Annotated in this window: 49 protein-coding genes (1 of these 49 running past the window's edge); 34 read left to right on the top strand and 15 right to left on the bottom strand. The window is 62.5% G+C overall.

Features of this window, described 5'->3' with window-relative positions:
* Both ACQKP2_RS03470 and ACQKP2_RS03465 read left to right on the top strand, forming a co-directional pair.
* A protein-coding gene (locus ACQKP2_RS03470) for a response regulator (protein WP_427574379.1) crosses the window boundary here: on the top strand, positions 1-575 show its 3' portion. It extends 136 nt beyond the left edge of the window; the window shows 575 of its 711 coding nt (coding positions 137-711); its start codon lies off the left edge, out of view; its stop codon occupies positions 573-575.
* The gene (locus ACQKP2_RS03465; RefSeq protein ID WP_427574377.1) at positions 572-1,906 is read left to right on the top strand and encodes an ATP-binding protein; all 1,335 of its coding nucleotides are present in this window, start codon (positions 572-574) and stop codon (positions 1,904-1,906) included. Before ACQKP2_RS03470 ends, ACQKP2_RS03465 begins: the two co-directional genes overlap by 4 nt.
* A 26-nt stretch (positions 1,907-1,932) precedes the next feature.
* Here the strand turns inward: ACQKP2_RS03465 and ACQKP2_RS03460 are convergent, their stop codons facing one another.
* The 3 genes from ACQKP2_RS03460 to ACQKP2_RS03450 are packed head-to-tail and all read right to left on the bottom strand — an operon-like array spanning position 1,933 to position 5,123.
* Complete coding sequence (locus tag ACQKP2_RS03460; RefSeq protein WP_427574376.1) at positions 1,933-3,471, bottom strand: DHA2 family efflux MFS transporter permease subunit; 1,539 nt, start codon at positions 3,469-3,471, stop codon at positions 1,933-1,935.
* Entirely contained in the window at positions 3,464-4,669 is a 1,206-nt protein-coding gene (locus tag ACQKP2_RS03455) for an HlyD family secretion protein (protein WP_427574375.1), read from the bottom strand. The genes ACQKP2_RS03460 and ACQKP2_RS03455 overlap by 8 nt, the downstream gene beginning before the upstream one ends.
* Positions 4,662-5,123 carry a MarR family winged helix-turn-helix transcriptional regulator gene (locus ACQKP2_RS03450; RefSeq protein WP_427574374.1) on the bottom strand — a complete coding sequence of 154 codons (462 nt, stop codon included), beginning with the start codon at positions 5,121-5,123 and terminating at the stop codon, positions 4,662-4,664. Before ACQKP2_RS03450 ends, ACQKP2_RS03455 begins: the two co-directional genes overlap by 8 nt.
* A gap of 230 nt (positions 5,124-5,353) precedes the next feature.
* Between ACQKP2_RS03450 and aspT the strand changes: the two genes are divergently transcribed.
* Positions 5,354-7,045: an aspartate-alanine antiporter gene (gene aspT / locus ACQKP2_RS03445; RefSeq protein WP_427574372.1), complete on the top strand. Its 1,692-nt coding sequence runs from the start codon at positions 5,354-5,356 to the stop codon at positions 7,043-7,045.
* 39 nt (positions 7,046-7,084) lie between these two features.
* Here the strand turns inward: aspT and ACQKP2_RS03440 are convergent, their stop codons facing one another.
* From ACQKP2_RS03440 to ACQKP2_RS03400, 9 genes are all read right to left on the bottom strand, one after another.
* A complete protein-coding gene (locus ACQKP2_RS03440; RefSeq protein WP_427574371.1) occupies positions 7,085-8,668 on the bottom strand; it encodes an arylsulfatase in 1,584 nt (527 codons plus the stop codon).
* 85 nt (positions 8,669-8,753) lie between these two features.
* Entirely contained in the window at positions 8,754-9,392 is a 639-nt protein-coding gene (locus ACQKP2_RS03435; protein ID WP_427574370.1) for an SDR family NAD(P)-dependent oxidoreductase, read from the bottom strand.
* Complete coding sequence (locus tag ACQKP2_RS03430; protein WP_427574369.1) at positions 9,389-10,024, bottom strand: TetR/AcrR family transcriptional regulator; 636 nt, start codon at positions 10,022-10,024, stop codon at positions 9,389-9,391. The genes ACQKP2_RS03435 and ACQKP2_RS03430 overlap by 4 nt, the downstream gene beginning before the upstream one ends.
* Before the next feature lie 258 nt (positions 10,025-10,282).
* Complete coding sequence (locus ACQKP2_RS03425) at positions 10,283-11,107, bottom strand: SDR family NAD(P)-dependent oxidoreductase (RefSeq protein ID WP_427574521.1); 825 nt, start codon at positions 11,105-11,107, stop codon at positions 10,283-10,285.
* Between the two features lie 21 nt (positions 11,108-11,128).
* Entirely contained in the window at positions 11,129-11,545 is a 417-nt protein-coding gene (locus ACQKP2_RS03420; protein WP_427574368.1) for a MaoC family dehydratase, read from the bottom strand.
* Positions 11,546-11,558: 13 nt separating this feature from the next.
* Entirely contained in the window at positions 11,559-11,999 is a 441-nt protein-coding gene (locus ACQKP2_RS03415; protein ID WP_427574367.1) for a MaoC family dehydratase N-terminal domain-containing protein, read from the bottom strand.
* Positions 12,000-12,139: 140 nt separating this feature from the next.
* Positions 12,140-13,327 carry a lipid-transfer protein gene (locus ACQKP2_RS03410; protein WP_427574365.1) on the bottom strand — a complete coding sequence of 396 codons (1,188 nt, stop codon included), beginning with the start codon at positions 13,325-13,327 and terminating at the stop codon, positions 12,140-12,142.
* Between the two features lie 25 nt (positions 13,328-13,352).
* The gene (locus tag ACQKP2_RS03405) at positions 13,353-14,492 is read right to left on the bottom strand and encodes an acyl-CoA dehydrogenase family protein (protein WP_427574363.1); all 1,140 of its coding nucleotides are present in this window, start codon (positions 14,490-14,492) and stop codon (positions 13,353-13,355) included.
* 140 nt (positions 14,493-14,632) lie between these two features.
* The gene (locus tag ACQKP2_RS03400) at positions 14,633-15,469 is read right to left on the bottom strand and encodes an enoyl-CoA hydratase/isomerase family protein (protein WP_427574361.1); all 837 of its coding nucleotides are present in this window, start codon (positions 15,467-15,469) and stop codon (positions 14,633-14,635) included.
* 286 nt (positions 15,470-15,755) lie between these two features.
* On the opposite strand from ACQKP2_RS03400, the gene ACQKP2_RS03395 reads away from it, so the two are divergent.
* The 17 genes from ACQKP2_RS03395 (at position 15,756) to ACQKP2_RS03315 (ending at position 37,642) form a co-directional block, all read left to right on the top strand.
* A complete protein-coding gene (locus ACQKP2_RS03395) occupies positions 15,756-16,907 on the top strand; it encodes a CaiB/BaiF CoA transferase family protein (RefSeq protein WP_427574360.1) in 1,152 nt (383 codons plus the stop codon).
* Positions 16,908-16,959: 52 nt separating this feature from the next.
* Complete coding sequence (locus tag ACQKP2_RS03390) at positions 16,960-18,159, top strand: acetyl-CoA C-acetyltransferase (protein WP_427574358.1); 1,200 nt, start codon at positions 16,960-16,962, stop codon at positions 18,157-18,159.
* 29 nt (positions 18,160-18,188) lie between these two features.
* Positions 18,189-18,587, top strand: coding sequence for a Zn-ribbon domain-containing OB-fold protein (locus tag ACQKP2_RS03385; protein ID WP_427574357.1), 399 nt, complete (start codon positions 18,189-18,191; stop codon positions 18,585-18,587).
* Between the two features lie 4 nt (positions 18,588-18,591).
* A complete protein-coding gene (locus ACQKP2_RS03380) occupies positions 18,592-19,740 on the top strand; it encodes a thiolase family protein (protein WP_427574355.1) in 1,149 nt (382 codons plus the stop codon).
* 11 nt (positions 19,741-19,751) lie between these two features.
* Positions 19,752-20,498, top strand: a complete 747-nt coding sequence (locus ACQKP2_RS03375) for an SDR family oxidoreductase (RefSeq protein WP_427574353.1) — start codon at positions 19,752-19,754, stop codon at positions 20,496-20,498.
* Between the two features lie 17 nt (positions 20,499-20,515).
* Positions 20,516-21,319 (top strand): enoyl-CoA hydratase/isomerase family protein, encoded by an 804-nt coding sequence (locus tag ACQKP2_RS03370; protein WP_427574352.1) that lies wholly within the window; start codon positions 20,516-20,518, stop codon positions 21,317-21,319.
* A 30-nt stretch (positions 21,320-21,349) separates the two neighbouring features.
* Positions 21,350-22,504: an acyl-CoA dehydrogenase family protein gene (locus ACQKP2_RS03365; RefSeq protein WP_427574350.1), complete on the top strand. Its 1,155-nt coding sequence runs from the start codon at positions 21,350-21,352 to the stop codon at positions 22,502-22,504.
* A gap of 38 nt (positions 22,505-22,542) precedes the next feature.
* Positions 22,543-23,460, top strand: coding sequence for an SDR family NAD(P)-dependent oxidoreductase (locus ACQKP2_RS03360; protein ID WP_427574348.1), 918 nt, complete (start codon positions 22,543-22,545; stop codon positions 23,458-23,460).
* 10 nt (positions 23,461-23,470) lie between these two features.
* Positions 23,471-24,706 carry an acyl-CoA dehydrogenase family protein gene (locus ACQKP2_RS03355; RefSeq protein ID WP_427574347.1) on the top strand — a complete coding sequence of 412 codons (1,236 nt, stop codon included), beginning with the start codon at positions 23,471-23,473 and terminating at the stop codon, positions 24,704-24,706.
* Positions 24,707-24,770: 64 nt separating this feature from the next.
* Positions 24,771-26,498 carry a long-chain-fatty-acid--CoA ligase gene (locus ACQKP2_RS03350; protein WP_427574345.1) on the top strand — a complete coding sequence of 576 codons (1,728 nt, stop codon included), beginning with the start codon at positions 24,771-24,773 and terminating at the stop codon, positions 26,496-26,498.
* Positions 26,499-26,707: 209 nt separating this feature from the next.
* Positions 26,708-28,543 (top strand): DUF1302 domain-containing protein, encoded by a 1,836-nt coding sequence (locus ACQKP2_RS03345; RefSeq protein WP_427574343.1) that lies wholly within the window; start codon positions 26,708-26,710, stop codon positions 28,541-28,543.
* A 19-nt stretch (positions 28,544-28,562) separates the two neighbouring features.
* A complete protein-coding gene (locus tag ACQKP2_RS03340) occupies positions 28,563-29,930 on the top strand; it encodes a DUF1329 domain-containing protein (RefSeq protein WP_427574341.1) in 1,368 nt (455 codons plus the stop codon).
* 211 nt (positions 29,931-30,141) lie between these two features.
* Positions 30,142-32,634 (top strand): LuxR C-terminal-related transcriptional regulator, encoded by a 2,493-nt coding sequence (locus ACQKP2_RS03335; RefSeq protein ID WP_427574339.1) that lies wholly within the window; start codon positions 30,142-30,144, stop codon positions 32,632-32,634.
* A gap of 122 nt (positions 32,635-32,756) precedes the next feature.
* Positions 32,757-34,109, top strand: coding sequence for a coniferyl aldehyde dehydrogenase (locus ACQKP2_RS03330; protein ID WP_427574337.1), 1,353 nt, complete (start codon positions 32,757-32,759; stop codon positions 34,107-34,109).
* A 30-nt stretch (positions 34,110-34,139) separates the two neighbouring features.
* The gene (locus ACQKP2_RS03325; protein ID WP_427574336.1) at positions 34,140-35,225 is read left to right on the top strand and encodes a Zn-dependent alcohol dehydrogenase; all 1,086 of its coding nucleotides are present in this window, start codon (positions 34,140-34,142) and stop codon (positions 35,223-35,225) included.
* Between the two features lie 70 nt (positions 35,226-35,295).
* Positions 35,296-36,489, top strand: coding sequence for an acyl-CoA dehydrogenase family protein (locus tag ACQKP2_RS03320; protein WP_427574335.1), 1,194 nt, complete (start codon positions 35,296-35,298; stop codon positions 36,487-36,489).
* Positions 36,490-36,499: 10 nt separating this feature from the next.
* On the top strand, positions 36,500-37,642 hold the full coding sequence (locus ACQKP2_RS03315) for an acyl-CoA dehydrogenase family protein (RefSeq protein WP_427574334.1): 1,143 nt from the start codon (positions 36,500-36,502) through the stop codon (positions 37,640-37,642).
* 368 nt (positions 37,643-38,010) lie between these two features.
* Here the strand turns inward: ACQKP2_RS03315 and ACQKP2_RS03310 are convergent, their stop codons facing one another.
* Positions 38,011-40,797, bottom strand: a complete 2,787-nt coding sequence (locus tag ACQKP2_RS03310; protein WP_427574332.1) for a LuxR C-terminal-related transcriptional regulator — start codon at positions 40,795-40,797, stop codon at positions 38,011-38,013.
* A gap of 282 nt (positions 40,798-41,079) precedes the next feature.
* On the opposite strand from ACQKP2_RS03310, the gene ACQKP2_RS03305 reads away from it, so the two are divergent.
* Positions 41,080-42,624 carry a long-chain-fatty-acid--CoA ligase gene (locus ACQKP2_RS03305; protein ID WP_427574330.1) on the top strand — a complete coding sequence of 515 codons (1,545 nt, stop codon included), beginning with the start codon at positions 41,080-41,082 and terminating at the stop codon, positions 42,622-42,624.
* Between the two features lie 297 nt (positions 42,625-42,921).
* On the opposite strand, the gene ACQKP2_RS03300 is transcribed toward ACQKP2_RS03305, so the two are convergent.
* The gene (locus ACQKP2_RS03300) at positions 42,922-43,941 is read right to left on the bottom strand and encodes an AraC family transcriptional regulator (protein WP_427574329.1); all 1,020 of its coding nucleotides are present in this window, start codon (positions 43,939-43,941) and stop codon (positions 42,922-42,924) included.
* A 180-nt stretch (positions 43,942-44,121) separates the two neighbouring features.
* Between ACQKP2_RS03300 and ACQKP2_RS03295 the strand changes: the two genes are divergently transcribed.
* The 7 genes from ACQKP2_RS03295 to ACQKP2_RS03265 all read left to right on the top strand — a co-directional run bounded on the left by ACQKP2_RS03295 (position 44,122) and on the right by ACQKP2_RS03265 (position 51,533).
* A complete protein-coding gene (locus tag ACQKP2_RS03295) occupies positions 44,122-44,631 on the top strand; it encodes a 2,4'-dihydroxyacetophenone dioxygenase family protein (RefSeq protein ID WP_427574327.1) in 510 nt (169 codons plus the stop codon).
* A gap of 25 nt (positions 44,632-44,656) precedes the next feature.
* Positions 44,657-45,562, top strand: coding sequence for an SDR family oxidoreductase (locus ACQKP2_RS03290; RefSeq protein ID WP_427574325.1), 906 nt, complete (start codon positions 44,657-44,659; stop codon positions 45,560-45,562).
* Positions 45,563-45,606: 44 nt separating this feature from the next.
* The gene (locus ACQKP2_RS03285; protein WP_427574324.1) at positions 45,607-47,004 is read left to right on the top strand and encodes a DUF1254 domain-containing protein; all 1,398 of its coding nucleotides are present in this window, start codon (positions 45,607-45,609) and stop codon (positions 47,002-47,004) included.
* Between the two features lie 38 nt (positions 47,005-47,042).
* Positions 47,043-48,449: a DUF1254 domain-containing protein gene (locus ACQKP2_RS03280; RefSeq protein WP_427574322.1), complete on the top strand. Its 1,407-nt coding sequence runs from the start codon at positions 47,043-47,045 to the stop codon at positions 48,447-48,449.
* Between the two features lie 69 nt (positions 48,450-48,518).
* Complete coding sequence (locus ACQKP2_RS03275) at positions 48,519-49,295, top strand: glucose 1-dehydrogenase (protein WP_427574321.1); 777 nt, start codon at positions 48,519-48,521, stop codon at positions 49,293-49,295.
* A gap of 216 nt (positions 49,296-49,511) precedes the next feature.
* The gene (locus tag ACQKP2_RS03270) at positions 49,512-49,937 is read left to right on the top strand and encodes a PaaI family thioesterase (RefSeq protein WP_427574320.1); all 426 of its coding nucleotides are present in this window, start codon (positions 49,512-49,514) and stop codon (positions 49,935-49,937) included.
* A gap of 39 nt (positions 49,938-49,976) precedes the next feature.
* Positions 49,977-51,533, top strand: a complete 1,557-nt coding sequence (locus ACQKP2_RS03265) for an acyl-CoA synthetase (protein WP_427574318.1) — start codon at positions 49,977-49,979, stop codon at positions 51,531-51,533.
* 58 nt (positions 51,534-51,591) lie between these two features.
* Here ACQKP2_RS03265 and ACQKP2_RS03260 read toward each other — a convergent pair whose 3' ends face one another.
* Positions 51,592-52,485: a LysR family transcriptional regulator gene (locus tag ACQKP2_RS03260; protein ID WP_427574317.1), complete on the bottom strand. Its 894-nt coding sequence runs from the start codon at positions 52,483-52,485 to the stop codon at positions 51,592-51,594.
* Between the two features lie 138 nt (positions 52,486-52,623).
* Between ACQKP2_RS03260 and ACQKP2_RS03255 the strand changes: the two genes are divergently transcribed.
* From ACQKP2_RS03255 to ACQKP2_RS03230, 6 genes are all read left to right on the top strand, one after another.
* On the top strand, positions 52,624-53,817 hold the full coding sequence (locus ACQKP2_RS03255; protein ID WP_427574316.1) for a M20 aminoacylase family protein: 1,194 nt from the start codon (positions 52,624-52,626) through the stop codon (positions 53,815-53,817).
* A 131-nt stretch (positions 53,818-53,948) separates the two neighbouring features.
* Entirely contained in the window at positions 53,949-54,722 is a 774-nt protein-coding gene (locus ACQKP2_RS03250; protein WP_427574314.1) for an ABC transporter substrate-binding protein, read from the top strand.
* Between the two features lie 328 nt (positions 54,723-55,050).
* Positions 55,051-55,779 (top strand): ABC transporter permease, encoded by a 729-nt coding sequence (locus ACQKP2_RS03245; RefSeq protein ID WP_427574312.1) that lies wholly within the window; start codon positions 55,051-55,053, stop codon positions 55,777-55,779.
* Entirely contained in the window at positions 55,776-56,486 is a 711-nt protein-coding gene (locus ACQKP2_RS03240) for an ABC transporter permease (RefSeq protein ID WP_427574310.1), read from the top strand. Before ACQKP2_RS03245 ends, ACQKP2_RS03240 begins: the two co-directional genes overlap by 4 nt.
* 16 nt (positions 56,487-56,502) lie before the next feature.
* On the top strand, positions 56,503-57,267 hold the full coding sequence (locus tag ACQKP2_RS03235; protein ID WP_427574308.1) for an ABC transporter ATP-binding protein: 765 nt from the start codon (positions 56,503-56,505) through the stop codon (positions 57,265-57,267).
* A 270-nt stretch (positions 57,268-57,537) separates the two neighbouring features.
* Positions 57,538-57,671 (top strand): hypothetical protein (locus ACQKP2_RS03230; RefSeq protein WP_427574519.1); only part of this gene is annotated, 134 nt, incomplete at its 3' end.

Below are 57,671 nucleotides of genomic sequence, written 5' to 3'. Positions count from 1 at the left end.
CCGACACCATCATCCTCGACCTGATGCTGCCCGGTGAAGGTGGCCTGAGCCTGTGCCAGAAAGTGCGCAGCCAGACGGGCATCCCGATCATCATGCTGACGGCCATGGGCGAGCTGAGCGATCGTATCGTCGGCCTGGAACTGGGGGCGGACGACTATGTGACCAAGCCCTTTGCGCCCCGGGAGTTGCTGGCCCGCCTGCGCGCCGTGCAGCGTCGGGCCGGTGAGGTCAAGGCCAGCGGGACAGAGCCGTCACGGCCGCTCATCGCCTTCGCCGGCTGGAGCCTGGATATCACCAGTCGCGAGTTGCGCTCACCCGAAAACGTGATGATTCCGTTGTCCGGTGGCGAGTTCGACTTGTTGGTCGTGTTCCTCGAACATCCCCAGCGCATTCTCACCCGCGAGCAACTGATCGACCTGACACACGGCCGGGCTCATGACGCGTTTGATCGCAGCATCGATGTTCAGGTCAGCCGACTGCGGCGAAAGATAGAGCCGGACAGCAAGCGCCCGGACCTGATCCGCACCGTACGCAATGGAGGCTATATGTTCACCGCCAAAGTGGCCCGTTCATGATTGGTCGACTCCTTCGCCATGACACCTTGCGGCGCCGGATTGCCCTGACCATCATTGCGGCGATGGCCGCCTCGCTGGCCCTCAATGCCTTGTTCGTTCAGGTGGCGGGTATCTGGGCCCGTCCGCCGATCGAGCGCACCGGCCTGCTGGAGCAGATTGCCGCGACCACACGGGTGATCGAAGCCGCGCCCGTTCCCTTGCGCCCGCAACTGGCCAGCGCGGCGAGCAGCCCGATTCTGGAAGTCTTGTGGAGCCCCCATCGGGAGTCCTTCGGGCTGCCCTCGGGTGGCACGCATGTCGAGGCGGGGAAGATGCCGGTGTTGCAACAATTGCTGGGGGAGGATAGAGAAATCGATGCGTTCAACCCCGGCGACTGGCCAGGCGAAAGCCCCCAGGCCCGGTATGTAGCGCTCGTACGACTCGTCGATGGCAGCTGGTTGTCGTTCACGCCCCCCGAGCGCAGCTGGGGTCTGGATGCACCCACGCGGATCGCGGTGATCATTGTCCTGGGGTTGATCGCAACGCTGTTGGTTGCCTGGATCGCCACGCGCCAGTTGGCCAACCCGTTGCAGCGTTTCGCCAGTGCCGCCAGGCGTTTCGGTGGCGACCTGCGCGCACCGCCGATCAAAATCGAAGGCCCCTTCGAGATTCGCCAGGCCATCATCGCCTTCAACACCATGCAGGCGCAGATCCAGCATTTCATCGGCGAGCGCACGCATATGCTCGCGGCCATTTCCCACGACTTGCGTGCGCCGCTGACACGGATGCGCTTGCGCTGCGAGTTCATGGAGGACCTGGATCACCAGCACAAGCTGATACGCGATGTCCAGGAGATGCAATCGATGATCGATTCCGCCCTGGCCTTTTTCCGCGAAGACACCCATGTGGAGCAAACCACGGCGTTCGACCTGTCGGAATTGCTGCAAACCATCGTCGATGACTTTCGTGACCAGGACATCTTGGTCGACTTCAGCGGCCCTGCGCACCTTGTCTATGACGGTCGGCCGCTGGGTATCAAGCGGGTAATCGTCAACCTGCTGGAAAATGCCGCCAAGTATGGGTTGCGCCCCCGGGTTTCACTCAGTCACGACCGCCAATGGGTGCGCATCGAAGTCAGCGACGAGGGACCGGGTATTCCTGAAGCGGCGTTGCAAAGGGTGTTCGACCCCTTCGTCCGCCTGGAAACCTCGCGCAGCCGTGATACCGGCGGGGTAGGACTGGGACTGTCGTCGGCGCGAGCGATTGTGCGCGATCAGGGCGGGGAACTGACCCTGAGCAATCGCCAAGGCTCAGGGTTGGTGGCGCAGGTCGAGCTGCCCATCAAGGATTAGGGCAGGGCCGCTGCGTTTTCCTCGTGCTACTCCAACACCGGCATCGACTCGTCAGGTGCCTGCAGCTTCGGGCTCTTGATGATCAACAACAGCGGCATCACCGCCAGCGACAGCAGCATCAGCAGCTTGAAGTCGTCCAGGTACGCGATCCAACTGGCTTGCACGGTGATCATCGAATCCAGTGTTCCGCGCCCGGACGCGATCATCGGGTCCAGGTAATGCTTGATCGGCCAGGCTTCGAAAGCCCGGTTGAAAGGCGTGACCCAGGCACCGATTTGCGCGTGGTTGACCTGGATATTCTGCGCAAGGAGCACGGTCACGATGGAGATCCCGACACTGGAACCGACGTTTCGCGACAGGCTGTAGAGCCCGGTGCCTTCGGCACGCAAGTGGGCCGGCAAGGTCGCGAAGGCCACCGTCGTCAATGGCACGAACAGCAGCCCCAGGCTGGTGCCTTGAATGAAACCGACCCAGACAATCGTCTGCATCGACACACTGGGTGTCCAGCCGGTCATCAGCCACATCGACAGCGCCGACAATCCCAGGCCCGTCGCCAGTATCAGGCGTGTATCGATTTTGCCCAGCAGCCGGCCCGCCAGGAACATGGTCAGCATTGTTCCCAACCCGCGTGGGCCCATCGCCATTCCGGCGGTCAGCACCGGATAGCCCATCAGGTTCTGCAGGTAAGGCGTCATCAAGGCCAGCGAGGCCAGGTAGGTAATGCCGACGATGAATATGAAGATCACGCTGACCGAAAAGTTGCGGTCCTTGAATAGATTCGGGCTGATGAAGGGCGCATCGCTGGTGAAGGTATGGACCAGGAATACGTAGGTGGCGGCGATGGCCACCACCGCTTCGATCAGGATTTCACCGGAAGAAAACCAGCCCAGCTGTTCGCCACGGTCCAGGAACAGTTGCAGGGCCAGGATCGCCACACTCAGCGAGCCGAACCCCAGCCAGTCCAGGCGCGACGAAGCGTCGGCCGGGGTTTCGCGCACGTAAGAAAGGATTCCGGCCAGGGCCAGCATGCCAATGGGCACGTTGATGAAAAACACCCAGCGCCAGCTGAAGTTTTCGGTCAGCCAGCCACCGAGCATCGGACCCAGCACGGGGCCGACCATGACCGAGACACCGAACAGCGCCATGGCCGAACCACGCTCCTTGAGGCTGTACATATCCAGCAAAATGCCCTGGGACAAGGGCACCAATGCCGCCCCCGCCAGGCCCTGCATCAGCCGGAACAGGATGATTTCTTCGAGCGATTGCGCCACCCCGCAAAGAATCGACGAGACGACAAAACCGACAATCGCCCACAGCAGCACGCGCTTGCGACCGAAACGCCTGGCGAGAAAGGCTGAAGGCGGCGTCATGATCGCCGCCGCGACGATGTAGGAAGTCAGCACCCAGTTAATCTGATCGGAGCTGGCCGAGATGCTGCCCTGCATATAGGGCAGGGCGACGTTGGCGATGGTCGTGTCCAGCGCTTGCATGATCACCGCCAGCACGACGCAGGCGGTGATCATCCCGCGGTGGGAGACCGGCTCGTGGGCGGCCGGCTCATTCATGGCCGGCAGCCTGGCTGGCAACCGCCCCCGAGAACATCTCCGGAAGACCACGGGCCTTGCCGGTATCGATCTGCGCCTCAACGCTCATGCCGGTGCGTAGAGGCGGTTTCTGGTCGGAATCATCGATGCTGATGCGCACGGGAATGCGCTGCACCACCTTGACCCAGTTGCCGGTGGTGTTCTGTGCAGGCAGTAGCGAGAAGCTCGAGCCCGATGCCGGGCTGATGCTTTCAACCGTGCCGTGCCATTCGACCCCCGGGTAGCTGTCCACCCGGATCTCGACAGGTTGGCCGGGTTTCATATGGGTCAGTTCGGTTTCCTTCGGAGACGCTGCAACCCACAGGTGATCGGCCGACACCAGGCTCAAACCCGATTGTGGCGGTTGCAGGTAGGCGCCGACCTGCAGCGAGTCGACGTTGGTCACAATGCCATCGAACGGAGCCCTGACCACGGAGTTGCTCAGGTTGCGCTGGGCTTCGTCGACAGCCGCCTGCGCTTGCAGGTAGCTAGGGTGTTGTTCGACGGGCGTATCGATGTGCCCGCCCAACTGTGCCAGTACCGTCTGTGCCTTGGCCCTGGCGACGGCGATTCGTTGCCGGGTGCTGTCGAGCGCGTGTTTGGCCTCGTCGTAGTTGGTTTTGGACACGGCAGAAACGCTGAGCAGGGTTTGCTGGCGCTGGAAACTGGTCTGGTAGTACGGCAGGTCGATTTGTGCCTGATCGATTTCAGCCAATGCCTGGTTGTAATTGGCCTTGAGGTTGAGGATCTGGTTGCGCACATTGCCCAACTGCGCCCTGGCGCTGGCCAGGGCAATGTCGAACGGCGCGTGCTTCAAGGTGAACAGCACCTGGCCCCGGGTGACCTGCTGGTTGTCCTTGACATCGACAGAGGCCACCAGACCTGAGACATCGGTGGACACCCCCACGCGATCGGCCTGGATGTAGGCGTTGTCGGTTGAAATGATCTGACCACCCGTGACGTACAGGTAACCGGCGACCATTAGCCCGACGGGGAGCAACGCAAACAGCGCGGTTCGCGCGCGCTGGCGTACGGGGCGGGCAGGTGGCGTGCCGTTTCGTTCGCCGTCGCGGCTGTCCGGTGTTGTTTTGGGGGCTTCGGTCGAGGCGGGCGCTTCCATCCGCGAGACCGCAGGCCTGGCGAACGACTCGGCGGGCGACTTCAGGTTTTGATCAGTCATGATGGGCCTCTTCTTCGATGGGAAGGCTGCAGGCCTCGATCAGATTGGACCTGACGCGCTTCATCATTTGCAGCAGCAGCTGGCTTTCCTCTTCCGAGAATCCCTGGGTGGCTTCCAGGCGTGTCGATTGACCCATTTCGCGCATCAGCTCCAGCAGCGGGTGGGCTTGTGTCGTCAAGAACAGCAGCGACAGGCGCCGGTCGGTGGGATGGCGGCGGCGTTCGATCAACCCGCGCTCGGCCATTTTGTCCAGTAGGCGCACCAGGGTGATCGACTCCAGCTCCAGCAAATCCGCGAGCCCTTTTTGGTGAATCCCTTCGTGCTTGGACAACATGGCCAGCACTTGCCACTGCGAACGGGTAAGTCCCAGGTGTCGCGCTCGCTGCTCAAAGCGCTTGCGCATCAACCTGGCGCTGTCGTGGAGGGCGAAACCCAATGTCAATGTGTCGGTCATGGCGAGATCTGTCGCGGGATAGTTAGCTCATCATAGTTGAGCTTGTGATTAGCGTGCTATCTATTTTTGCTGAATGTTTCCCTCTTGCCGCGAGGACACAAATCAGCCCGGGCAATACCGGGTAAACCGTCAATTGGATCGCCTTCCGCGAACTGACAACCCCAGCGTGCTGAACTACGCTGCCGTACACAGATCCAGCCACCGTGATTGTCGATAAAGGAATCCGCGACATGTCCGATTTCTTGCTGCATGCCTTGCGCAACGACCCGGAAATCGCGGTGTTCCTGGCCATTGCGCTGGGCGTGTTCATCGGCCGGGTGCATATCGGCAGTTTTCATCTGGGGTCGGTGGCCGGGGCCTTGTTGATGGGGTTGCTGATCGGCCAGATAGGCCTGGAAGTCCCCACGGGGCTGAAGTCGGTGTTCTTTGTGCTGTTCATCTACGCGGTCGGTTTCAAAAGCGGGCCGGAGTTCTTTGGCAGTCTCAATCGCGGCACGCTCAAGCTGGTGGTGCTGTCGGTGGTGCTGTGCGCGACGGCGCTGGGGACGATCCTGGCGATGAACGCGCTTTTCCATTTCGACGCCGGCTTCACCGCCGGGCTCGGGGCAGGAGCACTGACCGACACGGCGATCATGGGTACGGCCACCAGCGCCATCAATCAATTGGCAATCGATGCGGCGGCCAAGGCTCAACTCAACAGCCACATGGCAATCGCCTACGCCATCACCTACCTGTTCGGCACCATCGGCCTGATCGTGTTCGTCGGCAGCGTCGCGCCGAAGCTGCTGGGTGTCGATCTGAAGGCCACGGCACGAGAATTGGAACTGGAGCTGGGGATTGCCAGGGAAGAAGACGCGATCACCGTGCCCTACACGCGCATCGTCGTGCGCGCCCATCAGGTGGCGAGCAACGGACAGGCCGATGGCCAGCGCATTCTCGATCTCGAACGCCAGCACGACGCCCTGAGCATCGAACGGGTGGTGCGCGCGGGCCGGATCATCGACCGCGATGAAGGCCTTGTCCTGATGGAGGGCGACGTGGTCGGTGTGTATGCCTTGCGCGAGGCGGTGGGGACGCTCAGCCACTGGATCGGGCCGGAGATCGACCACCCCGAGTCGCTGTCCTTCCCGACCCGCCAGGCGGATATCGTGCTGACGTCCGCGAAGTTTGCGGGAAAGACGATGCATGACATCAGGGCCCGACTGGAAAGCGCGCATCGGCTGGGCTGCTTCGTCAACGCCATCACTCGACAGGGCTACGACTTGCCTTTGCTGCCCAACACCGTATTGCGCCGCGGCGACGTCATTACCCTCACCGGGCGCACCGTCAGCGTCGAAGCCATCGCCCGGCAACTGGGGCGCATTCGAGAAAGCAACTATAAAAGCGATATCGCCATACACGCCCTGGGGATGGTGCTGGGCTCGTTGCTCGGACTTTTGTCGACCCATGTCGGCATGATCCCGGTGGAACTGGGTATCGGCGGGGGCGTACTGGTCGCGGCATTGGTGATCGGCTGGTACAACTCGCGGCACCCGGAAATCGGTGCCTTGCCGCCGGCGGCACAATGGGCGTTTTCCGAATTCGGGTTGACGGCGTTCGGTGCGGTGGTGGGGTTGCTGGCAGGTCCGGCCGCCTTCACGGCCATGAAGGAGCAGGGGCTGGCACTGTTGTTTTCCGGCGCTGTGGTGACCATCGTGCCGCCGCTGGTGGCACTGTACGTCGGCCGATATGTGCTGCGGCTGCACCCGATGATTCTGTTCGGCGGCCTGGCTGGCGCCCAGACGGAAGCGGCCTCGATGAACAAGATCATCGAGCAATCGGGCAGCAATACCCCGGTCATCGGTTTCACCGTGTGCTACGCGATTTCCAACGTGCTGCTCGCGGTTTGCGGGCCGATCATCATCTTTGTCGTTGCCGGCTAGCAGAGCGCCCATTGAGCATGGGCGCAACTGGCCAGGGCTCTACTTGGCTTGAGCGTTGTTTTTCTCTTCGATTTTCTGGTCCACGGCAGCCCGGATCTGGTCAATGCTGAAGCTGGCCGGTTTCTGCGAGGGCGGGAAATCGACGAACGTCTGGAGGAATCGTGCCGATTTGGTCACCGCCACGCCGGCGAGGTAAGCGTTTTTGGTCAACCAGTCGTAATACTGATCGGAGACCTGATCGGCGCGTTCGTACGGGTCCATGCGCAGGTTGAAAATCTTCGGAACGCGCAACGGCGTGAACGGGTTGCTCCAGACCTCGAACCCACCGGGTGTGCGTTGCTCGGCGAACACCGCTTTCCAGTTGTCGAAACGCATCGCCACCAGCATGCCGTCATCATTGAAGTAGTAGAACTCGCGACGTTCTCCCTTTGGTTGCTGCCCGGTCAGGTACGGCAACTGGTTGTAGCCATCCAGATGCACCTTGAAGCTGGTGCCTCCGGCAACCGGCGCCCACCCCTTGAGCAGCTTGTTCTTCACGTCGGCATCGCCTGCCGCCGCCAGAAGGGTGGGGAACCAGTCCATGCCGGAGAACATCTCGTTGGACACGCCACCGGCCTTGATCTTGCCCGGCCAGCGGACAAGGGCAGGGACCCGATAGGCGCCTTCCCAGTTGGAGTTCTTTTCACTGCGAAACGGCGTGGTCGCGGCGTCCGGCCAGGAAAACTGGTTCGGACCGTTGTCGGTGGTATAGACAACGATGGTGTTGTCGCTGATTTTCAAGTCATCGAGGGTTTTCAGCAGTTTGCCGACGTCGCCGTCATGTTCGAGCATGCCGTCGGCGTATTCGTTGCCGGGCATTCCGCTCTGGCCCTTCATCGAGTCGCGCACGTGGGTGAACAGGTGCATGCGCGTGGTGTTCATCCAGACGAAGAACGGCTTGTCCGACTTGGCCTGTTTCTCGATGAACGCCTGCGCGGCGGCAGTGGTTTCGTCGTCGATGGTTTCCATGCGCTTGGTGGTCAGCGCGCCGGTGTCCTCGATCTTGCCGTCGGCGTAACTGTGAATCACGCCCCGTGGCGATCGGGTCTTGACGAAGTCCGGATCATCCTTGGGCCAGTAGGGGCGTTCGGGTTCTTCCTCGGCATTGAGGTGGTAGAGGTTGCCGAAGAACTCGTCGAAACCGTGATTGGTGGGCAGGAACTCATCGCGATCACCCAGGTGGTTCTTGCCAAACTGGCCGGTGGCGTAGCCCAGGGACTTGAGCGCCTGGGCAATGGTGATGTCGCGTTTTTGCAACCCCACCGGTGCGCCCGGCAGCCCGACTTTGGTCAGGCCCGTGCGCAAGGGCGTCTGGCCGGTGATGAACGAAGAACGTCCAGCCGTGCAACTGTTCTCCGCGTAGTAGTCGGTGAACATAATGCCTTCATTGGCAATGCGGTCGATGTTCGGCGTCTGGTAACCGACCACGCCCCTGGAATAGGCGCTGATGTTGGTCTGGCCAATATCGTCGCCGAAGATCACCAGGATATTGGGTTTGTCGGCGGCCGCGGCGGTAGCCGAGATCGCCATGACTGCGGTCGTCACCAGGACGAGTTTGGGCAGCCACTTGCGTATGGGCATCATCTGACTTGCTCCTATTGAACGAGGGTCGCCAATAGCGACCAACGTTCATGGTCAAGCGGATGCACGCATACAAACCCCACCCGGATCAGGTGGTCGGGCCGTCGACATGCAAAACGGCCCCCGTCACGCTCGCCCCGGCACCGCTGGCCAGTAACAGCAAGGGGCCATTGAGATCTTGCAGGCCCGAGCCATCGCCTCGGCCTGCGGCGGAGGCAATGACATTGACGCGGATATGGTAGGGCGTCAGTGATTGGGCCATGGCCCGGCTCATGCGGATCAGGCTGCTGTTTGGCCGCAGGCACGGGTTGGGCTCGGTGATGGGGCGCGGCGGTGGGTCGATGTTGACGATGCTGCCACCGCGTGCCGCTTCGATCATCCTGCGGCTCGTGCAATCGGCGATGTCACTGGTACGCACCATGTATTCGCGGTCGGTGCTGTTATTGATCAGCACATCGATACCGCCAAAGCGCTCCTGGACCACATCCAGAGCCGTTTCTATGCTCGAACGGCAAGTACTGTCGAGTTTCACCGCGAGTACTTCGGCGCCTTCCCAATGCAGGTCCGCCGCCAGTTGTTCGACCTGGTCGGGAAAGGGGGCGCCGAGGGCCACGCGGCCGCCGGCGCGGCTGATCAGCCGGGCGAAGTGGGCGCCCAGTCGGGTGGTGGCATTGGCGACCAGCACGGTCTTGCCTGCCATGGAAAAGGGTTGCATGACATCACTCATGAAAACGCCTCCATGAGGGCGGTGCGACGCCGGACTGTCGGCGCACGCGAGAGAGCAATAGGCTGTGCGCCGAGCATTTTGAGTACCAGCTCCGAGTAATGACGAATCACGTCATCGATACTCCAACGGCCGTCGGCCTTATACCAGACGCAGGCATGGGTCAGCATGTTGAACAGCGTGCGTGCCATCAGCTTGGGCTCGGCACAACTGAGCGAACCCTCGCTCACGCCTTGTTCGAGCAGGTCCTGCAGGCCCTTGAGATACATCCGGCGAGCCTGGGTGACCTGCAGTCGCGACTCTTGCTCCAGGCTTCTGTATTCGAAATTGCCGAGCATCGCTTCGTCCTGATGCTCCAGGTGATAACGCACATGACACGCAATGAAGGCACGCAGTTTGATCGGGGCATTGGCGGCATTCGCCGGGCGGCAGCGCGCCCATTCCCGGGACAGGTCCTGGAGATAATCCAGAATCAGTTCGGCGAGCAGTTCATTTTTTCCCTTGTAGTACAGGTACAGCGTCGAGGAGTTGATGCCGGCTTCGGCAGCGAGCTGGCGCAGGCTCATCGACTCATAGCCGGAGCGCGAAATCAGCTTGATCGCGGCCAGGCGGATATTGATTTCAGTCAGGTTCATGGCGTTGTCCTGGGGGATCGAACTTGGCCTAGGATAGCGAGCGGCATTGGCCTGTTACTCCACCCACGCTGGGTGGGGGAGCATTATCCGATCGAGGGGCTGACGGGGTGCTGCGAGCGAGTTTTGCACCCGTGCGGTAGCGGTCGGTCCGCTGCCGCCGGGGGCGCTCATCCTTCACCGGTTGATTGTTCTCTTCTCGAACCAACGCCCCGTTTCCGGGGCGTTGTGCTTTTGGGGCGGGTGTTTCAGTGGAGGGGCTTACTGCAGGTTGCCGGCCACGGCGATGGTCTGGGCGGTGATGTAGTTCGACTCGGGCGAGCAGAACAGGTACACCGCATCGGCCGCTTCCTGGGTCGTACCCGGACGGCCCAACGGGTTGCGCTGGGCGAACGACTTGGCGGCTTCCGGGTTGATGCCGACGCGGATGTCGCGACCGTCGATCTTGACGGTGGCCCCGGCGTTGGCATCGACCGTGGTCATGCGCGTCTCGATGAAGCCGAAGGCCACCGCGTTGACGTTGACCTTGAAGCGACCCCATTCACGCGCCAGGGCGCGGGTCATGCCGATCACACCGGCCTTGGCGCCGCTGTAGTTCATCTGCCCGGCATTGCCGTTGAGGGCCGACACCGAAGAGATGTTGACGACCTTGCGGAACACTTCGCGTTCGGCGGCGGCATCGGCCTGGGCCTGGGCCTTGATGATCGGGTAGGCGGCACGCAGGATGCGGAAGGGCGCGGTCATGTGGCAGTCGAGAATGGCGTACCACTGCTCGTCGCTCATCTTCTGCACCACGTCGTCCCAGGTGTAGCCGGCGTTGTTGACGATGATGTCGATGGCCTTGAAGTTGTCCATCGCGGTCTTGATGTAGCGCTCGGCGAAGTCCGGGGCGCTGACGTTGCCGTGGCAGACCGCGGCTTCGCCGCCCATGTTGCGGATCAGTTCGGCTGTTTCCTGGGCCGGCTCCAGATCCAGGTCGTTGATGACGATGCGGGCGCCTTCGCTGGCCAGCTTCAGTGCGATTTTCTGGCCGATGCCGCGGCCGGAACCGGTTACCAGTGCAACTTTGCCTTCGAGTTTCAAAATATTGCTCTCCTGAAAAAATGGTTACAGAGCGATCACAGCGTCGCCGACGATTTTCACGTCGCCGTACTGGTTCGCGGTGCGGACTTCAACCTTGATGCGGCGCTCGCCATCGGCTTCGTATTTGTCGACGACCTTGCCGCTGCAGGTGATCTGGTGGCCCAGGTGAGTGATGCCCTGGAAGCGCACACCGAATTCACGCAATTGGCGCTGGTCGACCCACTGGGTCAGCAGGCGACCCAGGTAGGCCATCGACAACATGCCGTGGGCGAACACATCGGCCATGCCGGCCTTGCGTGCGTAGTCGGTGTCGATGTGGATCGGGTTGTGATCGCCCGAGGCGCCGGCGAACAGACCCAGGGTGGTGCGGTTGATCGGTGCCAGGGTCAGCGCTGGCAGTTCATCGCCGATCTGGATCACGTCGTAGTTAACGGTGCTCATCAATGCTCTCCCTTCAGCCATTGCGCTGGACGAGGACGGTGCGCAGGTCTGCCACGTGCTCGTTGCGCTGGTTGGTCACACGGGTCTCGCGCACTACGAACTCCAGGGCGCCGCCTTTCTTGTCGTAGATGTCGGCGATCCGTACATCGAAGTGCAGGGTGTCGCCGGCGTAGGCCATGCAGTGGTACTTGAACGACTCTTCGCCATGCAGGATGCGCGAGGAAATGATTCCCAGCTCATCGCGCCAGGCTTGCGAAGGGTTTTCGAAGGCCAGGGAAAACAGCATGGTCGGCGCCAGCGGCAGGCCGGGATGACCGGCATCGCGGGCAGCCGCCTCGTTGAAATAAATCGGGTTGGTCTCGCCGATGGCCTTGGCGAAAAAACGCAGCTGGCCGGCTTCGGCAGTCACCTGGAACGGCTCCAGCTGCTTGCCGATGTGCTTCTTGTCGATCATGTCGAATGACTCCTATGAATCAGCGTTCCCTGTGGGAGCGAGCCTGCTCGCGATGGTCGTCAACGATGACGCTGGAAGCCTGACAACACGCGGTGTTCTTCCGTCCATCGCGAGCATGCTCGCTCCTACAGAGTGGGCTATCAGTTCTTCTGGTAAACAGTCACAACACCGGCGCCGCCCAGGCCCAGGTTGTGCTGCACGGCAATGCGCGCGCCTTCGACCTGGCGTTGCTCGGCAGTACCGCGCAACTGATGGGTCAGCTCGTAGCACTGGGCCAGGCCGGTGGCACCCAGTGGGTGACCCTTGGAAAGCAGGCCGCCCGACGGGTTGACCACCCACTTGCCGCCGTAGGTGTTGTCACCATCGTTGACCAGGCGCTCGGCTTCGCCTTCCGGGCACAGGCCCAGTGCTTCGTAGGTCAGCAGTTCGTTCTGGGCGAAGCAGTCGTGCAACTCGATCACATCGACGTCGCTGGCCGTAATGCCGGCTTGTTCATAAGCGATTTTCGTCGCCAGGCGAGTGATGTCGAAGCCGACCACGCGGATCATGTCGCGGGCTTCATAGGTGCTCGGCGTGTCGGTGGCCAAGCCTTGACCGGTGATCGCCACGTCGGTACGCAGGCCATGCTTCTTGGCGAAGGCTTCGGACACGATGATCGCCGCAGCGCCACCGCAGGTCGGCGGGCAGGCCATCAGGCGAGTGATCACACCTTCCCACAGCATCGGTGCGGCCATGACTTCTTCAGTGGTGACGACGTTGCGGAACACCGCCAGCGGGTTGCGCGCGGCGTGACGGCTCGCCTTGGCACGGATGCTGGCAAAGGTTTCCAGTTTGGTGCCGTATTTCTGCATGTGGGCCAGGCCCGCGCCGGCGAACTGGCGGATGGCGTTGCTGGGCACATCGCTCGGGCCGACCAGTTCGTTGACCAGGTTGTTGGCGTGTTCCAGCGCAGAAGGGCGATCGGTCCACACCGACTTCAACGCGCCCGGGTTCATCTGCTCGAAACCGAAGGCGAGGGCGCAGTCCACAGCGCCGCTGGCGACTGCCTGGCGCGCCAGGAACAGCGCGGAGGAACCGGTGGCGCAGTTGTTGTTGACGTTCACCACCGGGATGCCGGTCATGCCGACGCGGTACAGGGCCTTCTGGCCGCAGGTGGAGTCACCGTAGACGTAACCGGCGTAGGCCTGCTGAATGTCGGTGAAGTCCAGGCCAGCATCGGCCAGGGCCTGGCGAATGGCCTGCTCACCCATCACGTCATAGGTTTCGCTGGCGCCCGGTTTCTTGAACGGGATCATGCCGACGCCGGCGACGAACACTTTATTGCTCATGCGATATCTTCCTTTCCTGTTGGTTTCAAAGCTTGCGGGCAATCATTTCGCGCATGACTTCGCTGGTGCCGCCGTAGATGCGGTTGACCCGCATGTCGGCGAAGGCGCGAGCCACCGGGTACTCCATCATGTAGCCGTAGCCACCGTGCAGCTGGACCATATCGTCCAGGCACTTGCCCAGGGTTTCGGTGGCGTACAACTTGGCGATGGCCGCCTCTTCCAGGGTCAGGCGACGGCTCATGTGTTCGCTCAGGTAGTGGTCGATCATCAGGCGCACGGCGGTGGCCTGGGCCTTGATGTCGGCCAGCTTGAACTTGCTGTTCTGGAAGTCCCAGACGGTCTGGCCGAAGGCCTTGCGTTCCTTGACATACGCCAGGGTGTGCTCCAGGCACACCTCAAGGCGCGCGGCGGCGGAAACGGCGATGGAGAAGCGCTCCTGTGGCAGTTCGCCCATCAGGTAGGCGAAACCCTTGCCTTCTTCACCCAGGCGGTTGTCGACCGGCACACGGACGTTGTCGAAGAACAGCTCGGCAGTGTCCTGGGCGTGCTGGCCGACCTTCTCCAGTTTGCGTCCGCGCTGGAAGCCCGCGCGGCTGGCTTCGACAGCGATCAGGCTGATGCCCTTGGCGCCGGCCTCGGGGTCGGTCTTGCAGACCACGATGACCAGGTCGGCGGACAGGCCGTTACTGATGAAGGTCTTGCTGCCGTTGATCACGTACTCGTCGCCATCGCGCACGGCGGTGGTGCGTACGGCCTTGAGGTCGCTGCCGGTGCCGGGTTCGGTCATGGCGATGGCCAGGATGATCTCGCCGCTGCAGATGCCGGGCAGCCACTTCTGTTTCTGCTCTTCGTTGCCGTTACGGCTGATGTAGGGGGCGATGATGTCCGAGTGCATGCCCAGGCCATTGCCGGACAGGCCCGCGCGGGCGAATTCCTCGTTGTAGATGGCGCTGTGGCCGAAGTCGCCGCCGCCACCGCCGTACTCGGCGGGAATGGTGACACCCAGCAGGCCCTCGCGGCCGGCCTTGAGCCAGGTCTCCCGGTCCCATTGCCCGGCCTTGTCCCAGGCCGACTGACGCGGTACGCACTCGCGTTCGAAAAAGCGGCGCACGGTATTGCGGAAAATCTCATGGTCGTCGCGATAGACGGTACGGGCGATATGCACGGGGCACTCCTGATTGGTCCGCAGCCGACAGGCGCAGGCTTGGGACTGTTTGTAGTTATGGGTTGCGCAAATCGCGCTGTGTTTACATTAGGTGTGTGGCGTGCGGCGAACTCCACCCGAGCCGGGTGGCCGTCGTGCCGTCAGGCCTTGCTGTCGCGATCCCAGTCCAGCAGTGACGCCTCGCCGTTGAGGAAACGGGCGATGGCACCGTCGTGGTAGGGCGTGACCGAAACCACGCCCTGGGCCAGGCCTTCCATTTCGACATGAGTGTCGTAGGCGGTTTCGAAGGTCTTGTTCAGCAGGTTCTTGGCCATGGCCATGGCATCGCGAGGCGCCTGGAGGAACAGGCGGGCGAAGGCCAGGGCCCGTTCGTGCAGTGCTTCGGGGCTGTGGATCGAATGCACGATGCCCAGCTCCAGCGCTTCGTCGGCGTCCACGCGGCGGGCGGTGAACAGCAGCTCCTTGGCTTTCTGCATGCCGACCACGCGGGGCAGGGTGTACATGGCGCCGGAATCCGGCACCAGACCGATCTTGGCAAAGGACATGCAAAAGGACGCACGACTGGAGGCCAGTACAAAGTCCGCGAGCAGCGAGATGGCAAACCCGGCGCCGTAGGCAGGCCCGTCCACGGCGGCGATAACCGGTATCTCCAGGTTACGCAGGCGAGCCAGCCAGCCGTGCAGGGTTCTCATGCGCCGGCGCATGGCGTTGGGCGAGTTCAACTCGGGGTCGGTACTGCCCAGGCGCTCCTTGAGCGACTTGATGTCGCCACCGGCGCAGAAACTGCCGCCGGAGCCGGTAATGACCAGTACGCGAACAGTGCGATCGACCTCGATGCGATCAAGCATCTCGGCGTAGTCCTGACGCAGGTCCAGGGACAGTGCGTTACGTGCCTTGGGGGCCTCATGGGAGAAAACGGCGATGCCGTCTTCGATGCTGAGCCGGGACTCGCGGTACTGAATCACTTGGGGGGTCATCAAAACAGCCTCATTGTCATGGGTTCTTGTGCCTCCCATTGCACGTGACCGACCCCTGGCCAGCGCCACCCGGCTCGGGTGGCCTCGGGGTGGCCTGCCGTCGCAGGCCCGTTGAACCACCCGATAATGTCATTGCCACCCGGCGCGGGTGGTCGCCCCCTGTAATGCCATTGCTCTACTGGCAGGCAATGGCGGGGGACTGTCGGGCCGATATCCCTGCAACCCCGCAAAACACTGGAACGAAGCGTCCACAGGCGCTTCATCGCACGGTTTGCAGGGGTTGAAGATGGGCGTATTGAGCGGTATTCGCGTTGTGGAGTTCGAGGCCATCGGGCCGGCACCGTTCGGCACCATGTTGCTGGCGGACATGGGCGCCGACGTCATTCGCATCGAACGTCCGGTTGCCAATGGCGACCTGGGGCCGAAATTCGACGCGCCGCGCATCGACATCACCGGGCGCAATCGGCGTTCGGTGACCCTGGACCTCAAGCGTCCCGAGGGCGTCGCAGCCGCCCTTGAGTTGATCGAGCACGCCGACGTGGTCATCGAAGGCTTGCGTCCTGGTGCCATGGAGCGCCTGGGTCTGGGGCCGGAGCAAGCGCTGGCGCTCAACCCGAAGCTGGTCTACGGACGCATGACCGGTTGGGGGCAGAACGGTCCACTGGCCCAACGCGCCGGCCACGATATCAACTACATCGCCTTGTCCGGCGTGCTCTCGGCCATTGGCGAAGCGGGCGGGCGTCCGCTGCCACCGCTGAACCTGGTGGGTGACTACGGCGGTGGCGGCATGCTGCTGGCCATGGGCGTGCTCGCGGCGCTGCTCAATGTGCAGCGCGGCGGCGCAGGGCAGGTCGTCGATGCCGCCATGACCGAAGGTGCAGCGCAATTGGGCGCGACATTCTTCGGCCTGGTCGCCAACGGCAACTGGACCGAGCAACGCGGCAGCAACCTGCTCGATGGCGGCACGCCCTGGTACGACACCTACCGTACTCGGGATGGCCAGTACATGGCTGTCGGCCCCGTGGAGTCGCGCTTCTATGCCGAGCTGCTGGAAAAGCTCGGCCTGGATGCCGCCAGCCTGCCCAAGCAACACGACCGCGCCGGCTGGCCGAAATTGCGCGAAGCCTTCATCGGCGCCTTTCTCGACCGTACCCGAGATGAATGGAGCGCCGTTTTCGCCGACAGCGACGCCTGTGTCGCTCCGGTTCTCGGCTTTGCCGAAGCCGCAGCGCATCCGCACAACCAGGCACGCGGCAGTTTCATCGAAGTCGCCGGCGTGCTCCAGCCGGCACCGGCCCCCCGTTTCCTCGGTACACCCTCGGCGCATCCTCGGCCAGCGGTTGGCCGCGGCGGGCAGGGTGCGGCCGCGCTACGCGACTGGGGCTTCGACGAAGCGGCCATCGAGCGCTTGCAGCAATCGGGCCTGGGGTTTCAGTAAGGCCGAGACGCAAACCTGCGAATAACACCGACAACAAAAACAGAGACGAACAATGTCCCACGCCTACATCGTTTCCCCCTTGCGCACGCCCATCGGCAAGTTCGGTGGCAGCCTTGCGCCGCTCCCGGCTGCGGAGCTTGCGGCCCAGGTCATCCGTGCCGTGCTTGAACGTTCCCAGGTGCCACAGCACCTGATCGACGAGGTGATCGTTGCCCAGTCGTACCAGTCCAGCGAAGCACCGTGCATGGGTCGCTACGCGGCGTCCCTGGCGGGTCTGGCCGATGAGACCCCGGGTTATACCGTCGACCGTCGCTGCGGTTCCGGCCTGCAGGCGGTCATTGATGCGGCCATGCAAATCCAGACCGGAGTCGCCGATGCGGTGATGGTCGCTGGCGTCGAAAGCATGAGCAACATCGAGTACTACAGCACCAATATGCGTTGGGGCGCGCGGATGGGCGATGTGCGCATGCACGATCGCCTGGACCGTGGCCGCGTCAACTCGCAGCCCATCAGCCGCTATGGCGACTGCAAGGGCGGCGCGACCGAGACCGCCGAAAACCTGGTCCGTGACTATGGCATCAGCCGCGAAGAGTCGGACGTGTGGGCTGTACGCAGTCATCAGCGCGCCGCCCAGGCCTGGGCCGAAGGACGTTTCGACAAGGAAGTGCTGCCGGTCCAGGTTCCTCAACGCAAGGGGCCGCCATTGATCGTCAGCCGTGACGAGGGCATTCGCGAGGACGCCAATCTCGATGCCATGGCCAGGCTGCCGGCCATCCTGCGCGACGGCACCGTGACCGCCGGCAACGCCAGCCAGCAAAACGATGCCGCCGCCGGTTGCCTGGTGGTGTCCGAAGACTTCCTCAAGCGCCACAACCTGCAACCCATGGCGCGTCTGGTCGGTTGGGCCTCGGCCGGTTGCCACCCGTTGCGCATGGGCATCGGCCCGGTGCCTGCGGTGGCGCGCCTGCTGCCTCGCCTGGGCCTGAGCCTGACCGACATGGACCTGATCGAGGTCAATGAAGCCTTCGCCGGGCAGGTGCTGGCATGCCTGCGCGAGTGGGGCCTGGAGCAGGACCCGCGAGTCAACGTCAACGGCTCGGGCATTTCCCTGGGCCACCCGATCGGTGCCACCGGCATTCGAATTCTGACCTCGATGCTCCATGAGATGGAGCGTCGCGGTGCGCGCTATGGGTTGGAAACCATGTGCATCGGCGGTGGCCAGGGCCTGGCTGCCGTTTTCGAGCGCATCTGACCCTTGAACCGGACTGAAAGGAAAAATCCATGAGTGTTGAATACAAAGACCCGGCGCCATCGACCAGCGAACAACCCTGGCGTGAACGCGACGGCAGCGTCGTCCTGCTGGCCTGCCGCCGCAGCGGGCACGAAGGCCTGCACTTTCCGCCACTGCCACCGACATCGCCGCTGTTCAAGGACTGCACTGAAGTCGAGATCGGCAGTACGCCGGTGCTGTACAGCTACACCATCGTCCATTCCAGCCCGAAGTTGAACAAGGCGCCACAACCACTGGGGCTGGCGGATTTCCCGGAAGGTCTGCGGGTGTTCGCGCGGATGGATTACCCGCAGGGTCGCCGTCCACGCATCGGCGAGCCGCTGAAACTGGCCATCGCGCAAACCGAGACCGGTCCGATCTATACCTTCCAACCGCTGGACCAGGAGTAAGGGCATGAACAAGCCTGTCTATATCTCGGGCGTCGACATGACCCCCTTCGGGCGTCACGCCGCTTCCATGCAGGACCTGACCCAGAGCGCCGTACTCGGTGCGGTTGCCGATGCCGGACTGGAGCTGGGTTCGGTGCAGGCCTTTTACGCCGCCAACGTGTTCGGTGGCATGGTCCTGGGCCAGGTGCTGCTGCGTGATCTGGGCCTGTCGGGCCTGCCGATCTACAACGTCGAGAACGCCTGCGCCAGCGGTGCCACCGGTGTGCATCTGGCCTGCCATGCGCTGCAGGCCGGCATCTATGACACCGTGGTCGTGTTCGGCGTCGAGAAGCTGACCGCCCTGGGCGGCGGCACCATCCCGCTGCAAACCAACGACTACATGACCCAACTCTATGCCCGTGCCGGCATGGCGCTGCCGGCGATCTACGCCATGCGTGCAACGCGCTACCTGCATGAGTTCGGCGTCGGTGCCGAAGAACTGGGTGCCGTGGCGGTGAAAAACCGCAGCCATGGCGCGCTCAACCCGTACGCCCAGACCCGCACGCCGGTGGGCATCGACGAAGTGATGAACTCGCGCATGGTCTTCGATCCGCTGACCCTGATGCAGTGCTGCCCTTCGGCGGTCGACGGTGCCGCGGCGCTGGTACTGACCACCAAGGCGCCGACGCGGCGCGCCAAGCCCGTGCGGATCATGGCCTCGGTGATCCAGTCGGGCGTGTGCGAAACCGGCACCGACGACATTCTCGCCGCCGAAATCACCGCGCGGGCGGCCAAGCAAGCGTACCGGCAGGCCGGGGTCACGGCCGAGGACTTGAACGTGGTCGAGCTGCACGACGCCTTCAGTATCGCCGAACTCATCTACTACGACGCCCTGGGCCTGTGCCAGCGGGGCGAGGCCCACGAGTTGCTCAAAAGCGGTGCTACCACCCTGGGTGGCCGCGTAGTGGTCAATCCAAGCGGCGGCCTGCTGGCCAAAGGGCACCCGTTGGGCGCGACCGGCGTTGCGCAGATGGTCGAGGCGGTCTGGCAACTCGAAGGCCGGGCCGGCGATCGCCAGGTCCACGGCGCGCAACTGGCGCTCACTCAATGCACCGGCGGCGGCATTGCCGGCGTCGATCACGCGGCTTCGGCCGTACATATTCTGGGTCTGTGAGGAGCTACACCATGAACAACACCATGAGCAAACAAGTCGCTATCGTCACCGGCGGTGCCCAGGGCATCGGCCTGGGCCTGACCCAGGCACTGTTGCGCGAAGGTTATGCCGTCGCCATTTTCGACCTGAACCAGGACGCCATGGACGCGCTGGTCGCCGAGCATCAGGACCTGATGGGCGTACGCGTCGATGTCACCCGTCTGGCTGACGTCGAAGCCGCCGTGGCACAGGTGACCGAACGCTGGAAGACCCCCGACCTGCTGGTCAACAACGCCGGGATCACCCGCGACAAGCGCCTGGTCAACCTCACCGAGCAAGACTGGGACCTGGTGGTCGACGTCAACCTCAAGTCGCAGTTCCTCTGCGCCAAGGCCGTGGTGCCGGGCATGATCGCCCAGGGTTTCGGCCGCATCGTCAACATTTCCTCGCGGGCCTGGCTCGGCGCGTTCGGCCAGGCCAACTACTCGGCTGCCAAGGGCGGCGTGGTCAGCCTGACCCGCTCGCTGGCCATCGAGCTGGCCAAGCACGGCATCACCGCCAACGCCGTGGCGCCGGGTGCGATCGACACGCCGATCCTGGCGCCGCTCAGCCCTGAGCAGCGCAACAAGATCATGGCGACCATTCCGGTGGGTCGTATCGGCAAGCCTGAAGATATCGCCCAGGCCGTGCTGATGTTCGCCAACCCGAAATCCTCCTATATCACCGGCCAGACCCTGTACGTCTGCGGCGGCCGTTCGCTGTCCAGCCCAAGCGTGTAACGCGCAGGAAAACCAAGATGGCCATTCAATTCAAGATCATCGACCACGTGGCACTGATCACCCTGGATGCTCCCGATTCGCTCAATGCCCTGACCATTGGCGACCTGCGGCATCTGCGCAAAGTCCTGGGTGCCTGCCAGGACGACGATCAGATCCGCGTCATCGTGCTGACCGGTGCCGGCGACAAAGCCTTTTGCTCCGGCGCCAACCTCAAGGCAACGCTGCCACCGGCCACCGGTTTTGTCAGCGGCGCGCTGAAAACTCGCGAAGGCGAGGCCGAGGAGGGTGGCTACACGCGGCTGATCGACCTCAGCGACCTGGAAATCTGGAAGCCGGTCATCGCCGCCATCAACGGTTACTGCCTGGGCGGTGGTCTTGAACTGGCCCTGCAATGCGACTTGCGTATCGCCTGTGAAGGCGCCTCGTTCGCCTTGCCTGAAGCCAAGGTGGCCAGCATTCCGGCCGTCGGTGGCGCGCAGTATCTGTTGCGTGCGGTCCCGGCGGCCGTGGCCATGAAAATGGCCCTGACCGGCGAGCGCATCGACGCTGACAAAGCCCTGAGCATCGGCCTGATCAGCGACCTGGTGACCCGCGAACGGTTACTGCCGCTGGCGATGGAACTGGCCGAACGCATCGCCGCCAACGGTCCGTTGGCCGTGCAAGCCATCAAGAAACTGGCCGTGCAGACCGCCCACATGGCACCGCGCGAGTTCGTCGCCCAGGCCAACCTGCACTGGGGGCTGCTGCGCGACAGCAAGGACCGCATCGAAGGCCGCGTTGCTTTCTCCGAAAAACGTGCACCGCGCTACACCGGCGCCTGACGCTTTCACGCCTTTTGCGAGATACCCGATATGAATTTTGCTCCAACCGAATCCCAGGAAATGATGATCGATGCGGCCAAGCGCATGGTGCGCGACCGTATCGATCCTGTATTGGCCAGGCACCCGGTCGACAAACCGTTGCCCAAGGCCGCCATGCTGGAGATCTATGCCGCCCTCGCCGAATTGGGCATCACCGCACCGCGCTTGCCGGTGGAAGTCGGTGGTGGCGGCCTGGCCATGCTCGACTACGGGCTGATCCTGGAACAACTGCCGGCGGTGGTCGCGATCTCGCTGATCTCCCACGAAGGCACCGTGGCCCGTATCTACAGCGGCTGTCCGGAAGAAATCAGCCGGCGCTACCTGCCGGACCTGATTGCCGGGCGCAAGATCGCCTGCACCGCCAACTCGGAAGTCAACGCCGGTTCCGACTCCAACGCGGTCAAGACCCGTATCCGCGTGGAAGGCGACAGCGCCTGGATCACCGGCCGCAAGATGTGGATCACCAATGCCTCGGTGTGCGATGTGCTCAACGTGTCCTGCACCTTGGGCACCGACGAGCGCGGTCGGCCGATCGCCCAACGGGCGCTGGTGGACCGCAGCATGAGTGAGGTGGACATCCGCGAGATCGGCGTGACCGGTTTGCAGCAGGGCCACCTCAGCGAAGTGGTATTCGAAGAATCCAGGATTCCCCTGAGCCACCTGATCGGTGAAGCCGGCGACGCCGCCAAGACCCTGACCGTGGGCTGGAACGGCAATCGCCCGCTGATCGGCCTGATGTGCGTGCACCTGGCCCAGAAGGCCTACGAGATGTCGGTGGAGTACGCCAAGGTCCGCGAGCAATTCGGCAAGCCCCTGGCGGCGCACCAGTTGGTGCAACAGGACCTGGCGGAAATCGAAACCCTGATCGTCACCTCGCGCCTGCTCTGCTACCAGGCCCTCGACGCCATGGACCGTGGCCTGCGCGCCAACGGCAGCTCGGCCATGGCCAAGCGTTACGCGACCCAGGCCTGCGAACGCGCCCTGCATCTGGCGATGCAGGTCCACGGCGGCATGGGCATCACCGAAGAGCTGGGTATCGAGCGCATGTGGCGCGATGCCCGGATGTTCCAGGTACCGGACGGCATGAACGGCATCCTGGCGCTGATCCAGGGCCGTGAAATCACCGGTATGAGCGCCTTCCGCTAAGCACGCAAGCACGATTAAAACAAGAATTGGAGATCGCGATGAGCGAACAGATGATGGAAGGCAAGGTCGTTGTCGTCACCGGCTCCGGCCGTGGCATCGGCCGTGAAATAGCCCTGCAGATGGCCCGCAACGGCGCCCGAGTGGTGGTCAACGATGTCGGCGTTACGGTGACCGGTGAAGCCGGCGACGAAGACCCGGCCCAGGAAGTGGTGGACCTGATCCGCAGCGAAGGCGGTGAAGCCATCGTCAACCGCGACAGCGTGTCGGAATGGACCAGCGCCAATCGAATCGTCGAAGCCGCACTCGATTCGTTCGGGCGTATCGACAGCGTGGTCAACAACGCCGGGATCCTGCGCGACCGCATTTTCCATCAGATGACCCCGGAAGACTTCGAAGAAGTGATTCGTGTGCACCTGTTCGGCAGTTTCAATGTCAGCCGCGCTGCTGCGACCCACTTTCGCGCCCAGCAGAGCGGCTCGTTCGTGCACATGACCTCGACCTCGGGCCTGGTCGGCAACGTCGGCCAGGCCAACTATGCGGCGGCCAAGCTGGGCATTGCCGGCCTGTCCAAGTCCATCGCCCTGGACATGTCCCGCTACGGCATTCGCTCCAACTGCATTTCACCGTTCGCCTGGAGCCGCATGGTCGGCTCGATCCCGGCCGATGACCCGGCCCAGGCGGCCCGCGTGGAAAAGATCAAGAGCATGACGCCGGAGTCCATCGCCGCCCTGGCAGTGTTCCTCGGCAGTGATGCCGCCAGCACCGTCAATGGCCAGATCTTCACCATGCGCCGCAATGAAACTTTCCTGATGAGCCAGCCGCGTCCAGCGCGTTCCCTGCACCGTTCCGAGGGCTGGACCGCCCAGACAATGGCATCACACATGCTGCCGGCGCTCGCGCCGTCGTTCGTTCCACTGGATGTCTCGGCCACCATTTTTGGCTGGGATCCGGTCTGAGGAGAGCACCATGGACTTCACACTTCCCAGCGAATGGGTAGCCTTTGGCGACGCACTGATCCGTTTTATCGAGCGCGAGGTCGAACCGCTCGAAAAGGAACACGCGGCGCTGCTGCACAATGAACGTCACCTGTACACCGAAGAGGGTTGCTATGCGCCTGCCGTCACCGAACTGCGCAAGCGGGTGCGCATGCTCTCGGCCGAAGCCGGTTTCTACACGGCCCTGAGCGACGAGTCGCTGGGCGGTGGCGGTCTCGGCGCCCAGGCGGCGGTTTATATTCAGGAGCGTCTGAACGCCTATGTCGGGCCGTCGCGTCACCTGATCCAGACGGTCATCCTGCCGTCGCCGTTCACCAACGGCCTGACGCCGGTGCTCAAGCACATGGACCCGGCGGTGCTCGACCTGTACCGCGAAGACATCGCCAGTGGCGAGAAAACCCTGTGTTTCGGCCTCAGTGAACCGGATGCCGGTTCCGACGTGTTCGGCATGCGCACCCGCGCGGTACGCGACGGTAACGATTGGCTGATCACCGGAACCAAGCAGTGGATCACCAACGCCCCGTACGCCGATTACGCGATGATCTTCGCCGTCACCGACGAAGAAAAGGCCCGCGCCGGCCGTGGCGGCATCACCGGTTTCTTCCTGCCCACCGATACCCCGGGCTTCGCGGTGCCGAGTGTGATTCCGACCATGGGTCACCTGGGCGCCGACATCGGCATCGTCACCCTGGACAACGTGCGTGTCCCCGACAGCCATCGCCTGGGTCCGGTCGACCGTGGTCTTTCGGTGGCGCTCGATGGCGTCAACGCCGGCCGCGTCGGCATGGCCGCCGGTTGCCTGGGCCTGGCGCGCTGGGCGCTGGATCAGGCCATCGAGTACGCCAAGGTGCGCAAGACGTTCGGCAAGCCGATCGCCGAGCACCAGTCGGTGCAGAACATGCTCGCCGAGTGCGCCATGGATATCTACGCCTCCAAGACCATGATCCAGCATTGCGCCTGGCTGCTCGATCAGGGCCAGGCTGCGACCAAGGAGGTCTCGATCATCAAGGCCTCGGCCACTGAAATGCTCTGCCGGGTCATGGACCGCTGCATGCAGGTGCATGGCGGCATGGGCCTGACCAATGAGCTGCGGCTGGAGGAGGGGTTCCGCTTCGCCCGCACCATGCGCATTCCCGATGGCACCTCGGAAATCCAGCGCCGGACCATCGCCAAGCGCCTGCTCGATGGCGATACCTCGTTTCACTGATCACAAAAACCGATAACAAAAACGATATCCGGCGGCCCCGACAGGGCCGTCACTGGAGGCATTGATGGCCTGTACCCACCCGTACCCCACGGCAGGGGATGTGATCGAACGCCCGACCGGTGCATTGCGCGTCAATCCGCGCCACGCCGCCCACGTACCTGCCGGGCTGGTGCATATTCCCCAGACCAGCATCTTCTACAACCTGGAGGTCGCCGCCCGGCGCTACCCCGACAAGACTGCCGTGCAATTTTATGGTGCGGCCTACAGTTACTCCCGGTTGCTGCGCGACGCAGAACACATGGCGGCTTACCTGCAGCAAGTCTGCGGGATCAAGCGCGGTGACCGCGTGGTGGTGTTCAGCCAGAACTGCCCGCAATTCATCGCCGCCTACTACGCCATCCTGCGCGCCGATGCCGTGCTGGTGCCGGCCAATGCCATGCTGCTGCTCGAAGAGATGGAACACATCGTCGCCGACAGTGGTGCGACCGTTGCCTTCATCGGCCAGGAACTGGCCGCTCAAATAGCACCACTGGTGGGCAAGACCTGCCTCAAGCAGGTCATTGTCCATGCCTATGGCGATGCATTGGGTGAAGACGATGCCGGGCTGAACCTGCCGGACTGGCTGCGTCCGCGTTCGCCTGCGGCCCTGGACTTTACCGGTGGCGTGTTGTGGAACGATGCACTGGCCCAGGCGCGCACACCGGCACCGCACCTGGCGGGTCCGGACGACCTGTGCATGCTGCCCTACACCTCGGGCACCACCGGCAAGCCCAAGGCTTGCGTGCATACCCACCGCACCGTCATGACGTCGTTCGTCGGCTCGTCCCTGTGGCGCCCGACCAACCAGGCTTCGGTGTTCCTGGCGGTGGCGCCACTGTTCCACTTGCTGGGTTTGCAGACCAACGTCAACGCGGCGATCTATAACGGCAGCACCATTGTGTTGATGGCGCGCTGGGACCGGGAAATCGCCGTCGAACTGATCGAACGCCATGGCGTTTCGTTCTGGGCCGCCTTGCCAAGCATGCTGGTGGACTTTTTCGCCCAACCGGGCATCGACGAACGCAACCTGAGCAGCCTGGCCATCATCACCGGTGGCGGTGCGGCGACCCCGCAGCACATCAACGACCTGCTCAAGAATCGCTACGGCCTGGACTACATCGAAGGCTACGGGATGACCGAAACCGCGTCGTTCCTGTGCACCAACCCGATCGGCAAGCCCAAGCGCGGCTGCCTCGGTATTCCAACCTTCGGTGTGGATCTGCGGTTGCTCGACCCGCTGACCCAGGAGCCGGTGGGGCAGGGCGAGGTGGGTGAAATCGTTGCCCATGCCGCTCAGGTCATGCTCGGCTACTGGAACAACGACCGGGCCAACGCCGACACCTTCGTGGTCATCGACGGCAAGCGCTTCCTGCGCACCGGCGACCTGGCGAGCATGGATGAAGACGGTTACCTGTATATGCGCGATCGCCTGAAAAGGATGATCAATGCTTCCGGCTACAAGGTCTGGCCTGCGGAAATCGAAGCCATGCTGGGCACCCACCCATCGGTGCTTGAAGCCTGCGTGATCGCAGTGCCGGACAAGCAGCGCGGGGAGAACGTCAAGGCCGTGGTCACCTTGCGCAGCGGTGCCACCGACAGCATCGAGAGCCTGCTCGCCTGGTGCCGCGAAAACATGGCGACCTACAAGGCGCCGCGCATCGTCGAGATCGTCGACAACCTGCCGAAAAATGCCACCGGCAAGATTGCCTGGCGCGAATTGCAGGAGCAGGAGCGGGCCAGGGCGAGCGCCTGATCATCCTTGTGCGCAAGGCGCTGACTGGCTGAGCGTCACCCACGGTAACGCCGTGGGTAACAGGCCCGAATCAACGGCGCGGCGTAACGAACGACCTCGCGAAAATACCGGATAAACGAAACGTCAAATTCACCCGTTCGGGTGTGAGTCATCACCGGGCTCATGGCTAGCATGGGCTCTCCACTTACACACAACACCAGAGAAACCGCATGAGAAAAACAACAATGCGCGGAGCTTTTCAGCCAAGTCTGCTGGCCGTAGCCGTCGCACTCGGTGCCTGTACTCAGGCCCAGGCCGTGTCGTTCAAACTGGGTGAGGTCGATGCACAATTCGACTCCTCGCTGTCCATCGGTGGCAGCTGGTCGACCACCAACCCCGACAAGCACTTCATCTCCAACGGCAACAGCCAGGGCGTGCAGGGCGGTGGTTCCTCGTCGCGTACCGTCGATGACGGCCGCCTGAACTTCCGGGCCGGCGAGAACTTTTCGACCATCTTCAAGGGTGTGCATGACCTTGAGCTGAAGTACGGCGACAGCGGTGCCTTCGTGCGTGGCAAGTACTGGTACGACTTCGAACAGGAAGACGGCCATCAACATTTTTATGACATCGATGACTCCGGCCGTGATCGCGCCGCCAAGTCGAGCGGCGCGATGTTCCTCGACAGCTTCGTCTATCACAACTACACCCTGGGCGATCAGGTCGGCAACGTACGCCTGGGCAAGCAAGTGGTGAGCTGGGGCGAGAGCACGTTCATCGGCAACTCGATCAACTCCATCAACCCGGTCGACGTGGCAGCCTTGCGCCGTCCGGGCGCCGAGGTCAAGGAGGGCCTGATTCCGGTCAACATGCTCTATGTCTCCCAAGGCCTGAGCGAAAACCTGACGGCCGAGGGCTTTTATCAACTGCAGTGGGACAAGTCGGTGCTCGACAACTGTGGCACCTTCTTCGGTAACGATGGTGTACCCCAGGGCTGCAACGACCGCCTGGTAGTCACAGGCCTGGACCTGGCGCCGGGTGTGGCCCGCAACACCGGTGGTCCTGCGGCTGTCGCAGCAGGTACGGATGACGTATTCATACCCCGCGGCAAGGACAACGACGCGCGCAACAGCGGCCAGTACGGCCTGGCCTTGCGCTGGTTCATACCCGAACTCAACGATACGGAGATCGGCGCCTATGCGATGAACTACCACAGCCGCGCGCCTTTCCTGAGTGTCAATTCGAGTGCGGCCAGGGCTTCCGGTGCCAATCCTTTTGCCGGTATCCGCAGCGCCAGCTACTTCATCGACTATCCGGAAGACATTCGCCTTTACGGTTTGAGCTTCCAGACCAGCGTGGGCGGCACCTCGCTGGGCGGTGAGGTGAGCTACCGGCCGAACATGCCGCTGCAACTCAATACTGCCGACCTGCTGGGCGCTGCAATTCTGACCCCGACCTCGCCATTACTGACGACCGGATTTGCCGGCAACACCCTCGGTGCCGAAGTGAACGGCTACAAGCGTATGCCGGTGACCCAGGCGCAGGTGACGGCGACCCGATTCTTCGATCAGGTACTGGGTGCCAACCGCCTGACCCTGGTCGGCGAGGTGGGTTACAACCACATCAACGGCCTGGGCAAGGCCGACGGCACTGACCTGCGCTTCGGACGCAGCCCGGCGTTCGGTTCCGGCGAATTGCCGGGGGCTGCCGGCGCGGCGGCGTGTCGTGGCACCAACGTTGGCTTGCCCAACGCCAGCAACCCGGCGCAGGAATGTAACGACGATGGTTTCTACACCAGCAACAGCTGGGGCTACCGTGCCCGCGCCAAGCTGGATTATCCGAACGTGTTCGCCGGCATCAACCTGTCGCCGAACCTGGCCTGGTCCCACGACGTGCAAGGTTTCGGCCCCAACTTCGAGGAAGGCACGAAGGCCGTCAGCCTCGGCCTGGATGCCGATTACCAGAACACCTACACCGCCAGCCTCAGTTACACGGATTTTTTCGGTGGCGACTTCAACACCAACGTCGACCGCGACTATGTCGCGCTCAGTTTCGGCGTGAACTTCTAACGGGCAGAGGATAAAAACAATGAACTCGAAGACCATGCTGCGCTGCGGCGCATTGGCCCTGTCACTGCTGGCTACCGGCGTGATGGCGGCGGTTTCGCCGCAGGAAGCGGAAAAACTGGGCACCAGCCTGACCCCGCTGGGCGGGGAGAAGGCCGGCAACGCCGACGGCAGCATTCCGGCCTGGACCGGTGGCCTCAAAACTGGCGCCGGACCCTACGTGAACAATTTCCTGGGCGATCCGTTCGAAGGCGAAAAACCGCTGTTCACCATCACGGCCGCCAATGCCGATCAGTACAAGAGCAAGCTCAGCGAAGGCCAGTTGGCCATGCTCAAGCGCTACCCGGACACTTACAAGATCCCGGTGTACAAAACATACCGCACGGCCTCCAACCCGCAGTCGGTGTACGACGCAGCGAAGAAAAGTGCCGTGTCCACCGAGCTTGTCGATGGCGGTAACGCGCTGCGCAATTTCGCCCAGACCCGCTACTACCCGTTCCCGATCCCGAAATCCGGTATTGAAGTGGTCTGGAATCACACGACTCGCTATCGTGGTGAAAACCTCAAGCGCATTACCACTCAGATCACCCCGCAGGCCAATGGCAGCTACAGCCCGGTGCAAATGGCCGATGAATTGGCCTCGCCACAGTTTATGCAGGGCATCGAGCCGGGTGTCGCCGACAACGTGATCTTTTACTACAAACAGGAAGTGACCGCGCCTTCACGGCTGGCCGGTACTGTGCTGCTGGTTCACGAAACCATCGATCAGGTCAAGGAACCGCGCCTGGCGTGGGTCTACAACGCCGGCCAGCGTCGTGTTCGTCGTGCACCGCAAGTGGCTTACGACGGTCCGGGTACGGCTGCCGACGGCTTGCGCACGTCCGACAACGGCGACCTGTTCAACGGCGCGCCCGACCGTTACGACTGGAAGCTGATCGGCAAGAAGGAAATGTACATCCCCTATAACAACTACCGGTTGCAGTCGCCCAAGCTCAAGTACGACGACATCATCAAGCCGGGCCATATCAACCAGGACCTGACCCGCTACGAGTTGCACCGCGTATGGGAAGTCGAGGCGACCTTGAAGGCCGGCGAACGCAACATCTACGCCAAGCGCCACATGTACTTCGACGAAGACACCTGGAGTCTGGTGGAAGTCGATCACTACGACGGTCGTGGCCAACTGTGGCGCGTCGGCGAAGGGTTTGCGATGAATGACTACCACAATGGCATCGCTACCTACGCCAACCAGTCCATTTATGACCTGCTGGCCGGTCGTTACATCGTGATGGGTCTGGTCAACGAATCGCCCAAGGGCGCTGAGTATGGTGTCGCTGCGAACCTGAACGAGTTCACGCCGGCCGCCCTGCGTAACGACGGTATTCGCTGAGTCATCCAACATCACGCGCCTTTAGTGGGAGCAGCCCCAGGCATTTTGCCGACGGCTCGCTCCCACGTTTTTCCCTCTGCAGTCCAACTCCCTCTGCCTCCTGCCACCTGATGCGGGTGGCGCGTTTTTGCCTCGCTCCGACGGACCATTGAAGTGCCCTGATGCGAATGCCGCCGGGGTCGACTCGCCAAAAGTCATTGCGAGGTACTTCATGCAGGTTCCCGGTTCCAATTGCGTCACTTTCCGTACTCAGGCCGCGCGAATTCCCCGGTTGCCCGCGGTGTACCTGTCGCGTGCGCGTCTGCTCGATGCCCTTGACCGTGCACAACCACGCTTGCGTCTGATCTGCGCACCGGCCGGCTTCGGCAAGACCGCATTGTTGTGTGAATACCTGCAACAGGTGCCGTCCGCTGACGGCATCGTCTGGCTGAGCCTGGCCGGCAGTCGCAAGACCGCCGGCGCCTTGCGTACCGCGCTGGCGCTGGAGCTGGGACTGGCGCCGGACATCGCGCCGCAGGTGCTGCTGGGATTGCTCGAGGCGCGCACGACACCGCTCTGGCTGGTGCTCGACGATTTGCCCCATGATCTGTGCCCCGAACTCAATCAATGGATCGAGCAACTGCTCGCACTGCCCACAAGCCTTGTGCGCTTGCTGGTCACCTGTCGTCGGCGTCCCGATTGGAATCTGCCGCGCCTGATGCTGGCAGGTGAACACCTGGAAATCGGCGCCGACGATCTGGCCTTCCAGCAGGATGAGGTCCGGGCTCTGACCCGGCTGTTGCGACCGGAGGCCGATGCTTCGACGCTCGAAACACTCTGGCGCGAAGTCGGCGGCTGGTGCACCGGAATCAGGCTGTTGCTGGAAGCTTCCAATCAGGGCGAGGCGTTGCGCCTGACCCTGCTGCGCGAATATCTCAGGCATGAAGTGCTGTCGCGCCTGACGCAAGAGCATTGTGAAATGCTGTATGGCCTGGCCCGGCTGCCCAGGGTCAGTGAACAGCTGTGCGACCAGCTCTGGGAGGGGCAGGACGGCGCGCAGATGTTCCAGTACCTGATGAAAGGTCAGGTGTTCCTGATGCCTGTCGAAGGTCACCGTCACTGGTATTGCCTGCTACCGGCCGTGGCGGCTGCACTGCAAGAGCACCTGGGCGGGCCGGCCTTGAACCACTTGCGCCTGCGTTACTGCCGCTTGATGAGTGCCGGCGGGCATTTCGACGTGGCTATCGACCAGGCGCTGTTGGCCGAACGTCCGGAAGTGGCAGTCAACTACATGCAGAGCCTGCGTCTGAGCTGGCTGATCAGTGACCGTAATCTGAACCGTTTCGTCGCTTGGCGAGACCGCCTGCCTGCCAGTTTGCTCAACAGCAGCCCGCGCCTGATCTTCCTGTGTGCCAGGGCCCTGATGTTCAGGGGTCGACTGAGCGAGTCGGCCGATTGCCTGCAGCAGATCGGACGCTTCCTGCCACAGGCAGACCCGATGCTCAATCGCAGGCTGCTGGCCAGCTGGCAAGCGCTGCACGGGACCCTGCAAGCCATGCGTGGCGATGGCGAAGCGGCGCGTCTGCATTGCCGCGCGGCATTGAACGCGCTGACCGCCCAGGATTGGCTGAGCACATTGCTGTGTCATTCCACCCTGGCTCGGGTGCACATGATTGCAGGCGATTTGCAGGAGGCGCAGCACCTGCTGGAGCAGGGGGTGCAAATGGCCCGGCGCCAAGGCAGCGAGGATGGCGAATTCCTGATCAATACCGACCGGTTCCGCCTGATGAGCTTGCAGGGCAACCTGCAGCTCGCCGAGGCTTTGCTGCAGGAAGACTTGCAGCGGCTGCAGCCCGAGCCGGACTCGCTCAATCCTTTGCTGGGGCGCCTGTTGTTCCTGCAATGTGAGTTGCTGCTGGCCCAGGACCGCCTGGATGAAGGCGAGCAGGTATTGCTGACCGGCATGCAACAGGTCGAAGACAGTTGTGCGCCGTTCGTGCTCCATGGCTATTTCCTGCAGGTTGAGATCGCCTTGCGCCGTGATCGTCTGGAGCAGGCTCAAGTGTTGCTTCACGCGGCCGAGCGACGCATGCATTGCGGCAACGTCGACAGCAGTTGCTACCACAGCGCGATTGACTTGCTGAAACTGCGCATCCTCGCTTGCCAGGGCAACTGGACGCAGATGCTCAGCATCGCCCATGGACTGGAAGAGCATTTGCAAGGACCACGACCGAGCCTGCCGCCCTTGCACTTGCCCACCCTGGCCCAACGCAACCAATTGCTGCTGGCCCGGGCCGAGTTCGAGACGGGTGACAGTGAGCTGGCCCTCAGTCGCCTGGAAAAACTGCTGCAGCTGTGCGAGCGCCTAGGTTTTGCCCGATTGGGAGAAGAGGCCGGGCGGATGCTGGTGACTTTCAATGCCAACCTCGTACGGCATGACACCCCGGCGCAAAAAAACCGTATGGAAGGATCCCCGTCTGCGCCAGAGCGCAGCGGTGCCTGCGAGGCATACGCCGTCCCGGCCTATCAGGATGGCCTGACCCCTCGGGAAATTTCGGTGCTCAAATTGCTGGCCGAAGGCATGTCGGTGCGCGAGGTTGGCGACAGTCTGTTCATATCGGTCAACACCGTGAAAACCCACGCCAAGAGCATCAACGTCAAGCTTGGTGCCGTACGCCGAACCCAGGCCATCAACTGTGCCAAGGCCATGGGCATCCTCGCCTGAGCCGATTCCGCGCATCGGCCACCCGTGCCGGGTGGCGACGTTGCGCAGGCGATCAACAACCATGGACGCCTGCCCATCGATGCGCCAGACAAGCAGTGGGCCAACAATAACAAGAGGTGATGATGAGCACTATTGACAGTCCGTGCGCCACGGACATCCGCGCCATCCTGGACAAACAGCGTGCGGCCTGTCTGGCCCGCGAGCCTTACAGCGCCGAACAGCGCTGCGAACTGATCGACCGCGCCATCGGCCTGTTGGTCGAGCACGAGCAGGAAATCGTCGATGCCCTGACGGCCGACTTCGGTCACCGCACCGCCGCGTTCACCCGCGCCAGTGAAGTGCTGTCGCCCCTGGCCACCCTCAAGCAGACCAAGAGCGATTTGATCGAGTGGATGAAGCCCCAGTCGCGCGCGACAGCGGCCGGTGAGGCCTGGGTGCAGTATCAGCCGCTGGGCGTGGTCGGCATCGTCACCGCCTGGAACGTCCCGGGCAACATGGTGTTCAAGGGCCTGGCCGGTGCCCTGGCGGCCGGCAACCGGGTGATGATCAAACCTTCGGAATACACCCCTCACACCAGCGCCTTGATCGCCCGCCTGATCGGTTCGGTCTACGAGCAGGACGAAGTGGCCGTGATCACCGGGGATGCCCGGGTAGGCCAGGCATTTTGCGCCCAGCCGTTCGATCACTTGCTGTTCACCGGCGCCACCGGGATCGGCAAGCATGTGTTGCGCGCCGCCGCGGAGAATCTGGTGCCGGTGACCCTGGAACTGGGCGGCAAGTCGCCGGTCATCCTGTCTCGCAGTGCCGACTTCAAGTCGGCCGTGGCCAAGATCGTCATCGGTAAACTGCACAACGCCGGTCAATTGTGCGTGGCGCCGGACTATGTGTTCGTCCCTGAGGAGTCCGTCGATGACTTTATCGCGGTGGCCCGGCAAGTGGTCGCTCGCGTCTATCCGACCCTGATGGACAACCCCGACTACACCTCGGTGATCAACCAGCGTCACTACGAGCGTCTGCTGGATTACCTGAGCGAGGCACGCCTGGCGGGTGTCGCCCTGGAGGAATTGAATCCGGCCAACGAAGACTTCCGCCGTACCGAACAGCGCAAGGTGGTACCGACGTTGCTGATCGATCCCGCTGATCACCTGCAGGTGATGCAAGAGGAAATTTTCGGCCCGCTGCTGGTGATCAAGCCCTACAAGGACCTCGAACAAACCCTGACCTTCATCAACGCGCGACCGCGTCCCCTGGCGCTGTACTACTTCGGCGACGATGCCGCCGAAGAAGCCCGTGTATTGGCGCGTACCTGCTCCGGAGGCGTCACTGTCAACGAGGTGATGCACCACGCCGCCCTTGAGAGCCTGCCTTTCGGCGGGGTCGGCGCCAGTGGCATGGGTGCCTATCACGGTATCGACGGTTTCCGCACCTTCAGTCACGCCAGGGCGGTGTTCCGTGCGCCCGTGAACAAGGCTTGAGTCCTTCCGCCAATCTTCGAGAGCTATGTCATGAAAGCAGCTGTATTCCATCAAGTGGGTTCTCCGCTGGTCATCGAGGAAGTCGGCATCGCCAAGCCAGGCCCGCGCGAAGTGCTGATCCGTACCGTGGCGGTGGGTGTGTGCCATTCGGACCTGCACGTGGTCGATGGCTCGTACCCGTTCCCGGGGCCGCTGGTGCTGGGCCATGAAGCGGCCGGCATCGTCGAGCAAGTGGGTTCGGAAGTTCGCTCGGTCAAGCCGGGCGACCATGTCGTGACCTGCCTGACCGTTTTCTGCGGCTGCTGTGCCCATTGCGTCACCGGGCATCTGGCCCGTTGCGTTTCGCCGCAGACCAAGCGCGGCAAGGACGAAGAGTCGCGTCTGACTTACGTCCAGAAACCAATGCCGCAATTTGCCAACCTGTCGGGGTTTGCCGAGCAGATGCTGGTGCATGAAAACGCCTGTGTCTCGATCCGCCGCGACATGCCGCTGGACCGCGCGGCCTTGCTGGGTTGTGCGGTCACCACCGGCACCGGCGCGGTGTTCAACACCGCCAAGGTGCGTCCGGGCGAAACCGTGGCCGTGATCGGCTGCGGCGGCATCGGCCTTGCCGCCATCAACGGCGCGGCGCTGGCCGGGGCAGGGCGGATCATCGCCATCGACATGCTCGACAACAAGCTGGAGCTGGCCAGGCAGTTCGGTGCAACCGATCTGGTCAACGGCAAGGACGGCGATGCGGTCAAGCGCGTACTGGAATTGACCCAGGGCGGCGTGCATCACGCCTTCGAATGCATCGGCCTCAAGCAAACCGCCGAACAGGCGTTTGCGATGCTGGCGCGCGGCGGTACGGCAACCATCATCGGCATGATCAAACCGGGCCTGAAGATCGAACTCGACCCTATGCAGTTGCTCCACGAGCGCAAGGTCCAGGGTTCGCTCATGGGCTCGAACCGCTTCCCCGTGGACATGCCGAACCTGGTGGACTTCTACATGCAAGGCCGGCTCAAGCTCGACGAGATGATTTCCCAGCGCATCAAGCTCGAACAGATCAACGAAGCGTTCGACGAGTTGCGTCGCGGCGAACTGGCCCGTTCGGTGATCGTTTTCGATCAGTGATGGGCGCTGCATGAACTTACTGGCGTCGGCCGCTGGTCGACGCCTCACACCCTGCTTGTGGAGTAGCTCGATGGACATTCAATTCACCACGGATGAGCAAGCGTTCCGCGAGGAAGTGCGTGCCTTCCTCTTCGACAAACTGCCTGAGCGGTTTTCCCGTCGTATCAAACAAGGCAAGCGCCTGAACAAGGAAGACCAGATCGAGTGGATGCGCATCCTCAATGATCAAGGCTGGCTGGTACCGGACTGGCCGGTCGAGCACGGTGGCACCGGCTGGACTGCGGTGCAAAAACATATTTTCGAAGAGGAATCCATGGCCGCCGGCGCGCCGCGCGTCGTGGCCTTCGGCACCAAGATGGTGGCACCGGTGCTGATCAAGTTCGGCAGCGCCGCGCAGAAGGCGCGTTTTCTGCCGCGCATCCTGACCAGTGAGGACTGGTGGTGCCAGGGCTATTCGGAGCCGGGCGCCGGTTCCGACCTGGCTGCCGTGAAAACCCGGGCCGTTCGCGAGGGTGATGAGTATGTCGTCAACGGCCAGAAGATCTGGACCACCCTGGCGCATTTCGCCGACTGGATGTTCTGCCTGGTGCGCACCGACCCGACCGCCCAGCAGCAGCGAGGCATCTCGTTCCTGCTGATCGACATGAAGACTCCGGGCATCACCGTACGGCCGATCATCACCCTGGACGGCGAGCATGAAGTCAACGAGGTGTTCTTCGACAACGTGCGGGTGCCGGTGGAAAACCTGGTCGGCGAGGAAAACCAGGGCTGGACCTGCGCCAAGTACCTGCTGACCCATGAGCGTACCAGCATCGGTGGCATCGCCCAGAACAAAGCCATGCTCAATCACCTCAAGCAGGTCGCCCGCCAGGAAGTGCGCAACGGCAAGCCGCTGATCGAGGACCCGCTGTTCCGGGCACAGATCGCTGAAGTGGAAATGCAGTTGATGGCCGCGGACATGAGCAACCTGCGCACTCTGGCGGCGGCCCGCGACGGCGGCGCACCGGGCGCGGAAAGCTCGATCCTGAAGATCAAGGGCACCGAATTGCGCCAGGCCATCGCTTACCTGACCAGCAAGGCCGTCGGCCCGTATGCGCTGCCGTTCCTTGAAGATGAACTGGGCTACGGCGACGACGCGCTGCTTTACACCGAGTACAGCACCGCCGCTACCTACCAGTACCTGAACACACGTAAAGCCTCGATCTACGGCGGCTCCAACGAAATTCAGAAAAACATCATCGCTAAAATGATCCTCGAACTGTAAGGCGCCGACCATGGACTTCAAATTGACCGAAGAGCAGCAAATGCTGCAAGAAACCGCTGCCCGCCTGGTTCGCGACGCCTATGGCTTCGAGCAGCGCGAGGCGTTTTGCCAGCGCGAGACGGGTTTCAGCGCCGAGTTCTGGCAACAACTGGCCGAGCTGGGCCTGACCTCGGTGCCGTTTGCCGAGCAATACGGCGGATTTGCCGGCGGCGGGGTGGAAACCCTGCTGATCATGACCGAGCTGGGTCGCGGCCTGTGCCTGGAACCTTACTTGCCATCGGTGATCCACGCCGGCGGCTTGATTGAGCAACTGGGCAGCGAGGCGCAAAAAGAGGCGTTGTTGCCACGGGTGGCCGCCGGTGAACTGCAACTGGCCGTGGCGCTGGAGGAAGCCCAGAGTCATTACCAGCTGCATGACGTGCTGACCCGTGCCGAAGCGGTCGAAGGCGGGTGGCGGCTCAACGGGCGCAAATCGGTGGTGATCGCCGGGCACAGCGCCGGCCTGATCCTGGTGTCGGCGCGTACCGACGGCCAGCAGCATGACGAAAGCGGCATCAGCCTGTTCCTGATCGATCCGAAGAGTGATGGCGTGCGCAGCCGTTCGTTCCCGACCATGGACGGGCGCAAGGCCTGTGAATTGTATCTTGAGGACGCGTTCGTCAGCGGCGCGGCGTTGCTGGGGGAGGTGGGCCAGGCCCTGCCGGCATTGCGTTACCAGCAAGGGCGAGCCGTCGCCGCGCAGTGTGCCGAAGCCGTGGGCAGCATGGAAGCGGCGTGCACCTTTACCCTGGATTACCTGAAGACCCGCCAGCAGTTCGGCCAGGTCATCGGCAAGTTCCAGGCCCTGCAACACCGCATGGTGGATATGCGCATCGAGCTGGACCAGGCCACTTCCATGGCCATGCTCGCGGCCTGCGTGGCTGATCAACCCGACAGCGTCGAGCGCAGCCGGGCACTGGCCGCCGCCAAGTTCATTATCGTCCGTGCAGCACGCTTCATCGCCGATCAGGGCATCCAGTTGCATGGCGGCATTGGCCTGACCTGGGAATACATGCTGTCGCACCATGCCAAGCACCTGCTGATGGTCGCCCGCCAGTTCGGCGACGACGACCATCATTTGCAGGCATTCTCGGCACTGTTGGACGTGGCCTAATCCCGTAGGAGCGAGGCTCGCCCGCGAACAGGAAGTCGCGATTGGCGGTGCCTGCAAGGACGCTTTCGCCGGCAAGCCTGGCTCCTACGGAGAACAGCCAGTTCGGCGACGACGACCATCATTTACAGGCCTTTTCGGCACTGTTGGACGTCGCGTGATCCCGTAGGAGCGAGGCTCGCCCGCGAACGGGATTTTGCGACTGGCGGTGCCTGCAAAGACGCCTTCGCCGGCAAGTCGGATCGCCGCACCGCTGGCTCCTACGGAGTACGGCTTGTCGGTGACGACGACCATTGAACGATTCAGTAACAGTTCTTTGCTTTAGGGCCCTTCGGGGCCCTTTTTTTTGGATTGCACTTTCCTTCGGTGTTTCAAGGCGTATCTCTGGATGCCTCGACATCGCGCATGCGCGCCACCGCCTCATCGCGGCTGTTCACGCCCAGCTTGCTGTAGATGTGGCTCAGATGCCATTTGACCGTTTCCGGCGAAAGCCCCAGGGCGCGCGCGATCTTCTTGTTCGGCAGGGCCTGTCCAAGCAGTTGCACGATTTCCAGCTCGCGCTCGCTCAACTCGCCGACACCTTGCACAGTGGGGCGCCGGATGCCAACGATTTTCTCTTCGCGGGGAGGTGGCGCAACGGGATCGAAACGAGCCGCCTGCAGGCGTTCTACATAGAAGGTCAACACCGGGTCCAGTTGCTCCTGGCGCGCGACCTCGCCGATCAAGTCCAGTGCATTGGGGTGAGCATCAAGCAGACAACGCATCAGGCCGGAGCGGTGCCCTCGGCGCAAGGCGTCCAGCACCTTGCTGCGTGCCAATTGATGTTGTCCGCGCTGGTGGTCGACACTGGCACCGAACATCAGCATGCGCACCGCCAGGCCTTGCCGGCCATGACTCTCGCACCAGGCCAGCAACTGTTCCAGGCGCAACGAAGCGCCTTGCAGGTCTCCGCGAGCGGCCTGCATTCGTGCCTGGGCGTGCATTGTCAGCACCTGGATTTCCTTGAGCGGGCTGCCCTCGGTGTCATGCTGGCGAGCGTGGATGGCTTCAAGTTGCGCCATCCGGTTTTCCGCCGCGACCTGTTCGCCCAGTTGCACATGCCAGGAAACCCGCCATACCAGGCTGTAGGCCAGCAGTCGGTCGAGCTTGAGCTTGTTGGCATAGTCTTCCAGCCGTTCCACATAGGCGAATGCTTCCAGACGGTTACCGGCCAGCCACTGGATCGATCCCAGAATGCTGTAGACGCGCAACACCGAATCGGGAATGGAAATGCGTTCCAGGATGTCGAGCCAGCCGGTGAGCAGATCATGGGCGGCCTGTACCTGGTTGGTTTCGTAGAGCACCTCGCCCAGCAGTGCGGCAGCCAGATGGCGTGGGTCCGAGCACGCCTTGCCACCGCGCTCGGCCTCGTACAGGACTTCGCGATAAACCCGCTCTGCCTGATTGACCTGTCCCTGCATGGCCAGGCTCAAACCGACCAGGCAGCGGCCTTGCAGAACACCGGCGGCCGTGCCGGTCAGCGGGACGCCGTCGACCAGCAGTTGCGGGCGCTCCAGCTGGATACGCCGCGCCAGTTCATATTCCCCGCGGTGCATATACAACCAGGAGAGGATGTTGATGCTGCCACCGACCAGCACCGCATCGGCCTCGCGCGGCGGGTGGAGCATCTGCGGCAGCACGGCCATGGCGCTTTCAGTGTCGTCGCGTTGCACAGCCAACGTGGCGCGCAGCATCACCAGGCGAAACCGCGCCCCGGCATCGCTGTCCGGTACTGTCTGCCACAAGTGATCGAGCAGTTGCGCGGCGGCGGTGAAATCCCGGGCGAAGATGTGCAGACGGACCATCAGGATGCACAGCGCACTGCTGACCTGTACCTGCTCGGTCGGCAGGCAGCGCATCAGATCGACCAGCAGGCGCAGATCGCCATGGGCGTACAGGCGTTCGGCGTGGGCCTCGACCAGGCGCGCGGCGTCCGGCGCCTGGCCACCCAGCACGGCGTGGCGCACGGCTTCATCCAGTTGATCGTGATCGCGGAACCAGGACCAGGCTCGCGCGTGCACGGTACGTTGTTCGTCCTCGCTCAAGGTGGCGAAACGCTTGAGCAGGGTTTCGCGCAGCAGCGGATGCAGTCGGAACCAGCGCTGCTCGCTACCGCTCTCGACGGAGATCAGGAACAGGTTGTCACTTTCCAGGCGAGCGAGCAGGGTGGTCGCCGCACCCACCGCCTGAGGCTGGCCGGTGAGGGCCGCGCACAAGGGCGCGCAAAAACTGTTGCACACCGCCAGGTACACCAGCAGATCGCAGTCGCTGGGGGCCAGATGCGCCAGGACCTGATTGGCGAAGAATGTCTCGAAGGCCGGAATGTCCCGCAGTTGACCCGGTTCTGCCTGGCCCTGGCGAGGCCTGCGACGGCTCACGCAAAGCAGCTGTAACCCGGCCACCCAGCCATCGGTCAGGTCGTGTAACTGCCGCGCTTCGCTGGGTGTGATTTCGCCGAGCTGGTCCCTTAGAAATTGCTCGCTCTCCTCGGGGCGAAAGCGCAGGTCGCCCAGGTCCAGCTCCAGGGTCAGGGACTGGCTGCGCAGTCGCGCCAGTGACAACGGCACCACACTGCGCGATACCAGCGCCAGGTGCAGGTTGGCGGGCGCATAGTCGAGCAGCCATTGCAGGGCTTCGTGGATGGCGGTGTTGGTGAGGTTGTGCAGGTCGTCCAGGACCAGGACCAGCTCCCGGCCGCGATTGGCGATACCGCGGACCAGGGCGATGACGGTGCGCTCCACCGCTTCGCCGTCCGTGCCGCGACCTTCCAGTTGAGCCGCCTCGCGGATGATTTGCGGGTCGACCTGGGCAAGGCTGGCGAGCAGGTATTCGATGAAGCGGCTCAGGTCGTTATCTTCGCCGGTCAAGGTCAGCCAGGCGAAGTCATAACCCAAGGGCAGCAGTTGCTGGCGCCAGGCGATCAGCGCGGTGGTCTTGCCGCAGCCCGCCGGACCGCGCAGGACAACACAGCGTCGCTGACGCGCGTCCAGCAGACGGTCGATCAGGGGCTGGCGTGAAACCAGCGTGCCGCTGCTGCGCGGGGGCAGCAGCCGGGTCGCGTCGATGGTGCCAGGGTTGCTAGCGCTGCCTTGGGCTGCGGTTGTGTTCTTCTTATGCATGGGCCGTTCCGCAGGCAATCCAATGTGAATGAGCCCCCGATACGGGGCAGGTCGTCAGCTTAACGCCAATCGTACTCGCCTGTGCATCCCCACCCGACTCGGGTGGCGGTGCGCCTTGGGACGCAGCCGACACTGGCCCGGCCGGTGGCGGTGCTCACACAACCCGCCAAAGCCCCGTCATGTCCGCGCGCCGGGAGCGACGCGTCCCCACGACGGGCCCGCCGCTCCCGACGCGCGGGCACCCTAAATCCGAATAAAAGCAACAAATCAGAGGATGACAGCATGTACCTGACCCAAGGCCTGCAAAGGGCATTGCAACAGACGCCCGAACGTATCGTCACTATCTGCGGCGAACGGCGTCGGACCTTTGGCGAGTTCGGCGAGCGTGTCGCGCGCCTGGCCGCAGCCCTGCAAGGCCTGGGCATGCAGGCCGGCGACCGGGTGAGCATGCTGGCCATGAACTCCGACCGTTATGTCGAATACATGTATGGCACATGGTGGGGCGGCGGGGTGCTCAACCCGGTGAACATCCGCTGGGCGGTCGCCGAAATCGTCTATTCGCTGGACGACTGCGACACCCGGTTGCTGCTGGTCGACGACCATTTCCTGCCGCTGGTCGAAGGTATCCGCTCCACGGCACGCCATGCTCCGGTGTTCATCTACGCCGGCGACGGCCAGGCTCCGCAGGGCATGCTCGACTATGAAACCCTGCTGGCCGAGGCCACGCCTGTTGCGGATGCCGGCCGTGGCGGCCAGGACCTGGCCTGCATCATGTACACCGGTGGCACCACCGGTTTCCCCAAGGGTGTCATGCAGACTCATCTCAACCTCTGGTCTGCCTGTGTGCAACGCATGGCAGAAATCAATCAGGGGCGTGATCAGCGCGATCTGCACGTGATGCCGTTGTTCCATATTGCCGGCCTGGCTCGGCTCGTTTGCAGCATCATGGTCGGCAGCACCCAGGTGATCCTGCCTGCGTTCGATCCGGCGCAGGTGCTGCGCACCCTGGAGCAGGAGCAAGTCACCGATACGGTCCTGGTGCCGACGATGATCCTCGGTCTGCTCGCCCATCCGGATTTTTCACGGCGCGATTTGAGCCGCTTCAAGCGCCTGACCTACGGCGCATCGCCCAGTGTGGGGGCCATGATCGAGCAAGTCGTGGCGAAGTTGCCGCACCTGCAACTGGCCCACTCCTACGGTTTGACCGAGGCTTGCCCGATCGTGTCGACCAATCCACCACAAAACCACAGCCCCGAGGCGCGCAAGAACGGTCTGGCCGGATCCGTCGGCCGAAGCGGGTTGGGCGTTTTGGTGAAGATCGTCGATGAGCAGGGTGATGAAGTACCGCGCGGTACAGTCGGGGAGGTCATCGTGCGTGGGCCCAACATCATGCAGGGCTATTGGAACAAGCCCGAAGAAACGGCCAGGGCGCTGCGCGATGGCTGGTTACACACCGGTGATGGCGGCTACATGGACGCGCAGGGCTACCTGTTCATCGTCGACCGTCTCAAGGACATGATCGTCAGTGGTGGCGAGAATGTGTATTCGGCAGAGGTGGAGAATGTGGTCGCCCGTCATCCCGCAGTGGCAATGTGCGCAGTGATAGGCATTCCCCACCCGCAATGGGGCGAGGCGGTGCATGCGGTGGTGGTGTGCAATCCTGGTGTTAAATCCAGCGAAGATGAGATTCGCGCCCATTGCCGGGAATACATTGCCAGCTACAAGTGTCCGAAAACCGTGGAGTTCCGCGATGCACTGCCATTGACCGGTGCCGGCAAGGTTCTCAAGCGCGACCTGCGCGAACCTTTCTGGGTGAATAACCGATAACACCATTCATTGAAGTCAGCTTTGCGTCGTGCGGCGGCCATAACAACGCCTTCGCTTGCAGGAGCCAGGCTTGCCGGCGAAGGCGCCCTGACGTCATGTGGCGCATTCAAAAACGCCTTCGCCGGCAAGCCTGGCTCCTACGGAATCGGGGGCCACAAAATATGGTGGTGTCGCAGCCCTGTAGGAGCGAGGCTCGCCCGCGAAGACGGCCTGACGTCAGGCGGCGCATTCAATAACGCCTTCGCCGGCAAGCCTGGCTCCTACGGAATCGGGGAGGGCGGTCACACATCGGGGGGGCTAGCGACGTCGGTCCTTGTGCGGCGTTACCCCTTTCCAGCGCCGGTAGGCGCGGATGAAGCACGACGGCTCGCCATAACCCAAGGCATCGGACACATGCTCCAGCGTCAGGCCATCGGCGAGCAGTTGCAGGGCCAGGGCTTCGCGGACCTGGTCCTGCAGTTCCCGAAAGCTGGTGCCTTCATCGGCCAGACGGCGGCGCAGTGTGCGTGAGGTGATGTGCAGTTCGCTCGCGACGGTCTCCATGTCCGGCACCTGTCCGGGGCGGGCGACCAGCCTTTGTCGCAGTTGCCCGCTGAGCCCGCCGCCACTCAGACGCTTGAGCAGCTCCAGGCATTGAGCCTCGCACTGGCGGGCCACCTCGGTATCGGCGCCGGGCAGCGGCTGGTCGAGGATCGCGCCGCCATTGGCGACGATGACGTTGGCCTGCGCATCGAAAGTCGGCTCGACACCGAACACCTCCACATAGGGCGTGACATCCGTCGGCCGGGACCGGCGCAGGGCGATGCTGACAATCGGCAACGAAGCGCCGACGAGGTCGCGCATGAAGCTGCGTGACATGCCCAGATCCCTGTCCACCACGAACGCCTGCACATCCTGCGGCAAATGACGCTCATCGATGGTCGCGACCAGCAGATGGCCGACCTCCTGCAGATGAAATTCGGTAAAGGGATTCCACAGCTTTTCGTAACGCACCGACATCGCCAGGGCAGCGCGCAGGGTAGGGCAACTGAGCAAGGCGAAACCCCAGACGCCGCGTGTGACCAGACGATAACGCAGGCCTGCCTGCAATCCGATTCCGGGAATGTTGCCCAAGGCGTTCACCAGATTGCGCATCAATTGCACTTCCTGTTCGGCCCTGACCTGCAGATCGGGATCGGCCAACTGCCTGGGGGACAGTCCGGTATCGCCCAGGCAGGATTCGGCGCTGACGCCATGGTCGAGGGCGAATTGCAAAAGCAGTTGTATAGCGGCGGCGCCGGGTAATGCGCGGTCGGGATCGTAGGGAAGCTGTGGCATCGGCGAACGGCTTTGGTCAGGCGGACGGGTTGTCCGAAAATGTCGATTTTGTGTCCCATCCTGCCATACCGGACGGTCAGCGGGCTAGCTAGTATTTGCTCCAATAACAAGAAGCGACAGGCCGAAACTCCGGTCCCTCCGGACACCGCACGCCTGCCGCAAACCAGGAGCAGACCCGCCATGGCATTGCCGAGCATCATCACTGACCAGGACGCTTTGCTGTCCATCAATTCCAACGAACAACCCTGGATCAGGGACTTCCCGGTTCCCGGCTCGCACATCTGCCCGTTGTTCCTCGACCCGCAGAACGGCATTTGGGTACTTCGCGTCAAGGTCGGCCCCGGTATCACACTGCCCAATCATTTCCATACCGGCACCGTGCATTTGTACACCGTGAGTGGTCGTTGGGGTTATGTGCAGTACCCCGACCAGCCGCAGACCGAAGGCTGCTACCTGTACGAGCCGGGTGGCTCGATCCATCAGTTCACCACGCCAATCGACGGTCCGGCCGAAACGGACACCTTGATGGTGATCCAGGGTGCCAACGTCAACTTCGACGCCGACGGCAATTTCACCCACGTGGTCGACGCCGGTTTCATCGAGGCAATGCTGAACAAGGTCGCCCGCGAGCGCGGCATGTCGCCCCTCAAGTACATCCGCAGCCTCGGTGCCGCCTACTCGGTAGCCTGAAATACACAGACCAGGAGACAGACAAATGGAAGATTTGCGCAACAAGGTCGCCGTCATCACCGGTGGCGCCTCCGGGTTTGGCAGGGCATTCGCCCTGCGCGGCGCGGCACTGGGCATGAAACTGGTGCTGGCCGATATCAACCAGGACGCACTGGACGCAGTGGTCGCCGAATTGAAGGCGGCCGGTGCGGATGTCATCGGCAGGCGTACGGATGTCTCGCAGTCGGCCGATGTGCAGGCGCTCGCCGATGCGGCAATCGCCGCCTATGGCGAGGTCAATCTGCTGTTCAACAATGCGGGCGTGGCGCCCGGCGGACTGGTGTGGGAGCGGTCCGAGCAGGATTGGAACTGGGCGCTCGGCGTGAACCTGCATGGCGTGCTCCACGGTGTGCGGATCTTCACGCCGCTGATGCTCGCCGCCGCGGCCAAAGCCCCGTCTTACCGTGGGCATATCGTCAACACCGCATCCGTTGCGGGCCTGACGACCGCACCGACGCTGGGGCCCTATTGTGTGGCCAAGCATGCCGTGGTGGCCCTGAGCGAGTCGCTTCACCATGACCTGGGCCTGGTCAGCGAACAGGTGCACTGCTCGGTGCTGTGCCCCGGTTTCGTGGCCACTGGCATCAGCCGCTCGGACCGCAACCTGCCGACAGACGATGATGCCCAAGTGGCGCCGAGCCGGGCGCAGCTCGCGGCCAAGGCCATGCTGGACCAGGGGATCGCCGGCAGCGCAATCAGTGCCGACGATGTGGCCCGGATCACCTTCGACGGCATCCGCGACCGTCGTTTCTACCTGCTGCCGCATCCCGCTTCGATGGAAGCCGTAGGTCAACGCTTCGACGACATCCTGAACCTGCGCAACCCCACTGGCCCGTTCGCGCAACGCCCTCAGATCCGCGAGACGCTGATGGCCACCCTGCGCGGCGCGTGAAACCGGCATGACCGTCCAATAACAACAATCAGGACCGACCGATGATGCTCTACCCAAGAAACCTGCTGGCGATTGCGCTGGCAACCCTGCCGTTTGCCAGCGCCTTTGCCCAGACGATTTCCGAGCAGCAAGCCTATGAAATCGCCAAGGAAGCCTACGTGTATGCGTATCCACTGGTGATCATGGGCGCAACCGTAGCCCAGACGACAAACTATGCCGCCCCCACCGGCATCGCAGCGCAAGGCCCCGTCAATCAGTTCACCCATGGCAAGGCGTTTGTCTCGGCCGATTTCAAGAAAGTCGTGCGCCCGAACGTGGACACACTTTATTCGACCGCTGTGCTCGACCTGGGCCCGGAGCCCATCGTGCTCTCCGTACCTGCAACGGATCGCTACTTCATGTTGCCTTTGTTGAGCCTGTGGACCGATATCTTCGCGGTGCCCGGCACACGCACCACGGGAGCCAATACAGCACGTGACTTCCTGGTTGTCGGCCCGGACTGGAAAGGCAATGTTCCGGACGGACTGGAACTGATCCGCAGTCCCACGCGCATTGCCACCATCGCCGGCCGAACGCAAACCAATGGCAAGGACGACTATGACAACGTCCACAGAATTCAGGCGCAGTACAAGGTGACGCCGCTGTCGGCCTGGGGCAAGGTGGACTACGTCGCGCCCCTGCAGGTTGTCGATCCGGCCATCGATATGAAGACCCCGCCACCGGTGCAGGTCAGCCAGATGGATGCCGCCACCTTTTACGGTCACTTTTCCGACTTGCTCAAAGACAACCCGCCGAGCGAAGCCGATTACCCGATGGTTCACCGCCTGGAACGCCTGGGCTTCAAGGTCGGCCAGCATTTCGACGCAAACACTGTGCCGGCCCCGATCAGGCAGTCTCTGGAACGGGCAATGGTGGATGGTCGGACGGAAGTCGACAAGCTCGGCCGGGACGCAATCGGCGGCAAGGGCAAGGGCTGGGTTTATACAGGGCAAACCGGCAACTACGGCGTCGACTACCGGTACCGCGCGGCCATGACCCGTTGCTGCCTGGGCATCAATTTGCCGCAGGATGCCGCCTATCCATCGCTGTCGGTCGACGACAAGGCCCAGCCACTTGATGGCAGACACCGCTATGCATTGCACTTCAAAAAGGCAGAACTGCCGCCGGTGGAAGCCTTCTGGTCGCTGACGGCGTATGACCAGGAAGGCTACTTCATCCCCAACCCGCTCAGCCGCCAGGCCCTGGGCGACCGCGACAAGCTGCACTTCAACGCCGATGGCTCACTCGATCTCTACATCCAGTCCGATTCGCCCGGCAAGGACAAAGAGGCGAACTGGCTGCCGGTGGCTAGCGCGCCCTTCAATCTGATGCTGCGGTTGTATTCCCCGAAGGAGGAGGTCACCGCCGGCCAATGGACTGCGCCGCCCGTGAAACGACTGTGATCGACAGCGCCCAACACCTCAGATATGCGGAGCAGAACATGATTCGAAATACCCTGGCAGGCATCGGCCTACTGGCAGGGCTGGCCCTCGTACCTGCCATCGCAAACGCGATGTCCCAGCAGGAAACCTATGAAATCGCGCGCGAAGCCTACGTTTACGCCTATCCCATCGTGACGATGGAGACAACCAGGCGCCAGGCGACCAACGTCGCGGATGCCACCAGCATTTCCATGCGGGCGCCGCTCAACGAGTTTGCCCATGTGCGCACCTATACTAAGGGTGAGACCCGTGATGTGGTGCGCTTGAACTTCGACACGCTGTATTCGTCCGCCTGGGTCGATCTCGGCAAGGAGCCTGTGGTGCTGTCGGTCCCGGACATGGCCAACCGTTACTACCTGCTGCCCATGCTGGACATGTGGACAGACGTTTTTGCCATGGTCGGTTCACGTACGACCGGCTCGAACGCCGGTCATTACGCCATCGTGGCGCCCGGCTGGAAGGGCACGCTGCCGGCCGGAGTCGAGAAGATCGTCGCACCGACGTCGGTGATCTGGATCCTGGGCCGCACGCAGACCAACGGGCCGGCCGACTATGAAAACGTACGCAGGATCCAGGACGGCTACACCCTCACGCCATTGAGCCGCTGGGGCAAACCCCAGGCGCCGCGTGTTGCCGGGGCGGTCGACGGATCAATCGACAACAAGACCGCGCCGGCCCAACTGGTCAACGCCCTGGATGGGGTCACCATGCTCGGCAAGCTGGCTCAGTTGATGGCCAAGTACCCACCCCACGCCAATGATTATCCGATTCTTGCCCGCATGCATCGCATCGGTCTGGAGCCAGGCAAACCGTTCGACCCGGCAAAACTTGACGCGCAGACGGTGAAAACCATCAACACGGCAGGCCAGGACGCACTTGAGGGGTTGCGCCAGGCGAGCAAACGGCGCTTTGGGCTCGAGCAGAAGAATGGCTGGGCATCGGCACTGAGAACCGTCGGCACCTATGGCACGGCTTACGATATGCGTGCCCGGGCCTCCCTGATCGGATTGGGGGCCAATCTGCCCGAGGATGCGATTTATCCCGCCACCTTCACCGACGCTGACGGCAAACCCTACAACGGCGGCAACCGATACGTGATGCACTTCGACAAAGACAGCCTGCCACCGGCCAAAGCGTTCTGGTCGATCACGTTGTATGACGCCGATGGCTACCAGGTACCCAATGCCCTGGACCGTTTTGCCCTCGGCGATCGCGACAAGCTCGCCTTCAATCCGGACGGTTCGCTGGATCTTTACGTCCAGAACGAATCGCCCGGCGCCGACAAGCAAGCCAACTGGCTGCCGGCCCCCAAGGCGGCGTTCAACCTGGTGATGCGCCTTTATTCGCCTGGCAGCGAGATGCGCGACGGCACCTGGGCGCCACCGCCGGTCAGGCACATTCAGTGAGGCGGGTGCGAGGGCCCCTCGCGGGCGCCCTCGTCACACAAATATTCTCGTAGCAAGGAAATAAGCAGCATGCGCCTGGACAATAAAGTGGCCCTCGTGACCGGTGGCGGATCGGGCATGGGCCTGGCCTTTACACAACGTTTTGCCGAAGAGGGCGCCATTGTCTTCTTCACCGACATTAACGAACGGGCTGGCCGGGAAGTGGAACAGCGCCTGACAACAGCCGGTCTTGCGGTTGTATTCCTGGCGCAGAACGTCGCACTGGAATCGGACTGGATGCGGGTGCTGGAGCACATCCGAGAGGTGTCCGGTCGTCTCGACGTACTGGTGAACAATGCCGGCATCGGAACCCTGAACAACATCGAGACCTGTACCGTCGAGGACTTCGACCGGATTCTGGACGTCAACCTCAAAAGTGTGTTCCTGGGCTGTAAACACGGCATTGAGCTGATGAAGGAGCAGGGCGGGTCGATCATCAATGTCGCGTCGATTGCGGCGATCTGCGGTGAACCCAATGCGCTCGCCTACAGCGCCTCGAAGGGGGCCGTGCGTTTATTGACCAAATCGGTGGCGCTGCACTGCGCGCAAAGGGGCTACGCCATTCGCGTCAACAGCCTGCACCCCGGTTATATCGAAACTCCACTGCTGGCGGGCAGTAGCGGTTCGACCAGGCTATCGGCAGACGAGGTAGTGGCAACCCGTACGCGAATCGCCGGCGAAATCCCGTTAAAGCGACGCGGTACTCCCGACGAAGTCGCCGGTGCGGTCGTCTATCTGGCGAGCGACGAGTCGACTTATGTCACCGGCACCGAGCTGGTCGTCGACGGCGGCTATTCGTGCCATTGAATGCTTGCAGGTGCAGAGACTTACTGTAACCAGCACTGAACCGACAGGCGCCCTGCAGCACGCGCAATCTGATTGATGGCTGCCACCTGAGTCGGGTGGTACGCCATCGTCACCCCCTTGATTTACTGACGCCAAGCGGCCGCATGTGCAGCCGTATCAAGCGGCGTCTGCGTGTGATCGGCACACCAACTGCCGCCCTGAACGACGAGGAACACCATGAGTGATATTTCCCCTGTGGAAGGGTTCGAGGCTTATCCCACCCGTCCCGGTTTCATACGCCATAACGGCGGTTTCTTCCTGCACTGCGAGCGTCCCGTGATTGGCGCGCGCATCACCGAGGAACACCTCAATCCGTTGCGCATTGCCCACGGAGGCTTCCTGGCGACCCTGGCCGATACCTCGTTCGGTGCGGTATTGCGGCGCCAGTACGACCTGCCGGTAGCACCGGTGACAGTGAACCTGAACATCGACTACCTGGGGGCCGTGCGTGAAGGAGACTGGGTCGAGGTATACGTCACGGTTCACAAGTTCGGTCGCACGGTCATCAACGCCAGTTGCGAGCTGAAAGTCGGTGACCGGCTGGCCTTGCGCGCCCACGGCAACTTCATGGTCTGGACCGGCGAGATTCCCGCAGTCAAGTGACGACAAGCGTGGCCCCATAACAAAAAAGAGATCGATTCAATGTATCTGACCCAATCGCTGCAACGTTCCCTGCAACAGTCGCCGGACCACACTGCCACCGTGTTCGGCGAGCGACGGCGTACTTTCCGCCAGTTCGCCGACCGGGTCGCCCGGCTGGCCGGTGCCCTGCAGCGATTGGGCATGGCCGGCGGCGACCGCGTCGGCATGCTGGCACTCAACTCCGACCGCTATCTGGAATACGTGATGGGCGTGTGGTGGGGCGGCGGTGTGCTCAACCCGGTGAACGTGCGCTGGAGCGTGGCCGAAATCGTCTATTCGCTGGATGATTGCGACACCGGCATCCTGATCGTCGATGATCAGTTCCTGCCCATGATCGACGCCATTCGCAGCAAGGCCGCGCGCGCGCCAGTCTTCATCCATGCAGGTGAACAGACGACGCCCCCGGGTGTGCTGTCGTTCGAGCAGTTGATCGCCGAAGGCCCGGCCATTGCCGATGCCGGCCGTGGTGGCGAGGACCTGGCCTGCATCATGTACACCGGCGGCACCACCGGTTTCCCCAAGGGTGTCATGCAATCGCATCGCAATCTGTGGTCGGCCGGCATGCAACGCATGACGGAAATGCCACCGCTGCGCGGCGGTAGCAACCTGCACATTGCGCCGTTTTTCCACATCGCCGGCCTTGCACGCGCCGTTGTCCAGTTTCTGGGCGGGGAGACCCACGCCATCGTTGCCGCTTTCGAGCCGGAGCTGGTGTTGCGCACCATCGAGCGCGAGCGCATCAACGAGACGCTGATGGTGCCGACCATGATCCAGATGCTGTTGGCCCACCCGGACTTCGCCCGTTACGACCTCAGCAGCCTGACCCGAATGGCATACGGGGCCTCGCCGAGTGCCGGCGCGATGATCGAGGAGGTGCGTGCCAAGCTGCCATGGGTGGAACTCTCCCACTCCTATGGCCTGACCGAAGCGTGCCCGATTGTCTCCACCAACCCGCCGGAGAACCACAGCGCCGAGGCCATCGCCAGCGGCCTGTCCAAATCGGTGGGGCGCAGCTGCGTCGGCGTCAGCGTGAAGATCGTTGATGAGCAGGGCGAGGAACTGCCCCGTGGCCACGTGGGTGAAATTACCGTGCAGGGTGCGAACATCATGCAAGGCTACTGGAACAAACCCGAAGAAACCGCCAAGGCGTTGCGCAACGGCTGGCTGCACACCGGCGACGGCGGTTATGTGGATGAACAGGGCTATTTGTTCATCGTCGACCGTATCAAGGACATGATCGTCAGCGGCGGCGAGAACGTGTATTCGGCGGAGGTCGAAAACGTCATCCTGCGCCACCCGTCGGTGGCCATGTGCGCGGTCATCGGCATTCCTCATGCGCAATGGGGCGAGGCGGTACACGCTGTCGTGGTGCGCAAGCCCGGCTGCGAGTTGAGCGAGGACGACATTCGCCTTCACTGTCGCGAGTACATCGCCGGCTACAAATGCCCCAAGACCGTGGAATTTCGCGAGACGATGCCATTGAGCGGTGCCGGCAAGATTCTCAAGCGCGAACTGAGAGATCCACACTGGGTGGCGGAACAAGGCAAAACCCGCTGAAAACCACCCAGGGCCGTGACGCGACACTGTGAGCGACACGGCCGTACAAGTCATGCACCTACGCTTGCCTGGCGACCGCCTGCAAACACTCGACAAATCTCTGGGCAAGCGGCGTGAGCAGCGTGCCCTTGCGCATGATGATGCTCATTTCAAGAGCAGGTTGAGTCTGTTCCAGCTGGATCTGCTGCAACCCGAAACAGTCGATGCTGTCGGCCAGTACCCGTGAAAACATGACCAGGGAATCCGTACCGATCACCAGGCCCAGCGCAATGGCGAAGGATGAGCACTGGATCATCCGGCGTGGCAGCGGCAGCCCGGCATTCTCGAACATGGCCTCCGTCACGCTGTGCTGGAAGCCGCCCGAAGGCACGGTGCTCAACCATTGCGCGTCGGTCAACTCAGCGAGTTGGCGCGCGCTGGCCAGCGGATGTCCTGCCCGCGCCATCACGACAAACTCAGTCGAGAACAAGGGCATGCTGATCAGGTCGTCCCCCAGCATGTCAGGCAGTACGTGGGAAACGACAAAATCAAGCGACCCATCGCGCAGATGCTGTGCCGCCTGTGGGAACTTGACTTCCATGAGCGTCAATTCGGCATCCGGAGCGTCTTTCTGGAATTGCACCAGCGCCTTGGGCAACAGGCTCAAGGCAATGGTCGAGGTCGCGCTCACGGTGACCTTGCCGCGCAGGTTGTTTTTCAACTGATCGAGTTCTTCCCGCGCGCGTCGCACATCTTCAAGGATCTGGTGGGCACGGGTTTGCAGTGCGATGCCATATTCGGTCAGTTCGATTCCCTGCACATTGCGCGTCATCAGGACAACGCCCAGATCACTTTCAAGCTCCTGGACACTGCGAGTGACGGCCGGTTGTGTCAGGTTCAGGCAGCGAGCGGCGGCACGCAGGCTCTTTTCTTCGGCGACGGTAACGAACACCTGTAACTGGGCTATTTTCATGGCTTTTTTTGAGGCGCCTGATGATAAATAATTTTGATCGCTATCAAAAAAATTACATCTTTTCAGAGCGCTCGGCAAACTCTACTGTGGCCTCGCACCCCCGCCCGGCGGGGACATCACAAAGAGAAGCCAAGCGATATGGACACTACTCAACGTTACTGTGAGGTCGCCGACCTCGCCGACTCGACCGAAGATCTGCGCGCGATACGCCACCACCTGCATCAGCATCCCGAGCTTGCCTATGAAGAACGGGAGACGGCCGCGCTGGTGGCAAGCAAACTGGAGCAGTGGGGTTACACAGTGACCACCGCCGTCGGGCAAACCGGTGTCGTCGGTTCGCTGACGGTTGGCGACGGTCCACGCAGCATCGGTATCCGCGCCGACATGGATGCCTTGCCCATTCTTGAACAAACCGGTTTGCCGTATGCCAGTCGGCATCCCGGCAAGATGCATGCGTGCGGCCATGACGGCCATACGACCATGCTGCTGGGAGCCGCCCGCTACCTGGCGCAGACGCGGAACTTCTCCGGCACCGTGCATCTTTACTTCCAACCGGCCGAGGAGCACGGGATCAAGAGCGGTGCGCTGAGCATGATCAACGACGGCTTGTTCGAGCGTTTTCCCTGTGACGCAGTGTTCGGACTGCATAACCATCCGGGGGCGCCGGCCGGCACCCTGTTGTTTCGCCGCGGACCGCTGCAGGCGGCAGGCGACAATGTCTATATCACCATCAAGGGCAACGGTGGCCATGCGGCACGGCCGCATCTGACGGTCGATCCGGTGGTGGTGGCCTCCAGCATCGTGATGGCCTTGCAAACCGTCGTGGCGCGCAATGTCGAGCCAACGCAGCCAGCGGTGGTGACGGTCGGCGTGCTGCAGGCCGGTACCGCCAACAATGTCATCCCCGGTAGCGCCAGGCTTGAATTGAGCGTGCGTTCGTTCAGTCCAGAGGTGCGTGCCTTGCTCAAGTCGCGTATCACCGATCTGGTGCAGCAGCAGGCCGCCAGCTACGGCGCCGAGGTCGAAATCGACTACCTCATGGGCTACCCGGTGGTGATCAACAGCGACCGCGAAACCGAATTCGCCATTGCGGTGGCACAAGAGCTGGTCGGGGCCGACAAGGTGGTGCCGCATACAGAGCTTTTGATGGGCAGCGAGGACTTCGCCTACATGCTGCAAGCCCGCCCTGGCTGCTTTCTGCGCCTTGGCAACGGTGTCGGCGAAGACGGCTGCATGGTCCACAACCCCGGCTATGACTTCAACGACAGCAACCTGCCGATCGGCGCGGCTTACTGGGCGCGTCTGGTCGAGCGATTCCTGGCGCAGCCCTGATCTCGAGTCGTCGTACAAACCACATCGAGCCTTCGGTGTGCCCCATTGCCAGCCTCTCACAACGCGTACAACACCCAGGCTGGTCTCACCTCAAAGCACGGCTTTGAATGAACGTGTCTACGGAGATTCCAATGAACAAGCTGCTCATTTCGCTCGTCCTGTTTCTGGCTGCCGGCGGCGTCCATGCCAAGGATTGGACCGTCATCCGCTTCGGGGTCGACCCCAGTTACGCGCCGTTCGAGTCGAAGGCGCCCGACGGTACGCTGACAGGGTTCGACATCGATATCGGCAACGCCATCTGCGCCCAGCTCAAGGCTCGATGCGTCTGGGTGGAAAGCCCTTGGGACAGTGTCATTCCGGGGCTGAAGGCGAAGAAATTCGACGGCATTCTGTCGTCGATGAGCGTGACCGAAAAGCGCCTTCAGCAAATCGACTTCTCGGACAAGATCTACCACACCCCCTCCAATCTGGTGGCCCGGAAGGGCGCAGACATCCAGCCCAACATCGAGTCGCTCAAGGGCCGGCATATCGGCGTGGAGATGGGTTCGACCCAGGAAGCGTTCGCCAAGGCCAACTGGGCGCCCGGCGGTGTCATCGTGATGTCGTACCAGAATCAGGACCTGGTGTATCAGGACCTGCTGTCAGGGCGACTGGATGCGGCCCTGCAGGATTCGGTGCAAGCGGACATGGGCTTTTTGAAGACCGAGCAAGGCCGTGATTTCGCATTTGCCGGCGCGCCGGTACAGGATACGAAAACCCTGGGTGTCGGGGCCTCCATCGGCTTGCGCAAGGAAGACACCGATTTGAAACAGGCCATCAACGCAGCCCTGGCGGAAATTCACCGCAACGGCACATACGAAAAGATCCAGGCCAAGTACTTCGACTTCGATATCAACAACGGATAGCCCCTCCAGACACAGGGATCGGTTTACGAAGCCAGGGGAGGGCGTTTCGCACCCTCCTGGCGGCGGAAGAACGACAAAGCGACCAAATGCCTAATCCGGTATATACAGGTAAGCATCGGTGCATTAAAGTCGACCGGGCACCTCGACCTGTGCGCCACTCGGGTCGAGGTGTTTGCATTGTTATCGCGTGATCCCGGCTCCACGAACCGTACCCGTGCGCCACAAGCGCTCATGTTGGTCTTCAGGAAAAAAACAATGAAAAAATATTTCCGACCCTTCCTGCAGCGGCGCCCTGCGTGCCCGCCGCCCGCGCCAAAGGGGGTGTTCAATGCTAGATAACCTGCTGCAGATTCTGGGACTGTCAGGCTTCAGCCTGAAGGGCTTCGGTCCGCTGTTGCTGCAAGGCTCCTGGATGACGGTCAAGTTGTCCTTCCTGTGCCTGCTGGTGAGTGTGGGCCTGGGCCTGATCGGTGCCAGTGCCAAACTGTCGGGATCGGCGCTGTTGCGTATGCCTGCACAGGCCTACACCACGCTGATCCGTGGCGTACCGGACCTGGTGCTGATGCTGTTGATCTTCTACAGCCTGCAAACCTGGCTGACCAACCTGACCGAAGCCATGGACTGGGGCTATATCGAAATCGACCCGTTCAGTGCCGGGGTCATCACATTGGGCTTCATCTACGGGGCGTATTTCACTGAAACCTTCCGCGGCGCCATCCTCGCCGTGCCACGCGGGCAGATGGAAGCGGCCACCGCCTACGGCCTGACTCGGGCCCAGCGCTTCCGCCTGGTGGTGTTCCCGCAAATGATGCGCTTCGCCCTGCCGGGCATCGGCAATAACTGGATGGTCATCCTCAAGGCCACCGCGCTGGTGTCGATCATTGGCCTGGCCGATCTGGTCAAGGTGGCTCAGGACGCCGGCAAAAGTTCCTATCAACTGTTCTTCTTCCTGGTGCTGGCCGCCTTGATCTACCTGGTGGTCACCACCGTCTCGAACTACGTGTTGCGTCGCCTGGAAATCTTCTACTCGGCAGGCACCCGGGAGGCCGTACGATGATTGAGCTACTGCAGGAATACTGGAAACCCTTTCTCTTTCAAGACGGCAACCAGATCACCGGCCTGGCCATGACCCTCTGGTTGCTCAGCGCCTCGATCTTCTTCGGCTTCGTGATGTCGGTGCCGTTGTCGATCGCCCGGGTGTCTAGCACTGTCTGGGTGCGCTGGCCGGTGCAGTTCTATACCTACCTGTTTCGCGGCACGCCGCTGTATATACAGCTTTTGATCTGCTACACGGGTATCTACAGCATCGCTGCGGTACGCGCGCAACCGATGCTCGACGCCTTCTTCCGCGACGCCATGAACTGCACCATCCTGGCCTTCGCCCTGAACACCTGCGCCTACACCACGGAGATATTCGCCGGGGCGATCCGCAGCATGAATCATGGCGAAGTCGAGGCGGCCAAGGCCTACGGCCTGCGTGGCTGGAGACTCTATACCTACGTCATCATGCCGTCGGCCTTGCGCCGCTCGTTGCCGTACTACAGCAACGAGGTGATCCTGATGCTGCACTCGACCACCGTGGCCTTTACCGCAACCATCCCGGACATCCTCAAGGTCGCCAGGGACGCCAACTCGGCCACCTTCCTGACCTTCCAGTCCTTCGGTATCGCTGCCGCGATCTACCTGGCAGTCACTTTCTCTCTGGTCAGCCTGTTCCGCCTGGCTGAACGCCGCTGGTTGTCTTTCCTTGGCCCGGCTCATTAATTCAGGAGGCTTGCACATGTACAAACTGACCGTTGAAAACCTGCACAAAAGCTACGGCAACCATGAAGTCCTCAAGGGCGTTTCGCTGAACGCCAGGACGGGCGATGTGATCAGCCTGATCGGTGCCAGTGGATCGGGCAAAAGCACCTTTTTGCGCTGCATTAACTTCCTGGAAACACCCAACGATGGCGCCATGACCCTGGACAATCAGCCGATTCGCATGGTCCATGACCGGCACGGCATGCGCGTGGCCGACGCCGATGAACTGCAGCGCCTGCGTACCCGCCTGGCCATGGTGTTCCAGCACTTCAACCTGTGGAGCCACATGACGGTGCTGGAGAACATCACCATGGCCCCGCGCCGCGTGCTGGGGGTCAGCAAGAAAGACGCCGAGGAGCGGGCGCGGCGCTATCTGGACAAGGTCGGCCTGCCGGCGCGGGTCGCCGAGCAATATCCGGCGTTTCTTTCGGGCGGCCAGCAACAGCGGGTCGCCATCGCCAGGGCGTTGAGCATGGAGCCGGAAATCATGCTGTTCGATGAACCGACCTCGGCCCTGGACCCGGAACTGGTGGGGGAGGTGCTCAAGGTGATTCAGGGGCTGGCCGATGAAGGCCGGACCATGATCATGGTGACCCACGAGATGAGTTTTGCCCGCAAGGTGTCCAATCAGGTGCTGTTCCTGCACCAGGGGCGTGTGGAAGAGCAGGGCGCGCCCGAGGATGTGTTGGGCAACCCCAAGAGCGAGCGCTTGCAGCAGTTCCTCAGCGGCAACCTGAAGTAAGACCCGCAGCCTCCCCCTGTAGGAGCGAGCATGCTCGCGATGAAAGTCCGGACAACGCTGGCATTCAGACAGCCAGCGTTATCGTTGGCCACCATCGCGAGCATGCTCGCTCCTACAAATGCATTTCTAAATCCAGTCATTTCCCCGGCAGCGGACTAAAAACACGCTTGATGCAAAATTCACTTGATTAAGCTTGTATATACATGATTGTATTTATACATCCGCTGTATCAACAACCCGACGTAACAGGCCATAACAAGAGGACTTCCAGTGAGCAAGCCAACCCCCGCTTCATCGACAAAGCGCCGCGACGTTGAAATCCGCGCTGCCCGCGGTAACAAGCTGACCGCCAAGAGCTGGCTGACCGAAGCGCCGCTGCGCATGCTGATGAACAACCTCGACCC

It is taken from the genome of Pseudomonas sp. NPDC089569, assembly GCF_050280625.1.
In the GTDB taxonomy this organism is placed as follows: Bacteria; Pseudomonadota; Gammaproteobacteria; order Pseudomonadales; family Pseudomonadaceae; genus Aquipseudomonas.
This window is presented reverse-complemented; position numbering and strand designations above follow the sequence as displayed.

What these genes read in the sequence shown, in the direction of transcription:
- ACQKP2_RS03465 (WP_427574377.1), top strand. Translation starts at nt 572, where the DNA reads ATGATTGGTCGACTCCTTCGCCATGACACCTTGCGGCGCCGGATTGCC.
- ACQKP2_RS03460 (WP_427574376.1), bottom strand. Translation starts at nt 3,471, where the DNA reads ATGAATGAGCCGGCCGCCCACGAGCCGGTCTCCCACCGCGGGATGATC.
- ACQKP2_RS03455 (WP_427574375.1), bottom strand. Translation starts at nt 4,669, where the DNA reads ATGACTGATCAAAACCTGAAGTCGCCCGCCGAGTCGTTCGCCAGGCCT.
- ACQKP2_RS03450 (WP_427574374.1), bottom strand. Translation starts at nt 5,123, where the DNA reads ATGACCGACACATTGACATTGGGTTTCGCCCTCCACGACAGCGCCAGG.
- aspT (WP_427574372.1), top strand. Translation starts at nt 5,354, where the DNA reads ATGTCCGATTTCTTGCTGCATGCCTTGCGCAACGACCCGGAAATCGCG.
- ACQKP2_RS03440 (WP_427574371.1), bottom strand. Translation starts at nt 8,668, where the DNA reads ATGATGCCCATACGCAAGTGGCTGCCCAAACTCGTCCTGGTGACGACC.
- ACQKP2_RS03435 (WP_427574370.1), bottom strand. Translation starts at nt 9,392, where the DNA reads ATGAGTGATGTCATGCAACCCTTTTCCATGGCAGGCAAGACCGTGCTG.
- ACQKP2_RS03430 (WP_427574369.1), bottom strand. Translation starts at nt 10,024, where the DNA reads ATGAACCTGACTGAAATCAATATCCGCCTGGCCGCGATCAAGCTGATT.
- ACQKP2_RS03420 (WP_427574368.1), bottom strand. Translation starts at nt 11,545, where the DNA reads ATGAGCACCGTTAACTACGACGTGATCCAGATCGGCGATGAACTGCCA.
- ACQKP2_RS03415 (WP_427574367.1), bottom strand. Translation starts at nt 11,999, where the DNA reads ATGATCGACAAGAAGCACATCGGCAAGCAGCTGGAGCCGTTCCAGGTG.
- ACQKP2_RS03410 (WP_427574365.1), bottom strand. Translation starts at nt 13,327, where the DNA reads ATGAGCAATAAAGTGTTCGTCGCCGGCGTCGGCATGATCCCGTTCAAG.
- ACQKP2_RS03400 (WP_427574361.1), bottom strand. Translation starts at nt 15,469, where the DNA reads ATGACCCCCCAAGTGATTCAGTACCGCGAGTCCCGGCTCAGCATCGAA.
- ACQKP2_RS03395 (WP_427574360.1), top strand. Translation starts at nt 15,756, where the DNA reads ATGGGCGTATTGAGCGGTATTCGCGTTGTGGAGTTCGAGGCCATCGGG.
- ACQKP2_RS03390 (WP_427574358.1), top strand. Translation starts at nt 16,960, where the DNA reads ATGTCCCACGCCTACATCGTTTCCCCCTTGCGCACGCCCATCGGCAAG.
- ACQKP2_RS03385 (WP_427574357.1), top strand. Translation starts at nt 18,189, where the DNA reads ATGAGTGTTGAATACAAAGACCCGGCGCCATCGACCAGCGAACAACCC.
- ACQKP2_RS03380 (WP_427574355.1), top strand. Translation starts at nt 18,592, where the DNA reads ATGAACAAGCCTGTCTATATCTCGGGCGTCGACATGACCCCCTTCGGG.
- ACQKP2_RS03375 (WP_427574353.1), top strand. Translation starts at nt 19,752, where the DNA reads ATGAACAACACCATGAGCAAACAAGTCGCTATCGTCACCGGCGGTGCC.
- ACQKP2_RS03370 (WP_427574352.1), top strand. Translation starts at nt 20,516, where the DNA reads ATGGCCATTCAATTCAAGATCATCGACCACGTGGCACTGATCACCCTG.
- ACQKP2_RS03365 (WP_427574350.1), top strand. Translation starts at nt 21,350, where the DNA reads ATGAATTTTGCTCCAACCGAATCCCAGGAAATGATGATCGATGCGGCC.
- ACQKP2_RS03360 (WP_427574348.1), top strand. Translation starts at nt 22,543, where the DNA reads ATGAGCGAACAGATGATGGAAGGCAAGGTCGTTGTCGTCACCGGCTCC.
- ACQKP2_RS03355 (WP_427574347.1), top strand. Translation starts at nt 23,471, where the DNA reads ATGGACTTCACACTTCCCAGCGAATGGGTAGCCTTTGGCGACGCACTG.
- ACQKP2_RS03350 (WP_427574345.1), top strand. Translation starts at nt 24,771, where the DNA reads ATGGCCTGTACCCACCCGTACCCCACGGCAGGGGATGTGATCGAACGC.
- ACQKP2_RS03345 (WP_427574343.1), top strand. Translation starts at nt 26,708, where the DNA reads ATGAGAAAAACAACAATGCGCGGAGCTTTTCAGCCAAGTCTGCTGGCC.
- ACQKP2_RS03340 (WP_427574341.1), top strand. Translation starts at nt 28,563, where the DNA reads ATGAACTCGAAGACCATGCTGCGCTGCGGCGCATTGGCCCTGTCACTG.
- ACQKP2_RS03335 (WP_427574339.1), top strand. Translation starts at nt 30,142, where the DNA reads ATGCAGGTTCCCGGTTCCAATTGCGTCACTTTCCGTACTCAGGCCGCG.
- ACQKP2_RS03330 (WP_427574337.1), top strand. Translation starts at nt 32,757, where the DNA reads ATGAGCACTATTGACAGTCCGTGCGCCACGGACATCCGCGCCATCCTG.
- ACQKP2_RS03325 (WP_427574336.1), top strand. Translation starts at nt 34,140, where the DNA reads ATGAAAGCAGCTGTATTCCATCAAGTGGGTTCTCCGCTGGTCATCGAG.
- ACQKP2_RS03320 (WP_427574335.1), top strand. Translation starts at nt 35,296, where the DNA reads ATGGACATTCAATTCACCACGGATGAGCAAGCGTTCCGCGAGGAAGTG.
- ACQKP2_RS03315 (WP_427574334.1), top strand. Translation starts at nt 36,500, where the DNA reads ATGGACTTCAAATTGACCGAAGAGCAGCAAATGCTGCAAGAAACCGCT.
- ACQKP2_RS03310 (WP_427574332.1), bottom strand. Translation starts at nt 40,797, where the DNA reads ATGCATAAGAAGAACACAACCGCAGCCCAAGGCAGCGCTAGCAACCCT.
- ACQKP2_RS03305 (WP_427574330.1), top strand. Translation starts at nt 41,080, where the DNA reads ATGTACCTGACCCAAGGCCTGCAAAGGGCATTGCAACAGACGCCCGAA.
- ACQKP2_RS03300 (WP_427574329.1), bottom strand. Translation starts at nt 43,941, where the DNA reads ATGCCACAGCTTCCCTACGATCCCGACCGCGCATTACCCGGCGCCGCC.
- ACQKP2_RS03295 (WP_427574327.1), top strand. Translation starts at nt 44,122, where the DNA reads ATGGCATTGCCGAGCATCATCACTGACCAGGACGCTTTGCTGTCCATC.
- ACQKP2_RS03290 (WP_427574325.1), top strand. Translation starts at nt 44,657, where the DNA reads ATGGAAGATTTGCGCAACAAGGTCGCCGTCATCACCGGTGGCGCCTCC.
- ACQKP2_RS03285 (WP_427574324.1), top strand. Translation starts at nt 45,607, where the DNA reads ATGCTCTACCCAAGAAACCTGCTGGCGATTGCGCTGGCAACCCTGCCG.
- ACQKP2_RS03280 (WP_427574322.1), top strand. Translation starts at nt 47,043, where the DNA reads ATGATTCGAAATACCCTGGCAGGCATCGGCCTACTGGCAGGGCTGGCC.
- ACQKP2_RS03275 (WP_427574321.1), top strand. Translation starts at nt 48,519, where the DNA reads ATGCGCCTGGACAATAAAGTGGCCCTCGTGACCGGTGGCGGATCGGGC.
- ACQKP2_RS03270 (WP_427574320.1), top strand. Translation starts at nt 49,512, where the DNA reads ATGAGTGATATTTCCCCTGTGGAAGGGTTCGAGGCTTATCCCACCCGT.
- ACQKP2_RS03265 (WP_427574318.1), top strand. Translation starts at nt 49,977, where the DNA reads ATGTATCTGACCCAATCGCTGCAACGTTCCCTGCAACAGTCGCCGGAC.
- ACQKP2_RS03260 (WP_427574317.1), bottom strand. Translation starts at nt 52,485, where the DNA reads ATGAAAATAGCCCAGTTACAGGTGTTCGTTACCGTCGCCGAAGAAAAG.
- ACQKP2_RS03255 (WP_427574316.1), top strand. Translation starts at nt 52,624, where the DNA reads ATGGACACTACTCAACGTTACTGTGAGGTCGCCGACCTCGCCGACTCG.
- ACQKP2_RS03250 (WP_427574314.1), top strand. Translation starts at nt 53,949, where the DNA reads ATGAACAAGCTGCTCATTTCGCTCGTCCTGTTTCTGGCTGCCGGCGGC.
- ACQKP2_RS03245 (WP_427574312.1), top strand. Translation starts at nt 55,051, where the DNA reads ATGCTAGATAACCTGCTGCAGATTCTGGGACTGTCAGGCTTCAGCCTG.
- ACQKP2_RS03240 (WP_427574310.1), top strand. Translation starts at nt 55,776, where the DNA reads ATGATTGAGCTACTGCAGGAATACTGGAAACCCTTTCTCTTTCAAGAC.
- ACQKP2_RS03235 (WP_427574308.1), top strand. Translation starts at nt 56,503, where the DNA reads ATGTACAAACTGACCGTTGAAAACCTGCACAAAAGCTACGGCAACCAT.